At 62.3% G+C, this 55,262-nt stretch carries 50 protein-coding genes and 2 tRNA genes (1 of these 52 cut by a window edge); 35 read left to right on the forward strand and 17 right to left on the reverse strand.

What is annotated here, in order from left to right:
• The 3 genes in view from CJ178_RS29885 to CJ178_RS29895 are tightly spaced (at most 23 nt apart) and all read left to right on the forward strand, a layout consistent with a single transcriptional unit that may run on beyond the window.
• Positions 1–989, forward strand: the 3' portion of a protein-coding gene (locus CJ178_RS29885) for an enoyl-CoA hydratase/isomerase family protein (protein ID WP_033236068.1). Its footprint begins 70 nt before the window's first position; the window shows 989 of its 1,059 coding nt (coding positions 71–1,059); its start codon lies off the left edge, out of view; the stop codon is at positions 987–989.
• Positions 990–1,012: 23 nt separating this feature from the next.
• Positions 1,013–1,909, forward strand: coding sequence for a 3-hydroxyisobutyrate dehydrogenase (gene mmsB / locus CJ178_RS29890; protein ID WP_033236069.1), 897 nt, complete (start codon positions 1,013–1,015; stop codon positions 1,907–1,909).
• On the forward strand, positions 1,906–2,682 hold the full coding sequence (locus CJ178_RS29895) for an enoyl-CoA hydratase (protein WP_033236070.1): 777 nt from the start codon (positions 1,906–1,908) through the stop codon (positions 2,680–2,682). The genes mmsB and CJ178_RS29895 overlap by 4 nt, the downstream gene beginning before the upstream one ends.
• Before the next feature lie 67 nt (positions 2,683–2,749).
• On the opposite strand, the gene CJ178_RS29900 is transcribed toward CJ178_RS29895, so the two are convergent.
• A complete protein-coding gene (locus CJ178_RS29900; RefSeq protein ID WP_033236071.1) occupies positions 2,750–3,262 on the reverse strand; it encodes a MarR family winged helix-turn-helix transcriptional regulator in 513 nt (170 codons plus the stop codon).
• An 85-nt stretch (positions 3,263–3,347) separates the two neighbouring features.
• Here CJ178_RS29900 and mraY point away from each other — a divergent pair, with 85 nt between their 5' ends.
• Positions 3,348–4,424, forward strand: a complete 1,077-nt coding sequence (gene mraY / locus CJ178_RS29905) for a phospho-N-acetylmuramoyl-pentapeptide-transferase (protein WP_095888632.1) — start codon at positions 3,348–3,350, stop codon at positions 4,422–4,424.
• Here mraY and CJ178_RS29910 read toward each other — a convergent pair.
• Both CJ178_RS29910 and CJ178_RS29915 read right to left on the reverse strand, forming a co-directional pair.
• Positions 4,421–5,632, reverse strand: a complete 1,212-nt coding sequence (locus CJ178_RS29910; RefSeq protein ID WP_257013570.1) for a multidrug effflux MFS transporter — start codon at positions 5,630–5,632, stop codon at positions 4,421–4,423. The two genes, mraY and CJ178_RS29910, sit on opposite strands and share 4 nt — an antisense overlap.
• 75 nt (positions 5,633–5,707) lie before the next feature.
• The gene (locus tag CJ178_RS29915; protein WP_095888634.1) at positions 5,708–6,970 is read right to left on the reverse strand and encodes a hypothetical protein; all 1,263 of its coding nucleotides are present in this window, start codon (positions 6,968–6,970) and stop codon (positions 5,708–5,710) included.
• 268 nt (positions 6,971–7,238) lie between these two features.
• On the opposite strand from CJ178_RS29915, the gene CJ178_RS29920 reads away from it, so the two are divergent.
• Both CJ178_RS29920 and CJ178_RS29925 read left to right on the forward strand, forming a co-directional pair.
• Positions 7,239–7,309 (forward strand) — tRNA-Cys (locus tag CJ178_RS29920).
• A 575-nt stretch (positions 7,310–7,884) separates the two neighbouring features.
• On the forward strand, positions 7,885–8,724 hold the full coding sequence (locus tag CJ178_RS29925; RefSeq protein ID WP_095888635.1) for an alpha/beta fold hydrolase: 840 nt from the start codon (positions 7,885–7,887) through the stop codon (positions 8,722–8,724).
• A 3-nt stretch (positions 8,725–8,727) separates the two neighbouring features.
• Here CJ178_RS29925 and CJ178_RS29930 read toward each other — a convergent pair whose 3' ends face one another.
• The 4 genes from CJ178_RS29930 to CJ178_RS29945 form a co-directional block, all read right to left on the reverse strand.
• Complete coding sequence (locus CJ178_RS29930; protein WP_095888636.1) at positions 8,728–10,104, reverse strand: alpha/beta hydrolase domain-containing protein; 1,377 nt, start codon at positions 10,102–10,104, stop codon at positions 8,728–8,730.
• Between the two features lie 108 nt (positions 10,105–10,212).
• Positions 10,213–11,352 (reverse strand): sulfotransferase family protein, encoded by a 1,140-nt coding sequence (locus CJ178_RS29935; protein ID WP_033236076.1) that lies wholly within the window; start codon positions 11,350–11,352, stop codon positions 10,213–10,215.
• Between the two features lie 7 nt (positions 11,353–11,359).
• A complete protein-coding gene (locus CJ178_RS29940; RefSeq protein WP_033236077.1) occupies positions 11,360–12,142 on the reverse strand; it encodes an SDR family oxidoreductase in 783 nt (260 codons plus the stop codon).
• A 3-nt stretch (positions 12,143–12,145) separates the two neighbouring features.
• Positions 12,146–13,312 carry a hypothetical protein gene (locus CJ178_RS29945; RefSeq protein WP_095888637.1) on the reverse strand — a complete coding sequence of 389 codons (1,167 nt, stop codon included), beginning with the start codon at positions 13,310–13,312 and terminating at the stop codon, positions 12,146–12,148.
• A gap of 115 nt (positions 13,313–13,427) precedes the next feature.
• Between CJ178_RS29945 and CJ178_RS29950 the strand changes: the two genes are divergently transcribed.
• From CJ178_RS29950 to CJ178_RS29970, 5 genes are all read left to right on the forward strand, one after another.
• Positions 13,428–14,351: a helix-turn-helix domain-containing protein gene (locus CJ178_RS29950; protein ID WP_095888638.1), complete on the forward strand. Its 924-nt coding sequence runs from the start codon at positions 13,428–13,430 to the stop codon at positions 14,349–14,351.
• Between the two features lie 93 nt (positions 14,352–14,444).
• Positions 14,445–15,371 (forward strand): sulfate adenylyltransferase subunit CysD, encoded by a 927-nt coding sequence (gene cysD, locus CJ178_RS29955; protein WP_092807641.1) that lies wholly within the window; start codon positions 14,445–14,447, stop codon positions 15,369–15,371.
• Positions 15,371–17,215, forward strand: coding sequence for an adenylyl-sulfate kinase (gene cysC / locus CJ178_RS29960; RefSeq protein WP_095888639.1), 1,845 nt, complete (start codon positions 15,371–15,373; stop codon positions 17,213–17,215). The genes cysD and cysC overlap by 1 nt, the downstream gene beginning before the upstream one ends.
• Entirely contained in the window at positions 17,212–18,357 is a 1,146-nt protein-coding gene (locus CJ178_RS29965; protein ID WP_095888640.1) for a 3'(2'),5'-bisphosphate nucleotidase CysQ, read from the forward strand. Before cysC ends, CJ178_RS29965 begins: the two co-directional genes overlap by 4 nt.
• Positions 18,354–18,725, forward strand: coding sequence for a limonene-1,2-epoxide hydrolase family protein (locus CJ178_RS29970; RefSeq protein WP_033236083.1), 372 nt, complete (start codon positions 18,354–18,356; stop codon positions 18,723–18,725). The genes CJ178_RS29965 and CJ178_RS29970 overlap by 4 nt, the downstream gene beginning before the upstream one ends.
• Positions 18,726–18,732: 7 nt before the next feature.
• On the opposite strand, the gene CJ178_RS29975 is transcribed toward CJ178_RS29970, so the two are convergent.
• Positions 18,733–19,881 carry a N(5)-(carboxyethyl)ornithine synthase gene (locus tag CJ178_RS29975; protein ID WP_095888641.1) on the reverse strand — a complete coding sequence of 383 codons (1,149 nt, stop codon included), beginning with the start codon at positions 19,879–19,881 and terminating at the stop codon, positions 18,733–18,735.
• A gap of 235 nt (positions 19,882–20,116) precedes the next feature.
• The gene (locus CJ178_RS29980; RefSeq protein ID WP_033236085.1) at positions 20,117–20,494 is read right to left on the reverse strand and encodes a MarR family winged helix-turn-helix transcriptional regulator; all 378 of its coding nucleotides are present in this window, start codon (positions 20,492–20,494) and stop codon (positions 20,117–20,119) included.
• 85 nt (positions 20,495–20,579) lie between these two features.
• Between CJ178_RS29980 and CJ178_RS29985 the strand changes: the two genes are divergently transcribed.
• Positions 20,580–22,109: an MFS transporter gene (locus tag CJ178_RS29985; protein ID WP_095888642.1), complete on the forward strand. Its 1,530-nt coding sequence runs from the start codon at positions 20,580–20,582 to the stop codon at positions 22,107–22,109.
• Positions 22,110–22,167: 58 nt separating this feature from the next.
• Here CJ178_RS29985 and CJ178_RS29990 read toward each other — a convergent pair whose 3' ends face one another.
• From CJ178_RS29990 to CJ178_RS30005, 4 genes are all read right to left on the reverse strand, one after another.
• Positions 22,168–24,030: an FAD-dependent monooxygenase gene (locus CJ178_RS29990; protein WP_095888753.1), complete on the reverse strand. Its 1,863-nt coding sequence runs from the start codon at positions 24,028–24,030 to the stop codon at positions 22,168–22,170.
• A 2-nt stretch (positions 24,031–24,032) separates the two neighbouring features.
• Complete coding sequence (locus CJ178_RS29995; RefSeq protein WP_033236087.1) at positions 24,033–25,343, reverse strand: MFS transporter; 1,311 nt, start codon at positions 25,341–25,343, stop codon at positions 24,033–24,035.
• A 128-nt stretch (positions 25,344–25,471) separates the two neighbouring features.
• On the reverse strand, positions 25,472–26,398 hold the full coding sequence (locus CJ178_RS30000; RefSeq protein WP_095888643.1) for a LysR substrate-binding domain-containing protein: 927 nt from the start codon (positions 26,396–26,398) through the stop codon (positions 25,472–25,474).
• 83 nt (positions 26,399–26,481) lie between these two features.
• A tRNA-Arg gene (locus tag CJ178_RS30005) sits at positions 26,482–26,557 on the reverse strand.
• A 198-nt stretch (positions 26,558–26,755) separates the two neighbouring features.
• Here CJ178_RS30005 and CJ178_RS30010 point away from each other — a divergent pair.
• Positions 26,756–29,125 (forward strand): phosphoketolase family protein, encoded by a 2,370-nt coding sequence (locus tag CJ178_RS30010; RefSeq protein ID WP_095888644.1) that lies wholly within the window; start codon positions 26,756–26,758, stop codon positions 29,123–29,125.
• Positions 29,126–29,170: 45 nt separating this feature from the next.
• On the opposite strand, the gene CJ178_RS30015 is transcribed toward CJ178_RS30010, so the two are convergent.
• Together CJ178_RS30015 and CJ178_RS30020 are read right to left on the reverse strand one after the other, a co-directional pair.
• Complete coding sequence (locus tag CJ178_RS30015) at positions 29,171–29,878, reverse strand: DUF305 domain-containing protein (RefSeq protein ID WP_372472295.1); 708 nt, start codon at positions 29,876–29,878, stop codon at positions 29,171–29,173.
• A 1-nt stretch (position 29,879) separates the two neighbouring features.
• Positions 29,880–30,707 (reverse strand): DUF3105 domain-containing protein, encoded by an 828-nt coding sequence (locus CJ178_RS30020; RefSeq protein ID WP_095888645.1) that lies wholly within the window; start codon positions 30,705–30,707, stop codon positions 29,880–29,882.
• 217 nt (positions 30,708–30,924) lie between these two features.
• Between CJ178_RS30020 and argS the strand changes: the two genes are divergently transcribed.
• The 21 genes from argS to CJ178_RS30125 all read left to right on the forward strand — a co-directional run bounded on the left by argS (position 30,925) and on the right by CJ178_RS30125 (position 52,916).
• Entirely contained in the window at positions 30,925–32,577 is a 1,653-nt protein-coding gene (gene argS / locus CJ178_RS30025) for an arginine--tRNA ligase (RefSeq protein WP_045071326.1), read from the forward strand.
• Positions 32,574–33,995 (forward strand): diaminopimelate decarboxylase, encoded by a 1,422-nt coding sequence (gene lysA / locus CJ178_RS30030; RefSeq protein ID WP_033236093.1) that lies wholly within the window; start codon positions 32,574–32,576, stop codon positions 33,993–33,995. Before argS ends, lysA begins: the two co-directional genes overlap by 4 nt.
• Entirely contained in the window at positions 33,992–35,305 is a 1,314-nt protein-coding gene (locus tag CJ178_RS30035; RefSeq protein WP_033236094.1) for a homoserine dehydrogenase, read from the forward strand. The genes lysA and CJ178_RS30035 overlap by 4 nt, the downstream gene beginning before the upstream one ends.
• Positions 35,302–36,384 (forward strand): threonine synthase, encoded by a 1,083-nt coding sequence (gene thrC / locus CJ178_RS30040; protein WP_033236095.1) that lies wholly within the window; start codon positions 35,302–35,304, stop codon positions 36,382–36,384. Before CJ178_RS30035 ends, thrC begins: the two co-directional genes overlap by 4 nt.
• A 44-nt stretch (positions 36,385–36,428) precedes the next feature.
• Entirely contained in the window at positions 36,429–37,373 is a 945-nt protein-coding gene (thrB, locus tag CJ178_RS30045; protein WP_033236137.1) for a homoserine kinase, read from the forward strand.
• 468 nt (positions 37,374–37,841) lie between these two features.
• Entirely contained in the window at positions 37,842–39,974 is a 2,133-nt protein-coding gene (rho, locus tag CJ178_RS30050; RefSeq protein WP_095888646.1) for a transcription termination factor Rho, read from the forward strand.
• 235 nt (positions 39,975–40,209) lie between these two features.
• A complete protein-coding gene (gene rpmE / locus CJ178_RS30055) occupies positions 40,210–40,443 on the forward strand; it encodes a 50S ribosomal protein L31 (protein WP_033236138.1) in 234 nt (77 codons plus the stop codon).
• Positions 40,444–40,590: 147 nt separating this feature from the next.
• Positions 40,591–41,670, forward strand: coding sequence for a peptide chain release factor 1 (gene prfA / locus CJ178_RS30060; RefSeq protein WP_033236097.1), 1,080 nt, complete (start codon positions 40,591–40,593; stop codon positions 41,668–41,670).
• 50 nt (positions 41,671–41,720) lie between these two features.
• On the forward strand, positions 41,721–42,653 hold the full coding sequence (prmC, locus tag CJ178_RS30065) for a peptide chain release factor N(5)-glutamine methyltransferase (RefSeq protein ID WP_033236098.1): 933 nt from the start codon (positions 41,721–41,723) through the stop codon (positions 42,651–42,653).
• On the forward strand, positions 42,650–43,312 hold the full coding sequence (locus CJ178_RS30070; protein ID WP_095888647.1) for an L-threonylcarbamoyladenylate synthase: 663 nt from the start codon (positions 42,650–42,652) through the stop codon (positions 43,310–43,312). Before prmC ends, CJ178_RS30070 begins: the two co-directional genes overlap by 4 nt.
• A 40-nt stretch (positions 43,313–43,352) precedes the next feature.
• Entirely contained in the window at positions 43,353–44,537 is a 1,185-nt protein-coding gene (locus CJ178_RS30075) for a glycosyltransferase family 4 protein (protein WP_033236100.1), read from the forward strand.
• Positions 44,538–44,560: 23 nt separating this feature from the next.
• Positions 44,561–45,040 (forward strand): glycine zipper family protein, encoded by a 480-nt coding sequence (locus tag CJ178_RS30080; protein WP_033236101.1) that lies wholly within the window; start codon positions 44,561–44,563, stop codon positions 45,038–45,040.
• 282 nt (positions 45,041–45,322) lie between these two features.
• The gene (gene atpB, locus CJ178_RS30085; protein ID WP_045071318.1) at positions 45,323–46,147 is read left to right on the forward strand and encodes a F0F1 ATP synthase subunit A; all 825 of its coding nucleotides are present in this window, start codon (positions 45,323–45,325) and stop codon (positions 46,145–46,147) included.
• An 80-nt stretch (positions 46,148–46,227) separates the two neighbouring features.
• A complete protein-coding gene (locus CJ178_RS30090; RefSeq protein ID WP_033236102.1) occupies positions 46,228–46,476 on the forward strand; it encodes an ATP synthase F0 subunit C in 249 nt (82 codons plus the stop codon).
• A gap of 9 nt (positions 46,477–46,485) precedes the next feature.
• Entirely contained in the window at positions 46,486–47,046 is a 561-nt protein-coding gene (locus CJ178_RS30095) for a F0F1 ATP synthase subunit B (protein ID WP_033236103.1), read from the forward strand.
• Positions 47,047–47,051: 5 nt separating this feature from the next.
• Positions 47,052–47,876, forward strand: a complete 825-nt coding sequence (locus CJ178_RS30100) for a F0F1 ATP synthase subunit delta (RefSeq protein ID WP_033236104.1) — start codon at positions 47,052–47,054, stop codon at positions 47,874–47,876.
• Positions 47,877–47,938: 62 nt separating this feature from the next.
• On the forward strand, positions 47,939–49,582 hold the full coding sequence (atpA, locus tag CJ178_RS30105) for a F0F1 ATP synthase subunit alpha (protein ID WP_033236105.1): 1,644 nt from the start codon (positions 47,939–47,941) through the stop codon (positions 49,580–49,582).
• Between the two features lie 48 nt (positions 49,583–49,630).
• Complete coding sequence (locus CJ178_RS30110; protein ID WP_033236106.1) at positions 49,631–50,614, forward strand: F0F1 ATP synthase subunit gamma; 984 nt, start codon at positions 49,631–49,633, stop codon at positions 50,612–50,614.
• Positions 50,615–50,617: 3 nt separating this feature from the next.
• Positions 50,618–52,069: a F0F1 ATP synthase subunit beta gene (gene atpD, locus CJ178_RS30115; RefSeq protein ID WP_003941349.1), complete on the forward strand. Its 1,452-nt coding sequence runs from the start codon at positions 50,618–50,620 to the stop codon at positions 52,067–52,069.
• A gap of 6 nt (positions 52,070–52,075) precedes the next feature.
• Positions 52,076–52,444: a F0F1 ATP synthase subunit epsilon gene (locus CJ178_RS30120; protein WP_033236107.1), complete on the forward strand. Its 369-nt coding sequence runs from the start codon at positions 52,076–52,078 to the stop codon at positions 52,442–52,444.
• A gap of 49 nt (positions 52,445–52,493) precedes the next feature.
• Positions 52,494–52,916: a DUF2550 domain-containing protein gene (locus CJ178_RS30125; RefSeq protein ID WP_033236108.1), complete on the forward strand. Its 423-nt coding sequence runs from the start codon at positions 52,494–52,496 to the stop codon at positions 52,914–52,916.
• Between the two features lie 14 nt (positions 52,917–52,930).
• Here CJ178_RS30125 and CJ178_RS30130 read toward each other — a convergent pair whose 3' ends face one another.
• The gene (locus tag CJ178_RS30130) at positions 52,931–53,503 is read right to left on the reverse strand and encodes a cob(I)yrinic acid a,c-diamide adenosyltransferase (RefSeq protein ID WP_045071314.1); all 573 of its coding nucleotides are present in this window, start codon (positions 53,501–53,503) and stop codon (positions 52,931–52,933) included.
• A 54-nt stretch (positions 53,504–53,557) separates the two neighbouring features.
• Between CJ178_RS30130 and murA the strand changes: the two genes are divergently transcribed.
• Positions 53,558–54,817: a UDP-N-acetylglucosamine 1-carboxyvinyltransferase gene (gene murA, locus CJ178_RS30135; RefSeq protein ID WP_045071310.1), complete on the forward strand. Its 1,260-nt coding sequence runs from the start codon at positions 53,558–53,560 to the stop codon at positions 54,815–54,817.
• A gap of 256 nt (positions 54,818–55,073) precedes the next feature.
• On the opposite strand, the gene CJ178_RS33080 is transcribed toward murA, so the two are convergent.
• On the reverse strand, positions 55,074–55,262 hold a 189-nt coding region (locus CJ178_RS33080; protein WP_218833760.1), incomplete at its 5' end, for a hypothetical protein.

Raw genomic sequence — 55,262 nt, forward strand, 5'->3', positions numbered from 1 at the left:
AGGCGATCAACGCGCTCAACCACTCGATGGTGACGGCGATGGCCGCGGCACTCGAGGCCTGGAAGTCCGACGACGAGGTCAAGGCCGTTGTCCTGACCGGTGCAGGCGAACGTGGCCTGTGCGCGGGCGGCGACATCGTCTCGATCTACCACGACGCCAAGGACGGCAAGACCGGTTCGCTCGACTTCTGGCGCGACGAGTACATCCTCAACGCCGAGATCTCGAACTACCCGAAGCCGTACATTGCAATCATGGACGGCATCGTCATGGGCGGAGGTGTCGGAGTGTCCGCACACGGCGACGTCCGCATCGTGACCGAGCGTTCCATGATCGGAATGCCCGAGACCGGAATCGGATTCATCCCCGACGTCGGCGGAACGTACCTGCTCTCGCGCGCTCCCGGAGAGCTGGGAACACACATCGCGCTCACCACGGCACGCTTGAGTGCCGGCGACGCCATCGCGACGGGATTCGCGGATCACTTCATCCCGTCCGAGAACATCGAGACGTTCATCGAGGCGATCGCATCGTCGACGGTAGAGCAGGCCGTTGCTCAATTTGCCGAGCCCGCACCGGTTTCGGAACTACTGGCACAGCAGAGTTGGATCGACGCCGCGTACTCGGCAGACAATGTCGTCGCGATTGTCGAGCGACTGCGCGCCAGTGGAATTCCCGAAGCGGAGAAGGCCGCCGAGCAGATTCTCGGTAAGTCGCCGATCGCGCTGGCCGTCACGTTGCGTTCACTTCGTCACGCCAAGGGTGCCGACAGTCTCGAAGACGTTCTGAACGAGGAGTTCCGGGTGTCGACGGCGTCACTGAGTTCGCACGATCTCGTCGAGGGCATCCGCGCACAGGTGGTCGAGAAGGACCGCAACCCGCAGTGGCTGCCCGCGACCCTCGCGGACGTCACCGAAGCCGCCGTGGACGCGTATTTTGCGCCCCTCGGCGAGCAGGAACTCGGCCTCACCCCTCAACCGCAAGGCAACTGATCACCGCCGAAGGAGCATCACTAATGAGCACCATTGGATTTATCGGACTCGGACACATGGGTGGACCGATGGCGGCCAATCTCGTCAAGGCCGGACACACGGTAGTCGGGTTCGACCTGGCGCCGGCAGCCCTCGAGCAGGCGGTCAAAGACGGTGCATCGGTAGCGGATTCGGCTGTCGATGCGGTGCGCGACGCAGACGTCGTCATCACGATGCTGCCGAGCGGTAAGCACGTTCTGGGGCTGTACGACGATCTGCTGCCCGTCGCTAAGCCGGGCACACTGTTCATCGACTGTTCGACGATCGACGTCGCCGATGCCCGCGAAGCACACGAGCGGGCAGAGGCCGCCGGACACCGTAGCGTCGACGCCCCGGTCTCCGGTGGTGTTGTCGGCGCAACCGCCGGAACCCTCGCATTCATGGTCGGCGGATCCGAAGAGGACTTCCAGGCCGCGTCTCCGTTGCTGGACGTGATGGGCCGCAAGGTCGTTCACTGCGGCGACGCCGGTGTCGGTCAGGCCGCGAAGATCTGCAACAACATGATCCTCGGTGTCTCGATGATCGCGATCAGCGAAGCATTCGTGCTGGGTGAGAAGCTCGGACTGAGCAACCAGGCGCTCTTCGACGTCGCGTCCAACGCATCGGGACAGTGCTGGGCGCTCACGTCCAACTGCCCGGTACCAGGACCGGTGCCTACCAGCCCGGCCAACAATGACTACCAGCCGGGTTTTGCGGTCGCGTTGATGGACAAGGATCTCGGTCTGGCAGCAAATGCCCTGCGTACCAATGGTGTTGACGCCGAACTCGGTCTCAAGGCTGCTGAGCTCTACAGCCAGTACCATGCCGCGGGTGCCGGTGGTCAGGACTTCTCTGCCATCATCAACGACATCCGAGACCGTTCGACCGAAGGACAGCAGTGACCGACTTCAACACCATCATTCTCGAGCGTAAGGGCCGCGTCGGCGTCATCACGCTCAACCGTCCCAAGGCGCTCAACGCACTCAACTCCGAGCTGATGAACGAGGTTGTTGCCGCGGTAACCGACCTCGAAGCGGACAACAACATCGGTGCCATTCTGATCACCGGTTCCGAGCGCGCATTTGCCGCCGGCGCCGACATCAAGGAAATGCAGTCCAAGACGTACATGGACGCGTACGTCGAGGATTTCTTCACCCCGTGGGATCGAGTTGCCGCAGCTCGCAAGCCGCTGATCGCCGCAGTTGCCGGATACGCACTCGGTGGCGGTTGCGAACTCGCGATGCTCTGCGACTTCATCATCGCCGCGGATAACGCCAAGTTCGGCCAGCCCGAGATCAAGCTCGGAGTTATCCCCGGAATCGGTGGCTCACAGCGTCTTACCCGCGCGGTGGGCAAGGCAAAGGCCATGGAAATGTGCCTCACCGGACGCAACATGGACGCCGAAGAAGCCGAGCGCGCCGGCCTGGTGTCTCGCATCGTCCCGGCGGCAGATCTGCTCGACGACGCACTGAAGACGGCAACCACGATTGCCGAGATGTCCCTGCCGATCGCGATGATGGCCAAGGAAGCGGTCAACCGCTCCTTTGAGTCTTCCCTCGCCGAGGGCGTCCGCTTCGAGCGTCGGGTCTTCCACTCGACCTTCGCTACCGAAGATCAGAAGGAAGGCATGGCCGCATTCGTCGAGAAGCGGTCAGCTGAGTTCAAGCACCGCTGACAAGTCCCCACGATCCTGAAGGATTCTGCTCGCTCAGCGAGTGAAATCCTTCAGGATCGTTGTGGTTTCACCCCTCGAAATCGCCAGCGGTCTTCCGCAATTCAGTGAGGATTGTCACTAATTGCGTGAGCTTGTCCGGTTCCAAGCCTGGGTTCGCAAAGACCTTGGCATTCAGCAGTTCCGTAGCCTCGAGCGCCAGTGCTCGGCCGGAATCCGAAATCTCGATGAGTGTTGTACGACGATCGCTGGGGTGGGGGACACGTCGTACCAATTGCGCTTTCTCGAGGCGATCCACCGCATTCGTGACGCTGGTGGGGTGAACCTGCAAGCGTGCGCTGGCCTTCGTCATGGGCAGTGCGCCCGACCTCGTAAAGGTGAGCAGTGTCAACAACTCGTAGCGAGCGAACGTCAACCCCAGCGGTTTGAGCACTTCCTCGACTCGCGCCATCATGATCTGCTGCGCCCGCATCACCGACGTGACAGCGGCCATCCCGTCGGCAACGTCACTCCAACCGTGCTCGGTCCATTGCCGATGCGCCTCTTCGATGGGGTCGATGGGAAGCGGCGAAAGGGGAGGCATACGTTCGATCATCCCATGCCTGCCAGAGCCTGAGCGCCTTGTCTGATTATGTGTCGCGGGCCGTCACATCTGTAGAGTCCTCCGAGTGATTTCAATCCTCGTCGCGGGTGGCGTCTCGTTGTTCGTCGCTCTGTTCTTGACGCCCTTCCTCATCCGGGTGTTGTCCAAACAGGGGCTCGGGCATGAGATCCGCATCGACGGTCCGCAGAGCCATCAGGGTAAGCGCGGTACGCCGTCCATGGGCGGCATCGCGATCATCGCGGGCATGTGGGCCGGGTACCTGGCTGCCCATGCCATCGGTTTCGGTTCGCGTCTGCCCAGATTGTCCGCGTCGGGATGGTTGGTGCTGGCGCTGGCAACTTCCTTGGGTGTGGTCGGCTTCCTCGACGACTTCATCAAGATCCGCAAGAAACGCAACCTCGGATTGAACAAGACGGCGAAGACCGTCGGACAGTTGGCGAGCGCCATCATTTTCGGTGTGCTGTTTCTGCAGTTCTCCAACAGCAAGGGCGTAACGCCCGGCAGTCAATATCTCTCCCACGTTCGAGATATCTCGGTGTTCTCGATGGGAACCATCGGGTTCCTGATCTTCTTCTGCGTGCTTGTCTTTGCGTGGTCCAACGCCGTCAACTTCACCGACGGTCTCGACGGCCTCGCAGCCGGGTCGATGGGCATGATCCTGGGCACTTACGTTGTCATCGCAGGATGGCAGTACCGGAACTCCTGCGTCCTCGATCCTGTTGCCGGGTGCTACGACGTTCGCGACCCACTCGACCTTGCGATAGTTGCCGCAGCGGCGGGTGGGGCGTGCCTCGGGTTCCTGTGGTGGAACGCGGCGCCGGCTCAGATCTTCATGGGCGACACCGGTTCATTGGCACTCGGCGGTTTGGTTGTCGGTCTTTCGGTCACCACACACACCGAACTACTGATGGTCATCATCGGCGCCCTGTTCGTGGCCGAGATCCTGTCGGTGATCATCCAGGTGCTTGTGTTCAAATCGTCCGGCCGACGCGTATTCAAGATGGCCCCGATACATCATCACTTCGAGTTACTCGGTTGGCCCGAGACAGTGGTGATCGCTCGCTTCTGGATTTTCGTGGCCATTTCCTGCGTGATCGGACTGGCGACCTTCTACAGCGAATGGTTTGCGGCTGCCGGCTAGACCTGAGCCGTGCGGCTAGTCGCCACTAGAGCGATCAATCCCACGGAAACACAGGCCGTCATCGTGACGGCGAGCGCAGTACTGGTGTTTCCGAGCAGTCCGACAGCCGGGGCGATGGCAGCGCCCACACCGAACTGGAACGCGCCCAGCATCGCGGCAGCCGTTCCGGCTGCTTCTCCGTGACGGGAGAGTGCCAGTGCCGGGGCGTTCGGTAGAACAAATCCCACCGCGCCGAGCATGACCCACAGCGCGATCACAAATCCGATCAGGCCGCCAAGGTCGAGCGCCGCGACGACGATGACCAAGACTCCAGAGGCAACTGCAGTGACAAGCGCCGACCGGGTGATCTGCTGCGGCGTCCAGCGATCCAGCAGACGGACGTTGACCTGTGACGCGCCGATCAGTGCAATGGCGCCGGCGCTGAACAGCAGTGCAAACTCCTGCTGATTGAGGCCGTACTGGTCCTGATAGACAAACGAGGCACCGGAAACGTACGCGAACAGAGACGCCATACCGACGCTGGAGACCAGCGTCAGGACCATGAAGGTGCGATCACGGAGAAGCGATCCGTACATCTGGAGAACTGATCGCACGCCGCTGGCGCGCCGCTTCTCGCGGGGCAGAGTCTCCGGAATCCCGAAGGCGCCGATCATGGCCGTGCCGACACCGATCAATGCAAGGACGACAAAGATCCCGCGCCAATCGAGCGCAACCAACAGTGCGCCGCCGATGCTGGGGGCCAGAATCGGCGCGACGCCGAGAACAAGCATCAGCCGACTCATGACGACGGCTACGGTATTGCCGCTGTACAGATCGCGCACGATCGCCATCGTGACCACAGCGGCAGCGGCCGCGCCCATGCCCTGGAATACCCGCAGAATGCCGAGAACAGCAATCGTGGGCGCAAACACGGCCAGCAACGACGCGACGACGTGCACGCCGATGCCGGCGAGCAACGGCTTCTTACGGCCGAGAGTGTCCGAAAGCGGGCCGACGAGCAATTGCCCGAGGGCCAGTCCGATCAACGTTCCCGTGATCGTGAGCTGGACCGTCGACGACGAGGTGCCGAGGTCGTCGGCGATATCCGGCAACGCCGGTAGATACATGTCGATGGTGAAGGGGCCGAGCGCCGTCATGGATCCGAGAGCAAGGATCTTTCCGATGCTCGGCTTACGTTCAACCGTTGTCGGCGAAGCAGCGGGATCCACGGGTGGTGCGGTGGCGGTCTTCTCGGCAGTCACGAAGCAAGTCAGCAACAGGACGGTCCGATTTGTTCCCGTTGGTCAGGGAAGCGTTTGGAACGACCCCGACCCGACGATTTCGTCATCGGCTTCCACGGTGTAGTTGTACGTCGTATTCGGGGCGAGACTGGAGACGATGCTCAGCGTCCGCAGCCCGGTTCGCGTTGTGTAGTTGTACACGTAGAACGGGCCTTGGGTGGCTGTCACCCGGAACGTAGTCCGACTGGTTCCGGCAGGAATAGTGACGACTAGATTTGCGCCGATCCTCGTCGGAGTCAGCGTGTAGTTCCACACCGCCGGTGGTGGCGTTGTCGTTGTCGTTGTCGTAGCGACCGGCGTTGTTGTCGTGGTGATCGGGGGAGGGCTGGTTGTTGTTGCTGGGGTGGTCGTCGTGGTTGTTGTTGTCGGCTGGGTTGCAGTCGGCTCGGGTGTAGCGGCGACCGTGGTTGTGGGAACCTGATTGTTCGGGGCGTGATCGTCCAGGTGACGCGCGAGAACCGTGCCGAATGTGCCGGAGAGGTTGTGGCCGAGGCCGGCGGGAGACTCGAGATCCGTCGTAAAGCCTTGTGCCGAATACCAAGCCGACCCCTTCTGGGCGTCGAGCACGGCGTTGTAACCGTCGCTGACGTTAGTGCCGTTGTCGGCGGCCCCGGTGTACCAATGCATGGGAAGGTCGGCGATCAGACCGTCGGCAAAGGGCTGCGCCGAGACGCGTGGCACGCCGCCGCCGCCGAAGACCACAGTGCCGCCGCCGTCGATCTTGCTCGAGTACTTCGGTAGGAAGAACTGAGTGATGAACTGGGAGCCCCCGCTGTAGCCGACGAGCCAGATGTCCTCGGTGTCGATGTTGTAGCCCGTTTCGAGAGTGTCGAGCAGGTTTGCGACAAAGTCTGCGTTTGCGCTCCCGTTTTCCCACCACGTAATTTCCCCGGCAGAGTCCGGGGTGCGCACGGGGACAGTGATGTAACCCCGTGAGCGGGCTTGTGCCACGATGCCCGACGGGCCGCCGAGGCTGTACGACGAGGTGGGGTTCGCGAATTCGTACGCCCCGTCTCCGTGGAACTGCAGCACCAATCCGGCGGCATGGTCCTGGGGAATGCCCGCGGCGTACACGTGGTATTTCGACGAAAGACCGTTCGACGCGGTGAACGGCTGGAAGGTCCGGTCCGAATAGGCCATGCCGGTGCCGTTGGTGCTCTCGGCCGAGGCGATAGGTGGTGCAACGACGATCGCAGCGAGACCTGTCAATGTGGCCAGTGCAGCTGCGGCCAGGGCAGTCGCGGCCGTAAGTCGTGCTCGGGGCATCGGTGCTGCCTTTCGTCTCGGGGGCATGGCGTAACTTGCGTCACTCCAGCCCCGAGTGAACCATGCCTGTTCTGGTACGGCACAGTCGGTATTTCCCAAGCGAGTACCCCTCCTTTGGCGGCCAGTAACCCAGCAAACAGGGGGCTTCGCCCCCGTGCGCCTTTCTGGTAGTTCCCGCTACCGGAAAGGCACACAGGGGCGTAGCCCGAATCACGCTGATCAAAACTGTGGTTCGGCGGCGGCATCGAGGGCATAGTTACTTCATGACGCGGGTGTGGCCGAGTGGCTAGGCACCGGCCTGCAAAGCCGTTCACGTGGGTTCGAATCCCGCCATCCGCTCGAATGACAAGCGGGGCCGACAAAAGTCGGCCCCGCTTGTTTCTCGCCGACCATCTGGCGAGTGTTCTGCAACGATCAGCTGTTCACCGGAATAAGCTTCAAGGCCTTCTGGATCGCTGCAAGGACGTCGATGACTGTGCTGAGCGTGCTGATGGAACCCACGAATGTCCTCCGAGTGTTGAAGTGCTCGGCGTTGTGCCGTGCAGGAGAAAGTTAGCAAGCCTGACGGCTTTTTGGGCGGTTTGCCGCTTTCGGAAGAATGAAATCTGGGTCAACATACAAAAACTGGCCGGACTCCCCGAAGGCCGGCCAGTTATTTGTGAAGCGTGGTGATCAGCTGAAGGCGGACACCGCGGTGAAGAAGGCGATGGCAGCGGCACCGAGCTTGAAAACCTTGGTGATGTCATCGAGGGTGACGCCTTCGGGCAATACGTCTTCAACAGACTGCATGTCGTAAGTCCTTACGTTTGTGGGAACTGTGGTCCAGTACCGCTGCAAGCAAGATACCTAACGTCACGCTTCTGTGGACGGTGGACTGGGTCACAAATGCAACGAATTGCACTTAAAGTCGTGTTATGACGCGCCCGGTGCCGAGATTACGAAGGTACACACGCTCTGGATTGTCGTTTGACGTCCGCGACGAAGGCCCACTCGACGGACCGGTAGTTGTCCTACTTCACGGCTTTCCGCAGGACTCGACGTCTTGGGATCGGCTGGTGCCGTTGCTCCATGCCCGGGGCTATCGGACGCTCGCGCCGGATCAACGTGGCTATTCGCCGGAGGCCCGGCCGAGCGCTCGGAGTGCGTATCGCCGCAGCGAGCTTGCCGCCGACACTGTTGCCCTGATCGACGCAGCCGGCGCCGCCCCGGTGCACCTGGTCGGCCACGACTGGGGAGCCGCCGTGGCTTGGCAGGTCGCGGCCGAGCGCCCGGACTTGATCCGCACCTTGACGGCGTTGTCGGTTCCGCATCCTGCGGCGTTTGTCCGAGCATTGCTGACCAGCAGTCAAGCCCTGCGATCCTGGTACATGCTTGCCTTCCAGCTGCCGATACTTCCGGAATGGATACTGCGCCGAACCGCTGACACAATCATGGTCAAGAGCGGGCAGAGCCTCGAGTGCGCCCGCCGCGATCGGGACGCGATGGCCATGCCGGGACGCCTACGCGGTGGCCTGAATTGGTATCGCGCGTTGGCGTTGAACAGTCCGAGCGCGGGTTCCGGGCGCGTCAGCGTGCCGACACTGCACATCTGGAGCGACGGCGACATCGTGCTCGGGAGAAAGGGAGCCGAGCTCACGACGCGATACGTGGACGGCCCGTACCGATTCGAAGTTCTTCGCGGCGTGAGCCACTGGATACCCGACGAGGCACCGCAGCAACTGGACCGGTTGCTCGCAGAGCACCTGCAGAATTGACCGCTAGCGGCCGACGTCGGATCCCTGAGCGTCGGCGATCAGAATCGCAGCGTCCTCGGGGAGCAGGTAACCGCTGTCGACGGCACGCTGAGCGGCGTCGGAGAAGGCAGTGACGTACATGTCGTGACTCGGGTAGAGCTCAGTGAGTGTCGCCGCGTCGAAGGCGACCGTTGCGCCGTTATGAGGCACATGGGTTAGTTCGCCCGTCAATGTGGCAATCGGGACATCGAGTTGAGGAGTGCGCACGCCGCCGGTCGCGTTGCCGTGGCGGTCTCGCACCACCGCATTGTCGGCAGTGTCGATGATGGGTGCTGAGGTGGGTGCCGCGCCGCCCGCAGCCCACTGACGCAGCCCGCGCAAAGCGGCGTTGGCGACGTAGCGCTGCGGCCCGTCGTTGACGATCGGGAACAGGGCTGCCAGATCCCTGATGTCGGAGAACTGTCGAACATACTGTGGATGAAGGATTTTCAGAGAATAGGCGTCGGAGTGCGCTGTGCCGGCGATTTCCCAGGTTCGGATCATGTCGGTGTCGGGCTGACGAGCCGCGACAAAACTGGTGGGTCCTGGTCCACCGCACAGTTCGAAAAGCTCGGTCTCGGTGATCAACTGGAAAACCGGAACGTCGAGATCCGCGCGCACGCGGGCAGGCGCCGGATCCATGAGCATCATGCCGTCGCCGAGCGGAGCTCCGATACCTCCGCGCGCGTGAATGATCATGCCGTCGAAGACTCGTGCATGAGAATGAACGGCGTTGACGTAGGTCAGCATGCGGAAACCTGACTGTGACTGCCCGGCTGCGAGCAGTTGTGTCGGAATCAGGCCGCCAAGCGGATCGACATCGCCGGGCGCACGTAGGGCAGCGCCGACCTGAGAAAAGATGTCGTAGGAGTAATGGTCACCGGGGTGATCAAGTGCGCCGTAACGCTCGGGATCCCAGGTGAGAAGGCCCACGACCCCGTCGCCGAGGCCACTGCCTCCGGTGCTGGTGATTCCGGCAGCCTGCGCGGAAACACCCACCCACGCATACCCTCTCGTGATCTCCTCGTTCATGTGTCCGAAGTCGACATCGATATCGGTGTTGCCACTGACGTTGAGCCACTCGACAACCACGGTTCCGTTGAACCGGCTGGGGTCGGTAGGTGTGCGTACAAGGATCCGGGTGGTAAACCGTGCGGTGGGTCCTTCCGTTACCGACCACTGACCGTCGGACGCCCAGTCTTCTGCGGCGACGTACGACGCGGCGTCGCCGCTGACAAAAAACTCTCGTTCGACGTACCCTGCCGCCGCGATATCCAACGATGTTGACGTACCGGGGAACCCGTGGGATCCGCCGCCGATCGGTCCGGAAACAAGTGCAGATCGGTTGAGATGCAGAGTCATCGCGAGCGGGCCCTCCGGTTTTCGGCTACAACCGACGAGTTCGGTTCTCGCGGATGATCACACAGTGGAGGGCCCGTCGCCGAGACTTTTCCCGATGAGCGGGACGCGTCAGCGCGCCCCGAATCGCTCCTCGACTTGCTCGGCATTCAGGCCGAACTCCTCCAGGGTGTACTTGTGTGCAGGTTTGCGTGCACCGGAACGACTTTCGTCATGCATAGCCTCCATCGACTGTTGTGCGGTGGAGGTCAACGGAAGGTCGAAGTGGGTGTAGATGTTCTCGACGGTGGCGAGTGGATCGGCAACAAAATCCTGGTAGTCGACGTCGATGAATTGGGCGGGGTTGTGGTGGGCCCGTGCCGCGTCGAATTGTTCGAGCCCTCGGGCCCACAATTCGAGCTGGCTCTCGCCGATCACCTTGTCGGTGAACGTGTTCGACCACCCCTCGGTGGCTTGCGCAGCGAGGCTGCAGACCGACGGAATGATTGTCGTGGGGGAGCGGTGGGTCTGAACGATCAATGCGTCCGGGTACACAGCCATCAGTTCGTCGAGTGCAAACAGGTGGCTGGGGTTCTTGAGAACCCATCGACGATCCTGATCCGGGAGACCGATCAGCTGCAAGTTCTTCTTGTGGCGCGCATAGGCATTGGACCATTCCTGGCCCTTCAGCCAATTCGAGTACGTGGGTAGGTTGGCCAGGCACTCGTACGAGACCGACTTGAAGGTCTGCCGGAGCAGTTGCCAGCATTCTTCGACTTCACTGGCAGACATGTAGTGCACACCCATGAACTCGGGGTGTTCGACGTGGTGTTGGCCGAACGTCTCCTCGATCTTGGCGAACACCGGGTTCGATGCCCACGTATCGCGTGGCGGGCGAGGCTGCGGAAACTCCGTCAGCCACATTTCGAGACCCTGATGCGCGGGGTCGACCGTCAAGAGTCGGTGCAGCGCGGTGGTTCCGGTGCGGGGCAACCCGGTGACAAAAATCGGGCGTTCGATCTTGACCTCGGCGTGCTCCGGATGCTGCTTCCACGCAGATTCACTGAGGAGGCGGGCAACAAGTGCACCGCGGAGGAAAACGCGAGAGATTTTGCTGCCGAACGGAGTCAGGTCCTCGTCGCGGTCGTACGACTCGAGGAGAACCGACAGAGCTTCGGTGTAATCGTCGACGCCGAAATCGGTGAGCCCCGTCATCTTGGTTGCGGATGCATGAAGATCTTCGACGGTTCCGACGTGTGTGCGCTCAGCCATGATGCTCCTAGTGATGGAATTCGCCGCAGTTGACGTCGATACATTGACCGGTGATGGCGCTGGCCATCGGCGACGCGAGGAAAATTGCCGCGTCGGCAACCTCGTCGGTGGTGGGGAGGCGCTTCAAATCGGTGTTGGCCGCAGTGTGCTCGTAGATCTGCTCGACGGTCATACCGAACTTCTCGGCTTGATGGGCGAAGTAACCTTTGAGGGTGTCACCCCAGATGTATCCGGGTGCAATCGAATTGACGCGGATTCCCTGTGGGCCGAGTTCGGTAGCCAAGGACTGAGACATCGCGAGCAGTGCCGACTTTGCCATCTTGTAGCTGCCGTACCGTTCTTGAGAGTGTCGCAGAACCATCGAGTTGATGTTCACTACCGAGCCCGTCGACTCCGCCAGCGGCGCTGTGAAGAGTTGTGTCAGTCGAAGTGCGCCGAGAACGGTGAGTTCGATGCTGTCGCGGATGTGCTGATAGTCGGTGCGCGCCAACGGCTTCATCGACGGCACGGAAAAGGCGTTGTTGATCAGCGTGTCGACTTTGCCGTAGGCGGAGAGGGATTCGGCCACCAGGTTTTCGGCGGACGCCTGATCGGTGATGTCGGTGGCGACGGTGACAGCGCGTCCACCCGCGTCGACTATCTCCTTGGCGACGTCGTCCAATCGTGACTGCGTGCGCGCTGCGAGAACAAGATTCGCACCCGCCGAGGCACACCGTAGTGCCAGAGCACGGCCCAGTGCCGGGCCGACTCCGGAAATGACAACTACTCGGTCCTTCAGTAATTCGGTCATCTGTTACCCCAGCATTCGGTTGTCGATGGCGGCCTGGCGCTGAGCGATTCGCTCTGCCCATTCATCGGTAGTGATGGCGTTGGTGTCGAAATGTGGTAGGTGTTTCGGAATATCCTCAACGGCAACGATTTCGACGGTGGGACCGTCCTCGGGTGTCAGTTCACGCGAGACCCGCTGCCAGCGGAACTGCAGGATCCCGCGCGGGTGGCCGACAGTTTCGACCCAGTTGGTGACGCCGGGATTCTTCTCGCTCACCACCATTCGGATCTTGCCGTCCGGGTCTACCTGAGCCTGGCCGTTGTTGAGTGACGTTTGGTGATTGATGTAGTCGAGCGAGATGTACCACAGGCTGCCGAGTTGGAAGCCCTGATACGGCGCATCCGAGGCCGGAACGGTGATGATCATGGCCTGATCGTCGGTGAGTTCGTAGTGCCCCACCGAGGAGTACTGCGTGGCAAGACCACCCGGGGTCAGGCGAGGTTCGGTCATGGTGTTGACCGGGAGCTTCAGGTAGAACCACTCCGGGAACTGCAGCCACGTCTTGACCCGTGTGACCAGTGCTTTCCCGGCCCGCGCAAAACGCTTCTCGGTTTCCTCGGCGGTGAGCGGCGCGGGCGCCGTGCCGATCGAATCCGTCCGCTCGATCCGGATGACTCCGCGTTCCTGGCTCCAGTCGCTGTACACCTCTCGCGCGACGAGCTGTGACGATCCCGGTGCAAGGGTGTAGTAATTGGCGCGGCCATCGGCCGGTCCGGGGCCGAACCACACGACAAAACTGCCGTCGTCGGCGATCTCGAGCTCGCGGTCGTCGAACGCTATCTCGCTACCGGGCACGTTCGAGTTGGTGTAGTTGCCGCTCAGGACCTGGAAGCTGAGATCGGCTGTGGTGCCGCGCTTTCCTGTGACCTTGTATTCCTGATCGTCGTTGATGCGGGCGCCGAAGTACATCGTGTCGGGGTTGTCGAGCCCCATTTTCGTGAAGGGTCCGGTTCCCTGGATGAAACTGGGGTGGGTTTTCTCGGCGGCCCAGGCTGCGTGCATTGTCGCGATGACTCCACCTGCCAGGTACTGGTAGCCCTCGAGCAGGTCTTGTTCGGATCTGATGTGCGGGGCCGTCTCGATGAGTTTTTCGGCCTCGGCGATGGCCTGGGCAAACGGGTCCGTCAGCACGCTGGCTCCTCACAGTTCCGGCAGTGTTGCCGGCCCAGAGCGTCGTGGTACAAATATGTACCTATGGGGTAGATCTTGGTATTCTGACAATAGAACGCGTTCTAGGGAGTGGTCAATGGCTGAATTCGAGAAGCCGCATTCGGCGGGCCGTCAGTCTCCACCTACCGAACGCGTCGTGCAGGTGCTCGACTACCTGGTGGCGCGTCCCGACCAGCGTTTCGGGTTGTCCGAACTTGCCAGGACGCTCGAGATCAGCAAGCCGACTGCGCTGGGAATCCTGACGGTGTTGGCGGATCGTGGGTATCTGACGCGCGACGACGCCGTGAAGACCTACGGGCTGGGTCCGGCGCTGATCGCGGCGGGCCGGGCGGCGCAACGTGGATTTGCCGTCGGCCCGATTGCCCGGGCTCAGCTGGAGAAACTGAGCGCTGAATTCGATACGACCTGCACTGCGTCGGCGGTGGTCGGCGACCGGATCAGCGTTCTCGAAGTCACCGGGCCGGAAGGTATACGGAAAGCGGCAAAGGTCGGTCAGGTGTATCCGTTCGCTCCGCCGGTCGGATTGATGTACGTGCTGTGGGGAAGTGATCATGATCTCGAGAGTTGGCTGGCGCGGGAACCGAGCCTTCCGGTGCGCCTCGATCGGGATCGGTTGTTGACTGTGGTGCGCGACTGCCGTGATGCTGGGTATCTCGTGGAGAGTCTCGATCCGATCGGTCAACGCCTGCATACGTTGATGGCAGGTGTTGTGACACATGATCTTCCGTCCGAGGTGCGAGAATTGCTCGGCGAAATGGTGTCGAGTCTGGGGGAGCGGGTCTATCTCGGGCGAGACATCAGCTCGGACGACGAGCATCCTGTTTCGTTGATCGCGGCTCCCACGTACGACGCCGAGGGTCATCAGGCGTTGGTGTTGACGCTCTATGTCGGCGGTTCGATTACGCGTTCCGAGATCGAACGACGCGCAACGGCGTTGGTGGCGGCTGCTGATGCCGTGACTGCGGAGGTGGGCGGGCGGGTTCCGGTTCGCAGTCATTGACCGCTAGGTAGAACGAGTTCTATTCTGTGAATGCGTTCATTCTCGAACCAGTCCGGTACAAAAATGTACCGGCACCGAGTAGGAGCTGAAGCGATGCCCGCACTCCAGACCCCGCCCGCCTACGAGCTGTCCCACCTACGGGCGCTCGAGGCCGAGGCAGTCCACGTATTCCGGGAAGTTGCCGCGACTTTCGAAAAGCCGGTGCTTCTGTTCTCCGGTGGCAAGGATTCCGTGGTGATGCTGCATGTCGCGGCCAAGGCCTTCTGGCCGGCGCCGTTGCCGTTTGCGGTCATGCATGTCGACACCGGGCACAACTTCGACGAAGTAATCGAGTTTCGTGATCGAACCGTGGACCGGTTCGGATTGCGCATGGTGATCGCCAGCGTGCAGGACGACATCGACGCAGGCCGGGTCAGCGAGGAGACCGGCGTCGGGGCGAGTCGCAACCGCCTGCAAACTCACGCACTGCTCCGCGGTATTCGGGACGGGAAGTTCGACGCCGTATTCGGTGGGGCTCGCCGGGACGAAGAGAAGGCGCGAGCAAAAGAACGAGTGTTCAGTTTCCGGGACGAATTCGGCCAATGGGATCCCAAGATGCAGCGACCGGAACTGTGGAACCTGTACAACGGCAAACATCGTAAGGGCGAACATATTCGGATCTTCCCGCTCTCCAACTGGACCGAACTCGACATCTGGCAGTACATCGAGAGCGAGATGATCAATCTTCCGGAGATCTACTACGCCCACCGAAGGCAGGTAGTGCCGCGGGACGGAATGCTGTTGGCGCGCACACGATTCCTCGAACTGCGGCCAGGGGAAGAATCGTACGAAGCGCTGGTGCGTTTCCGGACTGTCGGCGACGCCACCTGCACTGGGTGTGTGGAGTCGTCCGCCGAAACGGCCGCCGCCGTCGTCGAAGAAGTGGCCGCGAGCCGGATCACCGAACGCGGAGCAACCCGGGCGGACGACCGAATCTCCGAGGCCGGCATGGAAGATCGAAAGAAAGAGGGGTACTTCTGATGCCGCAACTCCTCCGAGTCGCGACCGCGGGCAGCGTCGACGACGGTAAGTCGACGCTCATCGGCCGATTGCTCTACGACTCCAAATCGATCTTCGAAGATCAACTCGAAGCAGTTGAGCGCAGTAGTCGTGAACGCGGTGACGAGTACGCCAACCTCGCACTGCTCACCGACGGATTGCGCGCCGAGCGCGAGCAGGGCATCACTATCGATGTGGCACACCGATATTTTGCCACTCCGCATCGCAAGTTCATCATCGCGGATACACCCGGGCATGAGCAGTACACCCGGAACATGGTCACCGGTGCGTCGACAGCCGACCTCGCCCTGATCCTGGTCGACGCGCGCAAAGGTGTGCTCGAACAAACACGCCGGCATGCGTTTCTGTCGACTCTCTTGGGAATTCCGCACCTCGTGCTGTGTGTGAACAAGATGGACCTCGTTGGGTGGTCGCAGGACCGGTTCGAGGAGATCAAGGAAGAGTTCCGGCAGTTCGCGATCAAGCTCGACGTCCACGATCTGTCCTTCATCCCCGTATCGGCGCTGTTGGGGGACAACATCGTTGCGCGTACCGAGAACATGTCCTGGTACGACGGTCCGTCGCTGCTGCACCATCTCGAGCAGGTGCACATCGCGTCGGATCGCAATCTCATCGATGCGCGATTCCCGGTGCAGTACGTCATCCGTCCGCAGCAGCAGACCGATGCAGATCTTCACGACTTCCGTGGATACGCCGGGACAGTAGCCAGTGGAGTCTTCAAGCCAGGCGACGAAGTAGTAGTTCTCCCTTCGGGTTTCACGTCGACGGTCAAGGCCGTTCACGGACCGGGCGGAACGGCGATAACCGAAGCTTTCGCGCCGTCCGCCGTCTGCATCGAGCTGAGCGAGCATCTCGACGTCAGTCGCGGAGACCAACTGTGTCGGATCAACAACCGGCCACAGGTAGGCCAGGAGATCGACGCAATGATCTGTTGGCTCACCGACCAAACCACACTGTCGGAGAACAACCGGTACTCGTTGCTGCACACGACTCGTTCGACCAAGGCACAGATTGTGCGCCTCGACTACCGCCTCGATGTCAATTCGCTGCACCGCGACGAGAACGCGGAGGCGCTGTCGCTCAACGAGATCGGGCGCATCGCCATCAAAACGCAGCAGCCGCTGATGTTCGATCCCTACCGTCGTAATCGCGTCACCGGCAGCTTCATCCTCGTGGACGAGATCACCGGAAATACCGTCGCAGCGGGAATGATCAACGGCCCGACGCTCAAGGATTCACACGTCGTCTGGCACAGCTCCGAAGTCTCCCGAGAGGAGCGCGCGACAGCAGGCGCCACCGTGTGGCTTACCGGCCTCTCGGCTTCCGGGAAATCCACGATCGCAGTGGAACTCGAACGCAGGCTGGTTGCGGCAGGTACCCCCGCCTACCGACTCGACGGGGACAACCTTCGACATGGACTCAATGCCGATTTGGGATTCAGTGCACAGGACCGCGCCGAGAACGTGAGGCGGGTGGGATCGGTGGCGCAGTTGTTCGCCGATTCCGGCGCAGTCGCCGTGGCTTGCCTGATCAGTCCGTACCGAGAGGATCGGGACCGCGTCCGCGCTGCTCACAAAGCTGCAGGTCTGCGTTTTGTCGAGGTGTATGTCGATACTCCGATCGAGCAATGCGAGGCGCGGGATCCCAAAGGCATGTACGCAAAGGCGCGGGCGGGGGAGATTACGGGCTTCACCGGCGTCGACGATCCCTACGAGGTCCCTGAACACGCCGAACTGGTAATTCGGCCCGAAGACGGAACGCCTGCCGAACTGGCACAGCGAATTATGGAAGTGTTGGCGCTGTGAGTGAACCAACGCACAGCCGAACTGCCGACGCCGAGTTGGCGAAGCACTTGGCAGAAGCCGCCGGAGCCATCCTTCTCGGTATTCGAGCGGAGGGTCTTGGCGCCGGCGACGGCCGGGAATTGGGCCGGCGCGGGGACAAAGCAGCCGACGTCTACATCCTCGACCAGCTGGCCGAGACCCGTCCAGATGACGCAGTCCTGTCCGAAGAATCCGCCGACGATCGCACCAGGCTCGAAGCCTCGCGCGTGTGGATCATCGACCCTCTCGACGGATCCAAGGAATACGGGATGCCCGCTCGCTCCGATTGGGCGGTGCACGTCGCGCTCTGGGAACGAGGACACGGCATAACTGCGGCGGCGGTGTCGCAACCAGCCCTTGGGCAGGTGTACTCGAGTAACGACGCAGTGTCGGATGCACCGGCCAACCAGCCACTTCGTATTGTTGTCAGCGGCTCGCGCCCACCCGCGTTCACCGATGCGGTGGCGGCCGAGCTTGGCGCAGAGGTTGTGCACATGGGCTCGGCTGGTGCCAAGGCGATGGCCGTCGTGCGCGGCGACGTCGACGCCTACCTGCATGCCGGTGGGCAGTGGGAATGGGATTCGGCTGCGCCCGTCGGTGTAGCCCAGGCTGCGGGGCTGCACTGCAGCCGCATCGACGGTTCGCCGTTGTCGTACAACGAATCTCATCCGTATCTGCCGGACCTGGTGATCAGCCGACCAGAGCTGGCCGAGCCGATCCTGCGCGCAATTGCCAAGCACTCCACGGAGTCTGCCGTCAGCGGACGCGTAGCCATGGCGCGCGAGTACGTGAACGCGTTGCTCACTCATGACGCAACGAAGGTCCGTTTTGCCGCTGACGCCTGGCGGGTCGAGAACGGTCAGCGAACCGGTGACACCGGCGCTTTCATCAGCAACGAGCTAGAACAGGGGCAGCAATATCGCGGAATCGTCGCCATACGTGAACTCGCGCTGCGTGAGTGGGGCGAAAGCGTCGTAGCGCGGTATCTGATGGACCTCGGAACCCCGGGCCAAGCGCCTGCTGTCACGGTATTCATCACCGAGTACTTCGGAATACCGGCAGGCGAGATCGAAAGCATCATGGCAATTATCGAACCGCACCCGAAAAAGGATGACGCACAATGACACCCGACACTTTGGTCACCGAATTTTGCAAGGAATGGGCCGACGCGGACATCGCGAAGATCGTCGACTACTTCACCGATGACATCGTCTACCACAATATTCCGATGGAACCCGTGGTCGGGCGCGAGGCCGTCCGGACGTTCATCGAGCAGTTTGTGGGTGCCTTCGGCAACATCGACTTTCAGACCAAGCGTCAGGTCTCAGGCGGTGACGTAGTCATGAACGAGCGCATCGACGTCTTCAGCATCAACGGCGCGGAGGTAGCGCTACCGGTGATGGGCGTGTTCGAAGTCCGTGACGGGAAAATCAGCGCCTGGCGCGACTACTTCGACATGGCGCCGATCACGGCGGCAGCCGGCCAGGGCTGATTGTTCACTACGCCAGAATCGGGTGTGGGTAGTCCGGTGAGCGGTGCTGGAATCGGGTGATGGCCGGATTCACGATGACGCCGTCACGGATTTCGATGGCCCGCTCCAAGGTCTCGTCTGCTTTCCACGCCGTCTCGCCCGCCATGACGGCAGGTAGGTAGGGGAGAAGTGATTCGCTGATCTCCCACGATGCGGAGTTCCACAGGTACGACGGGCTGTGATCGACGCCGTAGTAGGTGATGTTGTCACCGACGATGAAGGTCGGCTCCGCGAACGAGGTGGGGCGAGCCCAGCTGAATCCCATTCCTTCGTCGCACGAGACGTCGACGATGAGGCTGCCGGGCTGAAAGTTCACGAGGTCTTCCTCGGTGAGGAACGTCAGCGGTGTATCCGTGTTCTGCAGTACACAATTGACGACGATGTCGTGCTCGGCGAGGAAGCCGGGAACAGGCACGCTGTGATTGTCGATCATCACGTGACTGCCGCGAACATCGCCGTTGTTGTTGTCGAACGAGACCATCCGAGCCGAGTGGATGGGGGAGCTGACGGCGGTGACGCCGCGTTGGGTCAGCACGTCGACTTCATGGATACCATGCGCCTTGAGTGCCGTGACGGCGCCGCGGGCGGTGGCACCGAAACCGATGACGGCAGCGGTGAGGCGTCGCCCGTAGTCGCCGGTGGAACCGATCAACTGCAAGGCATGGAGAACCGAGCTGTAGCCCGCCAACTCGTTATTCTTGTGGAAGACATGCAAATTGAAGGATCCGTCGCTGTGCCAGTGGTTCATGGCCTCGAAAGCGATGAGAGTCAGCTTCTTGTCGATCGCGATCTGGGTCAGTTCGGTGTCCTGCACGCAGTGCGGCCAGCCCCAGAGCACCTGGCCGGTGCGGAGTTCGGCGAGGTCGGCCGCCAACGGTTTCGGTAGGAGAACCACATCGGTTTCCGCCAAAATTTCCTTGCGCGTGCGGATTCCGGCCACCAGGCCTGAGAGGGTGTCGTCTGAGTACCCGAAGGCATGGCCGTAGCCCTCTTCGAGGTAGATGCGCGAGCGAAGTTCAGCGTCGATCCGATCGAAATGGGCAGGGTGGATCGGCAACCGGCGTTCTGCCGGTTTGCTCGACTGTCCGATGACTCCAAGGGTGCGTACGTTGTTCAATTGTGTATCTCTCGATAGGAGCAGGTAGAGATGTCAGGCAGGAGCCTGAGGGAAGAGCAGAAGCCGCAGGAACGCTGGCAGAATGCCTGGACCAGGACCGCCTGAGGGCGTGCTGGGTGCGCTGCTGTCGATCGCCGACGGCGTCAGAAAAGCGCGTCGGTACCAGGCCAGTCTAGCCGGGTTCGTTGATCGCCCGGGGTTCGGGCATGCGACGGTACGTTCGAGTGAGTAAGGGCTATTGCGCGCGCAGGTGTGAATTCAGCACGGCCAGTTGAATTTTGCTGGCATCCGAGTGGACTTCGCGCCCTTTGTCGGTGACGTCGATGAAGACTCCGCGCCGGTCGGCCTCGCACAGTGCTCGTTGAACCAGTCCGGCTTTCTCGAGACGGGCGACGCTGCGGGAGAGCGCACTGGGACTCAGGTACATCTCCGAGGCCAGATCCTGCATCCGTGGACGCTCACACGAGGTGTCCATGAGTCGGTCGAGAGCCTCGAAGTCGCTCATGCTCAGGCCATGCGCAGACTGCATCTGGCGATCGAGTTCGCATGCGATGTCGTTGTAGCTGGTCGACAGCGAGCGCCAGGTGTTGCGCAATTCGGATTCCGACGTCACGACCGCATTCTAGTTGAAGACTCGATTACGTGCAATTGCATTAAATGCTTGTGCATTAAGTGCATGTGCATCTATTCTCGCTGACGTGACTTGCACAGACTCGACACTCAAACCATTCGATTCGCCGGAATCCCCGGGTTCTACGGAATCCACGGATCCGGCCACAGGGGAGGGTTGGTCCCTCAAGCTGTGGGGCATACTCGCGGTGCTCTGCCTCGTGTTGTTCCTCGACGGTCTCGATGTGTCGATGGTGGGCGTCGCTCTACCGTCCATCGGCGATGAACTGGGCCTGTCCACTACTTCGCTGCAGTGGATCATCAACGGCTACGTCCTCGGATTCGGCGGACTGCTGCTGCTGGGTGGACGCACCGCCGACCTCCTCGGGCGTAGGAAGGTCTTCCTGATCGCTCTCACCGTGTTCGCAATCGCCTCGCTGGTCGGTGGCCTCGTCGACAACGGAACACTGCTGATCGCATCACGATTCGTGAAGGGGCTCGCTGCCGCCTTCACCGCTCCGACCGCGATGTCCATCCTCACCACGACGTTCAAAGAAGGTCCGGCCCGCAACCGGGCACTGTCCGTGTTCTCGGTATTCGGTGCCAGCGGCTACTCGTCCGGACTGATTCTCGGCGGGCTGTTGACCAGCGCCGGTTGGAGATTCACGTTCCTGATGCCGGTGCCCTTCGCTGTCATCGCGCTGATCGGTGGGTACTTCCTCATTCCGCGGGACCGTCCCGCGGACAACGGCGGACACGACCTGGTTGGCGCCGTCACGTTGGTGACGGGAATGCTGCTCACGGTCTACACGATGGTCTCGGCCCCGACTCGTGGTTGGGCGCACCCGATGACCTTGGGGTCGTTTGCCGTGGCAGCGGTACTCTTGGCGACGTTCTTTGTCGTGGAGAAGAAGGTGGCACATCCGCTTGTGCGCCTTGGACTTCTGCGCGTCGGCAGCATCGTCCGCGCGAATCTCGCCATCATCGCGCTCTTCGGGTCCTATCTGAGCTTCCAGTTCATGATGACGATCTTCCTGCAGTCCGCCCTCGGCTGGTCGCCCCTGAAGATGGCGATGGCACTGCTCCCCGCCGGCATCATCGTTGCCTTCGGTTCGCCGTTTGTCGGACGGTTGGTCGACCTGTACGGCAGTGCCAGACTCATCATCGCGGCACTGACGTCGCTGAGCGTCGGGTACCTCTGGTTCCTGTTTGCCGGGAGTGATTCACCGTCATACGTTGTGGCAATTCTCCCCAGCGTCATTCTGCTCGGCCTCGGATTTGCCTTGGGCTACACCTCGATCATGGCTCAGGCAACCTCTGGCGTCGACGACTCGGAGCAAGGTTTGGCCTCGGGTCTGGTGAACACGTCGGCTCAGGTCGGTGCGGCCCTTGTGCTGGCACTGACGACGGCCCTGGTGACAGCCGGATCGCATACCGTGACTGGCGCGGGCACTGCCGGGTTCCAACAGTTCCATCCCGGACTGATCCTGGTTACCGGCGTTGCGCTGGTGGGCTTGGCCATCACCGTTTCGCCATTGGTACGGGGAAGATTGGTGCGGGGAAGATCGGTGCGTGGCAAGCGCGCCGATGCGGAGAAGGAGTTGACGCCCGTCTCCTAGCAAAATAGTTCAGCCGCGCAGGAATTCTCCTGCGCGGCTGAACTATTTTCGATCGTGACTAACGCGAAGCGGACCCAACAGCACTGTCGAAGTCGGCAGTGCTCGCTTGCGAGCCGAGGATCATGGCCAGGCGCACCAACATGCCTTCACGATCAGCCGGCTCGGCCTGATCGAGTGCGTTGGAGAGTGCCAACCACACGTGCTCACGACGGGCATCGTCTCCGACCGCTGCAGCTGTCACGGACACTGCCGCGTCGAAGTGGGTTGGCGCAGTTCCGGCGGTGAGATGCTTGGCTACATCGCCCAATTGTGCGGGATCGCTGATCCGGCACAGAACCAAACCGTCGGGGCGGATCACGAAGATCTCGCCGACGCGAGCACCGAGTGCAGCCGCGAGGTCGCCGCTAGCGTCGTCGACCGTGGCATCGGCACCGCCCACGGTGATGACCCGCACGGTTTCCGGTGCAAGTGCGCGAGCAAGAACATCGGCCTGCGCGGCAAGTTCGGAAGCCAATTCAGCCGACAGGCCGAAGGCCAGCACACCGAATCCCGTACCGCGCAAACGATTCAAGGAGGTTTCCGAGCCGTCCGCCGAGACCGCGACGATCCTGTCTTCGAGCGGATCACCGGGCAGGACGCCTTCGGTGCCCGGAGCGGTGGGCCACGTCAGCGGTGAGAGGTGGGCGTGCGTAGCGCTCGACTGGCGCGGATTGATCAGGTGCGCGAATTCGCCTCGAGTGGTGGCGAGTTCGAGCACCGCGTCGCGGGTGGTTCGGTGTCCGTGGCTACCCGGGGACATGATGAGCGTCGACTTGCCTGCATTGTCGACGTTCTGCTGCCACGCGCTGCGACGTTCCGTCGAATACGCGTCGAGGATGGCGGTATCGGACGCTCCGTTGATGACGGAGGCCAACTGCCACACCAGGGTTTCGGCGTCTTCCATGCCGGAGTTGAGGCCACGAACACCGAAGATAGGGACGAGATGCGCTGCGTCGCCGGCAAACAGCACGCGGCCGTGCGTGAAATCTTCCAAGGCCAGTGCATGAGCGCGGTAGAAACCGAACCACTCGAGGGTCCACGGGATGTCGCTCTGCAGCCATTCGAGGTGGCGCGTGATGCGGTCGCGGATGCGATCTTCCTGCGTCTCCGCTTCGGGATCGTCCGACGCGTCGAGTTGGTAGTCGATGCGCCAGATGTCACGCGGCTGGCGGTGCATGATGATCGTGGAACCCGGGTTGCTTGGCGCGTCGAACCACACCAGACGCTCGGCCGGTAGTTCCGATTCCCAATGAATGTCCGCGATGACGTAGTTGCCCTCGTAGCTGTTGCCCTGCAGGCGGATTCCGCTGAGTTCGCGCATCTTGCTACGGCCACCGTCGGCGGCAACGACCCAGGCGGCACGCAGTTCGCGAGTTCCGAACGCGGTGTCGACGGTCAACGTCACCTCGTCGTCGCCGGTTGCGATGCCCGCGATCGACGACGACCAGTGGAAGTTCACGAGGGGGTGAGCGAGCAGCTTGTCCGTCATGATCTGCTCGAACTCGGATTGCGACACGTTGACCATGGGGCCGCGCGCGTCGTGATCGGCGGAGGCCATACGGAAGTGCAGCACTTCCTGATCACGGTAGTAGCTCCGGCCACCCACCCACGGCAGAACGATGTCTTCGAGTTCGGCGCCGAAGCCGAGACGCTCGGCAACTTCGAGGCTGTGCCGCGACACGCAGATCGCGCGGCTGCCGAACGAAACCTGATCTGCCGCTTCGAGAATTGTGACGGGAATGCCGCGCTGGGCCAAGCCCATGGCAACGCCCATGCCGACGGGGCCGGCTCCGACGATCACTACCGGGAGCGCGTCGGCCGACGGAGCCAGGGACGCAAAATCCTCGGCGGCGTACTTCTTCGGATGAAAGTAAGTCGACATGATCACGAGGCTTTCTGTGCGGCAGAAGGTTCGGGGAGCAACAGGATCGAGACGAGGCTGATCACGGCGATTCCCACGAAGTAGACGGTGATGGCGAGCGACGTGCCGAATCCGGCAAAGAGTGCGGTGGCGATCATCGGGGCCAGGCCGCCGCCGAGAATGGCACCGATCTGGTAGCCGAGCGACGCTCCGCTGTAGCGGATGTGGGCGGGGAACAGTTCGGCGAACAGCGCGGATTGTGGGCCGGCGCAGCAGCCGAGCGTGAAGCCAAGGCCGATCATGGCAAACAACATCGCCGGGATGATCGCGGTGTCCATGAGCGGGAAGAATGCTGCCGCGGCGACGACCAACGCGATTGAGCTACGGATATAGACGGTTCGGCGTCCGATCGAGTCCGACTTGTGCGCGCTGAATGCCATTCCGGCCATCCAGAAGGGGCAGGACGCGATGAGCAGGAACAGCATCGTGGTTTTGCTGAATCCGAGTTCCTTCTCGCCGTACTTGAGGACGTACACCATGTACGCGTACGCGATTCCGTTGGTGGCGATGAAGGTGCCACCGGCGAGCAGTACGGTCTTCCAGTGCTTGGTCAGCACCTCGAGGATCGGCAGTGTCTCGGCAGGAGCGTCGTCCTTGGACGCGGTGAACTCGTCACTTTCCTCGAGTCCGAGTCGAATCCACATCGCGACGCCCACCAGAACAGCGCTGAGCAGGAACGGAATTCGCCAACCCCAGGAGTTGAAGGTGCTGTCGTCCATGAACGCGGCGAGCGGCAGGTACACGAGGTTGGCCATCAGCACACCGGCCGGAACGCCGATCTGCGGCGCCGCGCCGTAGAGGCCCTTCTTGCCTTCTGGTGCATTTTCGGTCGCAACCAGGACTGCTCCACCCCATTCGCCGCCGACGCCCAGGCCCTGGATGAAGCGGAATGTCACGAGAAGGACGGGCGCAAAGACACCGATCGAGTCGTAATTCGGCAGCAGGCCGATGGCAACGGTCGCGCCGCCCATCAGGAGCAGCGAGAGTACGAGCATGGACTTGCGTCCGATGCGGTCGCCGAAATGTCCCATCACGATTCCGCCGATGGGGCGCGCGATGAATCCTACGGCGAGTGTAGCGAAGGCGGCCAAGGTTCCGGCGAGTTCGGACGTGCCGGGGAAGAACTGCGTGCCGAGTACAAGCGCCGCAGCGGTGCCGTAGATGAAGAAGTCGTACCACTCGATGGCGGTGCCGACAAAGCTGCCGAGGGCGGCTTTGCGCGCTTTGGCGCTCGCGGCAGCGCGCACCGTATGCGGCGTGGCGGTGGAGGTCATGAATTGCCTTTCGACATGAATATCGCTTGAAGACACAATGACGCGCGCCACAACACTTGAAAAGCTAAAGAATTGGAGGTTCTTCCACGGAAAAATGATGGAAGGAGAGATTTGTCCTGGTCGGGTCGTTATTGCCGATCGTCCTGCTGTGAAACGAATTCTATAAAACTTCGTGCCACTCGACTGAGGCGTGCGTGCTGGTGCCAGGCGAGCACTACGTCCACCGAAGGAACTGCGGGCGATCCGATCGTTTTCACGACTACCTCGAGACCCTCGTACGTAATGTCCATCTTCGGGCGCTGGAGCAGGAGCGTCCAGCCGAGACCGCGCCCGACAAAGGCTCGCGCCGTCTCGAAGTTCCCGGTTCGGTAGGCAACGTCCGGGACGAACCCGCCGAGGCGACACACGTCGAGTGCGTGTTTGGTGCTCGGTGGTGCGTTGAGGAGGACCATCGGAAACTTGGCGAGATCAGGGAGATGAATGGGGTTCTCCGATTGCGCCAACGGGTGCTCGGCGCTCAAGACGATCAGAGGTTGTCGGGTGGTCAACGGAATCGTGCGCAGTTCCGACGAGAGATCCAGGTCGTACGCGATCGCAAGATCCAACTCGCCGTTTTCCAGATGGGTCTGCAGTCGGTTCTGGTTGTCCTCGCGAAACTCCACCTGTGTTGCCGGGTAGGTGCGTGTGAAGCCGGCGATCATCGACGGCAGAATTGTCGGCCCCAATGCGGGGTAGCACCCGATCGCAATGGGCCCGGAAACGGTGCCGGCAGTTCCGAGTGCGTCGGACTCGAGTTCGTCGGCCTGTTGCAGGAGGGCGCGTGCGCGCACCAGAACGGATTCGCCGGTGCGAGTGAGTTGAACGCCGAATGATCGACGACGAACGCACAGTTGAACTTTCAGGGCGCGTTCGAGTTCGGTGATGGACGCTGACAGTGCCGAGGGGGAGAGGTGCATGAGATCGGCGGCAGCGGTGATGGTTCCGGTCTCTGCTACCGCCACGAACGCGGCAAGCTGACGCATCGTGTAGGTCGGGGCAGAATCGCGGCGCGGCATGCTGCCAACGGTAGTCGCTGAGAAATGAGGCCCGAAAAATGTGGCACCGAGACGCGCAGCCGGTAAGAAAACCTGCGCTGTCGTGGTGCCCCCGGCAGGATTCGAACCTGCGGCCTTTCGCTCCGGAGGCGAACGCTCTATCCCCTGAGCTACGGGGGCGCACCGATAAAAATCGGTGTGCCGACTTGGGCTGCGTTAGCGTAGCGCATCACACCCGCATGTGGTCAAACCGGCCCCACATAAGAATGCGTCGAGCGTCGGTAACTAAGACATCCGTGCGGTTTGCACCTAGGCTCGCCTCTGGGCACAGGTTCGGGCGGACCGCTCGGGCACCCTCGTGAAGTACGGGAGTCGACGATGACCGATCATCAGTATTCCGACGACGATCTCGAGCTGGACCTGCAGTGGTGGGCAGCCGCGAACTATCTGACCGTCGCGCAGATTTACCTGCAGGACAACACTTTGCTGCGAGAACCGTTGCAAGCGAAGCACATCAAACCCCGACTGCTCGGGCATTGGGGAACCAGTCCGGGTTTGTCGATGATCTACACGTTGCTGAATCGGCACATCGTTGCCACCGACGCGGATTGGCTGTACGTGACGGGGCCCGGACACGGCGGACCGGCATTGGTCGCGTCGACGTACCTGGAAGGGACGTACTCGGAGATCTATCCCGACGTACCGGCGGACGGTGAGGGTATTCATCGGATGTGCCGACGGTTCTCGGCTCCGGGCGGTGTGCCGAGTCACGTCAGCGTGCAGACTCCCGGCAGCATTCACGAAGGTGGCGAGTTGGGGTACGCGCTCGCACACGCGGCGGGCGCCGCGTTCGACCATCCGGACTTGTTGGTGGCATGTGTCATCGGTGACGGTGAGGCGGAAACGGGTCCGTTGTCGGGATCGTGGAAACTCCCGGCCTTCCTCAATCCGCGTCGCGATGGAGCGGTGCTGCCGATCCTGCACGTCAACGGCGCCAAGATCGCGGGACCGACGGTGTACGGGCGCAGCAGCGACGAGGATGTCCAGGCGTTTCTCAGCGGTCAGGGGTGGGATCCCGTTGTTGTGTCCGGAGATGATCCCGGTGCGGTCTTCCCGCAGTTGTACCGAGCAATAGTCAATGCTCACAACATGATTCGTGATCGGCAGGCGAAGGCGCGCGGCGGCAAGGAGTGGTCGGGTAAATGGCCGGCGATTGTCCTGCGCACGCCCAAGGGGTGGACAGGGCCGCACACGGTTGACGGGAAATTGGTGGAAGGTACCCACTGGGCGCATCAGGTGCCGCTGTCGGGAGTGCGCACCAACGAAGCGCACCTGCGCCAACTCGAAGAATGGATGCGTTCCTACCGGCCGGACGAGTTGTTCGACGCAAACGGATCATTGCGACCCGACCTGGCCGCGTTGGCCCCTGCCGGCGACAAGCGGATGGGCAGCACGCCGTACGCCAACGGTGGGCGCCTGCGCGTCGACCTTCCCGTGCCGGCCCTCGAGAAGTACGCGCTCCCCATCGAATCGCCGGGTTCGACGTTCCACGAGACCACCCGGGTACTCGGAGAATTGCTCCGAGACGTCTACGCCGCCACCGAAACCGACGACGGCGGCGGAATCTTCCGACTCTTCTGTCCGGACGAGACGTCGAGTAACCGACTCGGCGCCGTCTTCGAGACAACAGAGCGCTGTTGGCAATTGCCGATCACCGAATTCGACGACGGACTCTCCACAGACGGACGAGTCATGGAAGTGCTCAGCGAGCACCTGTGTGAGGGTTGGCTCGAAGGCTATCTGTTGTCCGGCCGGCACGGAATGTTCGCCAGCTACGAGGCCTTTGCGATGGTGAGCGTCTCGATGCTCATCCAGCACGCCAAATGGCTCCAACATGCAGTCGAATTGCCGTGGCGCGCTCCGGTGGCGTCGCTCAACGTACTGCTCACAAGTACGTGTTGGCGTAACGATCACAACGGTTTCAGCCATCAGGGCCCGGGAATGATCGACGCCGTGATTCCTTTGGCGCCCAGTGTTATCCGTGTGTGGCTGCCGCCGGACTCCAACACGTTGCTGTCGATTTCGGATCACTGCCTGCGCAGCACTGATCACGTGAATCTGATCGTCGTCGACAAGCAGCCACATCTGCAGTACCTCACGCTCGAGCAGGCACACGCGCACTGCGCTGCCGGTGCTTCGGTGTGGGAGTGGGCGGGAACGGAAGTTCACGGCGACGAGCCGGATGTTGTGCTCGCGGCAGCGGGAGACGTTCCGACACAAGAAATTCTTGCCGCCGCCCAACTGCTCCGAGAGCACACTCCGGACCTACGGGTGCGGGTGGTCAACGTCGTCGACCTCATGGCGTTGCTGACGCCGACCGAGCACCCACACGGATTCGGTGAGCGAATCTTCCTCGATCTGTTCACCGCGCAGACCGACGTCGTGTTCGCGTTCCACGGCTACTCCCGCGCAATTCACGAGCTCATGCACGGGCGGCCATCGCCGGAGCGTTTCCACGTTCGGGGATTCAGTGAACAAGGAACCACCACAACACCGTTCGACATGGTCGTGCTCAACAAGATGAGCCGCTACCACCTGGTGATCGAGGCACTACGACGCTCGAAGCGGCGAACGGCCGGATCTCCGGAGCTGGCCGAATTCTGTCGGTCGCAGCTGGAGAAGCATTCCCGCTACATCGTCGAACACCTCGAGGACATGCCGGAAATAGAAAACTGGACCTGGTCCTGAAGTAGATCAGGACCAGGCCCAGTTCGGGTCTGGAAAAGAGCCGGATTAATTCATCGGCAGTGGAGCGGCTCCGCGCGCGGCCAGCATGCTGGTCATCAGTGCGGACTCGCTTTGCTGCGTGTCGACCATCGTCTGTGCCAGGGACCGCACCGGGCCCTCGGTGGCATCGGCTGCGGCGTACTCCATCATCGGGAGTCCGCCCTCGTGGTGACGCAACATCAGCTGCAGGAACAGGACGTCGAGTTCGGTGCCGGACGCGGCGCGCAGTGCGGCCAGGTCCTCGGGTGACGCCATGCCCGGCATGGTGTCGACCGGGCCCGAATGATCCATGTCCATCGTGCTCGAGGTCCCGTGCGAACTGTGCCCGGACGAGTCGGACGACATCCACTCCATGTACGGGCCGACCTTGCTGAGGGGTTGGTCCCACATCGTCAGCCAGGCCTGCATCTGGCCGAGCTGATTCTGCTGCGTGGTCAAGATGTCGTAGGCCAACGTGCGTACGTCGTTGTCGGTGGACTTCGTCAGCGCGATGGATGCCATGTCGACGGCCTGGCTGTGATGCACGCTCATGTCCTGCGCAAAGCCCACATCGACGGAGTCCGATGCCGGGACAGTCAGTGAGGACTCGGCGTCTGGACCCAACATGTTGGTGAGCGCACCAAGGGCGAAGCCGATTGCGATAGCGCCGATCAACCCGATGATCAGCAGCGCGGTGCGCTGACTGGGCTTCGACGGCTGGTCGGTGTCTGGCACGTTATCCACCCGCGGGAATCTGCTCGTCGGTAGCTGCCGTGGTGCCTGCGCCGTCCATCGGAACGGCGTCGGGGCCCGGAGCGGTGGGATCGAACGGTGACGTTTCCGGACTGAACAGCGGGTTGGAGCAGCTGGCGCCGACCTCGGGGTAGGTATTCGGGTTCTGGTTCAGCGCGGTGATGAACTGGTCGATGCGCTCGTCGTCGGCGTTGTCGACTTCGAGGCGATGGCCCCACGACTGGAGCGAGATGGGGCTGCTCTGGCCCGGGTACGGCGACATCAGCATGTAGGACTTGCCGCTGACGCGTGTCGCCAAGCTGTCGATCTGGTCCTGGTCGACAAGATCGGGGTTGTACGAGATCCAGATGGCGCCGTGCTCGAGGGAGTGGACTGCGTTCTCGGTCCGGATCGGGTCTGCATACACGGTGCCGGTGCAGTTCGCCCACGTGGAGTCGTGCGGTCCACCGAACGGCGGGGTCTGGTCGTAGGCGACGCGCTGCGTGGCCTCGACGTGCTGACCGGCCGGGTACTCGATCTTGAGGACACCGTCGATCTTGTCGGACGGATCCTTGTTCTCCGAGCTGTACTTATAGGGCTCCAGCGCCTGCTGCTCCTCGACCTTCGGCCACAAGTTGACGGCGAGCACTGCAATCAGTGCAAGCACGAGCGCACCGGCGCCGATCGTCAGCCACGGGATCTGGCGAGGGGCGGGAACGCCTCCCTTGCCTTTCTTGGCCGGACGGCCACCCTTGTTGGCAGCCTTGATGGCTTTGGCTGATTTGGCCCCGGATTTATTATTGGGACCGCGACTATCCGAACCGCTTGGCATCGATTGGGCTCTTTCGGTGTGTGGGCAAATATGCAGCAGACCCTCCCGTCGGACGTACGTGACGGTAGCTCGGGCATTACCACTGTACTTTCCGAGTCTGAGGGCAATCTGGGAGAGTGGCGTGCGACACGCCCAAATCGGTCGTCAGCCTACCCGCAGGCGGCCCGGCGCGAGGCGAGTCTCCACCTCGAGTGTGCAGGCAATAAGATGAATACCTGTGACTCCAGCTGACCTTGCCGAACTGCTCCGCGGAACCGCTGCGAGCGTCCTAGCCGAACGCGGCCTCGACGTCTCGGTGCTCCCAGAAACCTTGACAGTCGAGCGTCCTCGCAACCCCGAGCACGGCGACTACGCCACCAACATTGCCATGCAGGTAGCCAAGAAGGTCGGCACGAATCCGCGCGAGCTGGCGGGCTGGCTTGCCGAAGCCCTCACCGCAGCCAACGGAATCGAATCCGCCGAGATCGCCGGACCTGGCTTCCTCAACATCCGGCTGGACAAAGACGCCCAGGGCGCGATCGTCGTATCGGTTCTCGAAGCCGGTCCGTCGTACGGCTCGGGCGATTCCCTCGCCGGCAAGAAGATCAACCTCGAATTTGTCTCCGCCAACCCCACCGGACCGATTCACCTCGGTGGAACCCGTTGGGCCGCAGTCGGAGACGCGCTCGGACGCATCCTGTCCGCGCAGGGCGGCCTGGTCACACGTGAGTACTACTTCAACGACCACGGCGCCCAGATCGATCGCTTCTCGCGTTCGCTGATCGCCGCGGCCAAGGGCGAACCGGCACCCGAGGACGGCTACGCCGGCGCCTACATCGCCGACATCGCTCGGACCGTCATGGAGCAGCGCCCGGACGTCATGGACCTGCCTGCCGACGAGCAGCAGGAAACCTTCCGCGCCATCGGCGTCGATCTGATGTTCACGCACATCAAGCAGACGCTCCACGACTTCGGTGTCGACTTCGACGTGTACTTCCACGAGAACTCGCTCTTCGAATCCGGCGCAGTCGAAAAGGCAGTCGAGTCCCTGAAAAGCTCGGGCAACCTGTTCCACGAGGACGGTGCCTGGTGGCTCAAGAGCACCGACTACGGCGACGACAAGGACCGCGTTGTCATCAAGAGCGACGGCAACGCTGCCTACATTGCCGGTGACATTGCTTACTTCCAGGACAAGCGCGCCCGCGGCTTCGATCTGTGCATCTACATGCTCGGCGCCGATCACCACGGATACATCGGTCGGCTAAAGGCCGCCGCTGCCGCATTCGGTGACGACCCGGACACCGTCGAGGTCCTGATCGGACAGATGGTCAACCTCGTCAAGGACGGCTCCGCCGTCAAGATGAGCAAGCGCGCAGGCACCGTCATCACCCTCGACGACCTGGTCGAAGCCATCGGCGTCGACGCGTCGCGTTACGTCATGATCCGCTCGTCCGTGGACTCCAGCATCGACATCGACCTCGATCTGTGGACCAAGACCAGCAGCGAGAACCCGGTCTACTACGTCCAGTACGCGCATGCCCGCCTCTCCGCGATCGCCCGCAACGCCGCAGACCTCGGACTCTCTGCCGACGCGAGCCACCTCGCCCTGCTCACGGTCGAGCAGGAGGGCGATCTCATTCGCACGATCGGCGAATACCCTCGCGTCGTGTCCAGTGCAGCGAACCTGCGTGAGCCCCACCGTATTGCTCGCTACCTCGAAGAACTCGCGGGTGCGTACCACCGCTTCTACGGCGCGTGCCGCATCCTTCCGCAAGGCGACGAAGACGCAACCGACGTGCACCGCGCGCGTCTGGCACTCTGCGCCGCCACCAGGCAGGTCCTGGCCAACGGCCTCGAACTGCTCGGCGTCACAGCACCGGAGCAGATGTGAACGCGCACCCCGCCGGCCCCAAGCATGCCGAGCAGTTGCAGGCCCCCGGTCTGCCCGACCGTCCCACCAGTCCCGAGGCTTTCGGTGAACTCTCGCCGCAGGTGTGGCCGCGCAACGCGGCTCGCGGCGACGACGGCGAAGTAACCCTGGCAGGTGTCAAGGTCAGCGAGCTTGCCGAGAAGTACGGCACGCCGCTGTTTGTCATCGACGAAGACGATTTCCGTTCACGCTGCCGCGACATGGCCCGAGCATTCGGCCCGGATGCCAAGGTGCATTACGCATCCAAGGCATTCCTGTGTGGTGAGATCGCACGCTGGGTTGCCGACGAAGGTCTGTCACTCGACGTGTGCTCCGGTGGCGAATTGGCAATCGCACTGCACGCCGATTTCCCGGCCGAGCGAATTGCCATGCACGGCAACAACAAGTCCGTCGCCGAACTGACGGCCGGTGTTGCTGCCGGTGTCGGTCACGTCGTCCTCGACTCTGCAGTCGAGATCGAACGCCTCAACCGCGTCGCCGGTGAGGCCGGAGTTGTCCAGGACGTGCTGATCCGCCTGACCGTCGGCGTCGAAGCGCACACCCACGAATTCATCTCCACCGCACACGAAGATCAGAAGTTCGGATTCTCGTTGGCCGGGGGAGCGGCAATCGACGCAGTGCGCCGCGTCTTTGCCGCCGACAACCTGCGCCTCGTCGGACTGCACAGCCACATCGGCTCGCAGATCTTCGACGTCGACGGCTTCGAGGTGGCAGCCCATCGCGTCATCGGGCTGCTTCGCGACGTCGTCGCGGAGTTCGGCGTCGAGAAGACCAAGCAGATCTCGATAATCGACCTCGGTGGCGGCATGGGAATTTCGTACATCCCGTCCGACGACCCGCCGCCCGTCGACGAACTCGCAGCCAAGCTCGGCCACATCGTGCGCAACGAATCGGCACTGGCCGGACTGCCCGAGCCGACACTGGCCGTCGAACCCGGCCGCGCCATCGCCGGACCAGGCACGGTGACGCTCTACGAGGTCGGCACCATCAAGGACGTCACGGTGGGCAGCGCACTGACACGCCGCTACATCAGCGTCGACGGCGGCATGAGCGACAACATCCGCACATCGCTCTACGGTGCGGAGTACGAAGCCAAGTTGGTCTCACGTACATCCGAGGCCGATCCTGTTGTTGCACGTGTTGTCGGAAAGCACTGTGAATCCGGTGACGTCGTCATTCGGGACACCTGGATGCCCGAGGACGTCGGACCTGGTGATTTACTTGCGGTAGCAGCGACCGGTGCATACTGCTATTCGATGTCGAGCAGGTACAACCTGCTCACCCGCCCAGCCGTGGTGGCGGTGCGTGACGGAGTTTCACGCGTGATTCTGCGGAGGGAAACAGTGGAAGATCTGCTCAGCTTGGAGGTATCGCAGTGACGAGCCAATCGGCGCATCGCGCTATCGGTGTGGCCGTTCTCGGCCTCGGTAACGTCGGAAGTGAAGTCGTCCGCATCATTCGTGAGCAGGCCGAGGAGCTCGAAGCTCGCGTCGGCGCTCCGTTGGAACTGCGGGGAGTTGCCGTTCGTCGTATCGGCTCCGACCGCGGAATTCCCGAGGACATGCAGACGACGGATGCAGAATCTCTCGTCGCCCGCGAGGACGTGGACATCGTCGTCGAGGTGATCGGCGGAATCGAGCTGCCGCGAAAGCTGATCCTCTCCTCGCTCAATTCGGGCAAGTCCGTCGTCACCGCCAACAAGGCGTTGCTCGCGGACCACACCGGTGAATTGGCGGAGGCAGCCGAAGCGAACTCGGTCGACCTGTACTTCGAGGCGGCTGTCGCCGGCGCGATCCCGGTCATCCGCCCGCTGACGCAGTCGCTCGCAGGCGACCGGGTCAACAAGGTTGCCGGAATCGTGAACGGCACCACCAACTTCATCCTCTCCGCGATGGCCGAAACGGGCGCGGACTACGAGGAAACCCTCGCCGAAGCCGGCCGCCTCGGATACGCGGAAGCCGATCCGACCGCAGACGTCGAAGGCTACGACGCCGCAGCAAAGGCCGCGATCCTCGCGTCCATCGCGTTCCACACCCGCGTCACCGCCGCTGACGTGTACCGCGAAGGAATCTCCACCATCACCTCCGCGGACCTGGCGTCGGCGAAGGCACTCGACTGCACGATCAAGCTGCTCTCGATCTGCGAGCGGATCGTCACGCCCAAGGGCAAGGAGCGGATCTCCGCGCGGGTCTACCCAGCGCTTGTTCCGCTCACTCACCCGCTCGCCACTGTCAACGGCGCATTCAATGCCGTTGTCGTGGAAGCGGAAAACGCCGGCCGGCTCATGTTCTACGGCCAGGGTGCTGGCGGCGCTCCCACCGCTTCCGCGGTGATGGGTGATCTCGTGATGGCGGCGCGCAACAAGGTTCACGGTGGCCGCGGCCCCCGCGAATCCAAGTACGCCAAGCTCAAGGTCGCTCCGATGGGCGACATCCTCACGCGCTACTACGTGAACATGGAGGTGGCGGACAAGGAAGGCGTGCTGTCCGCAGTCGCCGCCGAGTTTGCGAAGCACGGCGTGAGCATCTCCGTCGTCCGTCAGGAAGGTGCCGGCGCCGGCGCTCGACTGGTGGTCGTCACTCATGTAGCAACCGACGCGGCTCTCTCCGAAACCGTGGCGGCCCTCAACGAACTCGAATTCGTCACCGCTGTGACCAGCGTGCTGCGACTGGAAGGCACTGAACAATGACCGGCATCGTCAATCCCGTCCACAAAGCTTGGCCGGGACTCATCGAGGCATACCGGGATCGTCTGGCAATCGGCGACAACTGGAAGACCGTCACCTTGCGTGAGGGCGGCACCCCGCTCCTGCCGGCCGGTCATCTCTCCGAAATCACCGGTTGTGACGTCTACCTCAAGGTCGAGGGCCTCAACCCCACCGGTTCGTTCAAGGACCGCGGCATGACGATGGCCGTCACCGACGCCCTCGCTCGTGGCCAGCGCGCCGTGCTCTGCGCCTCCACCGGCAACACCTCTGCCTCGGCTGCCGCGTACGCCGCCAAGGCCGGAATGACCTGCGCCGTCCTGATCCCGCAGGGCAAGATCGCCATGGGCAAGCTCGCTCAGGCAGTCATGCACGGCGCCAAGATCATTCAGGTCCAGGGCAACTTCGACGACTGCCTCGAACTGGCACGCAAGACCACTGCGGAGTTCCCGACCATCGGTCTCGTCAACTCTGTGAACCCGGTACGCATCGAAGGCCAGAAGACCGCGGCATTCGAAATCATGGACGTCCTGGGCAAGGCTCCCGACGTTCACGCACTCCCGGTCGGAAACGCCGGAAACATCACGGCGTACTGGCGCGGATACTCCGAGTACTACGCGGACGGTCTGACCACGGTCAGGCCCCGCATGCTCGGCGTGCAGGCAGCCGGAGCCGCACCGCTGGTCAACGGTGCGCCCGTCAAGGATCCCGAGACCATCGCCACCGCAATCCGGATCGGTTCTCCCGCATCCTGGAACGGCGCTGTCGCGGCCAAGGAAGAGTCGAACGGCGCATTCCGCGCCGCAACCGACGAGAAGATCCTCGAGGCCTACCGTCTGATCGCTGCCACCGAAGGCGTTTTCGTGGAGCCGGCGTCGGCAGCGAGCGTTGCCGGGCTCCTCGCAGCCCGCGCCGAAGGATGGCTGGAGCCCGGACTGACCGTCGTGTGCACCGTGACCGGTAACGGCCTCAAGGATCCCGATACCGCTCTGAAGGGCATGCCGAACGTCGAGCCCATCGGTGTTGATCCCGTTGCCGTTGCGGCTGCCCTCGAGCTTGCATAGTGTCCGTGGACTCGTCAACCACTCCGCGGAATCCGGTATCTGACATGACCAGAACCCTGCCTGTCGGTATTTCGGTGACCGCACGCGTCCCGGCCTCGAGTGCAAACTTGGGGCCGGGGTTCGACACCCTCGGCTTGGCTCTGGGGCTGTACGACGAAATCGTGGTCACCACAACGGATTCCGGCCTGAATATCCAGGTCGAAGGTGAGGGTGCCGCAGACGTGCCCTGGGGCCCTTCGCATCTGGTCGTTCGGGCCATCGAGCGCGGACTCGAAGCTGCCGGTGTGTGGGCCAGTGGCCTGGATGTGCTGTGCCGCAACGTGATCCCGCATTCGCGTGGGCTCGGTTCGTCCGCGTCGGCGGCAGTGGGCGGACTTGCTGCCGCAAACGGATTGGCCCGTGCACTCGACGCCGAGATCGGTCTCACCGACGAGCAGTTGGTCCAGTTGTCCTCCGAGTTCGAAGGGCACCCGGACAATGCGTCGGCGAGTGTCCTGGGCGGCGCAGTGGTGTCGTGGAGTTGCCCGTCCATCGTTGATGGCGACGAGCCGATCTACTCGGCCGCAAAACTCGACGTTCATCCCGATATCCGTGCAGTAGCACTGGTTCCGGAAGAACGATCCTCCACCGCGCACACCCGCGGACTGCTGCCCGAGATGGTTCCGCACCAGGATGCGTCGTTCAATGCAAGCCGCAGCGCTCTGGCCGTCGTCGCCCTGACGACGCGTCCGGATCTGTTGATGGCAGCCACCGAAGATCGTCTGCATCAGAGCCAGCGCGCGCCCGCGTTGCCGTTGACAACACGATGGATCTCGATTCTTCGTGAGGCCGGTATCGCGGCTACCGTTTCCGGCGCAGGCCCCACCGTGCTCGCGCTGAGCACGGAACCGTTGCCCGAGCAGTTGGCTGAGGCGGCGCGAGCCGACGGTCTCCGAGTTCTCGAACTCGAGATTGCTTCCGGTGTCGAGGTTCGTCCGACCCTGGACTGAGTTGGCTCCCGCCCGGTTGCCAGGGAAGTGAAGTGACACACGCGGGTTTCGGATAATCTTGCCGGACTCGTGGATCGGCGCTATCCTGGCAATGTCCGTACATCGTGCGCGTCAGTCGCCGGTGCATCATCAAGGGGCCAAACTCCTACCCAGTCGGGAATTGGGGTCCACAATCCTTGACGTGATCCTCGCACTTGTACCTTCTCGGGAAGGTCTGAATCCTCGACGGCACAATCCGTCGATGTTTCGTCAGTCGCGGCAGGTGTGCGACAGCATGTCGGTTTGAAACAGGGGCGGTTCGAGCACCGGTTTCCGACGGCCATGTTGATGACGGGCAAGCCGGTAGTTCTTGACATGCAACTCTCGACATGCAACTAAGTACGGCACCTCCGAGTTCGGTAATCAATCGAAACTTCGGGACGAACCCTCGACTCTGCGCCGCGCAAGTGAGGGAAGGAAAGGACCTCCGTGACCGATACGGACCTCATCGCCACCACTGCACCCAAGGCGAATTCCGCTGGGGCGCAGTCAGGCGACAATTCTCAGGCGTCATCTTCAGCACCCAGCGGTGCGGTGGCGACCTCCACGAAGCGTGCCGACGCACGTCGTGGCGCCGGGCTCTCCGGCATGGTGCTCACCGAACTGCGCAGTCTTGCCGGTGAACTGGGCATCAAGGGCACTTCCGGGATGCGCAAGGGCGACTTGATCGCCGCGATCAAGGAACGTCAGGGCGGCAGCGCCAAGGCGGCACCCGCTCAGAGTGAACTCACGCTCGACGACGCACCGGTTACCCGCACACGCGCCAAGAGCACCCGCGCCGCGCGCACCGAAACTGCCGAAGCTCCGGCTCCTGTCGAAGCTCCCGCAGCCGAGCCCGCCGCAGCAGCACCAGCCACGCGTACCGACACGTCCGAAGAAGCCGAGACGGGAGCCCCTCGTCGTGGCCGTCAGCGTCGCGGCGCTGCACGTCGCGCCGGTTCACCCGACCAGGGCGAGCTGAACATCGAGCAGGAGTCGGCACCGGCCGCTGTAGCACCGGCAAGTGAAGCACCAGTCGAGCGTAAGCAGAACGAGCGCGCCGAGACCCGGACCGATTCCGATCAGTCCGGCTCTGCCGAGCAGACCACCGAGCGTCCCCGCCGCGAGCGCAACAACCGCGACAACCAGGGTCAGCGCGACAACCAGGGTCAGCGCGACAACCAAGGTCAGCGCGACAACCAGGGCCAGCGCGGTAACCAGGATCGTCAAGACCGTCAGGATCGCGGAAATCAGAGCAATGCCGGCCAGAACAACGCCGGCCCGCGCACTGACAACCGCAACAACGGTCCGGACGACGACGAAGAGGGTGGCCGCGGACGTCGCGGACGCCGCTTCCGTGAGCGTCGTGGCCGTGGCCGCGAACGCGGCGAGGGCGGTGCACCCAGCGAGTCACGCGAGACCGAGATCCGCGAGGACGACGTCCTGCAGCCGGTAGCCGGCATCCTCGACGTACTCGACAACTACGCGTTCGTGCGTACGTCGGGATACCTCGCCGGACCCAACGACGTCTACGTCTCCATGAACCTGATCCGCAAGAACGGTCTGCGCCGCGGCGACGCCATCACCGGTGCTGTCCGGGTCTCCCGTGACGGCGACCAGAGCAATCAGCGTCAGAAGTTCAACCCGCTGGTGCGTATCGACACCGTCAACGGTGGTGATGTCGAGGCTGCGAAGAAGCGTCCCGAGTTCAACAAGCTCACGCCGCTCTACCCGAACCAGCGTCTGCGTCTCGAGACCGAGCAGAACATTCTGACGACGCGTGTCATCGACCTGGTGATGCCCATCGGTAAGGGCCAGCGCGCCCTGATCGTGAGCCCGCCCAAGGCCGGTAAGACCAGCGTGTTGCAGGCGATCGCCAACGCCATCGCGACCAACAACCCGGAGTGCTACCTCATGGTCGTCCTCGTGGACGAGCGTCCCGAGGAAGTGACCGACATGCAGCGCAGCGTGAAGGGTGAGGTTATCTCCTCGACCTTCGACCGCCCGCCGGGAGACCACACCTCGGTCGCCGAGCTCGCCATCGAGCGCGCAAAGCGTCTCGTGGAAATGGGTAAGGACGTCGTGGTTCTGCTCGACTCGATCACTCGATTGGGTCGTGCGTACAACAACTCGTCGCCCGCGTCGGGACGCATCCTCTCCGGTGGTGTCGACTCCACGGCTCTGTACCCGCCGAAGCGTTTCCTCGGTGCTGCCCGCAACATCGAGCACGGTGGCTCGCTCACCATCATCGCTACCGCGATGGTCGAGACCGGATCCACCGGCGACACCGTGATCTTCGAAGAGTTCAAGGGCACCGGCAACGCCGAGCTCAAGCTCGATCGCAAGATCGCCGAACGTCGTGTGTTCCCGGCTGTGGACGTCAACCCGTCCGGTACGCGTAAGGACGAGCTGCTCCTGAGCCCCGACGAAGCCGCTGTGCTGCACAAGCTGCGTCGTGTGCTGTCCGGGCTGGACTCGCATCAGGCCATCGATCTGCTGATCGACCGTCTGAAGAAGAGCAAGAACAACCTCGAGTTCCTGATGCAGGTCTCCAAGACCGCACCGGGCGCAATCGACGACTGATCTTCGGTCACGAAAGAAGAACCCCACAGCCGATTTGGCTGTGGGGTTTTTCGCGTCTGTGGAACAAACTGACGGGGGAGTGCGTTATGGAATTCGTACAGCCCACTTCCTTCAGAAAGTTCAGACGCGGATTACCGGCTCTACCACCACGTCTGGCATACTGAACGGCCGAGTCCGGTTCCGGTTCACGATGTCGATTGGCGACGTCGACCCGGCGACCATTGAAAGGGACACCATGAAGGCAGGAATCCACCCAACCTACGTAGCGACCACCGTCGTTTGCGGTTGCGGTAACACGTTCGAGACTCACAGCACCAAAGAGTCCGGACGCATCAACGTCGAGGTTTGCTCGCAGTGCCATCCCTTCTACACGGGCAAGCAGAAGATTCTCGACACCGGTGGACGCGTTGCTCGCTTCGAGGCTCGCTACGGCAAGCGCGCAGACAGCAAGGTTCAGACCGAAGACTAGCTGTTCCGCCGACGCCCGATCTGCAATTGCGGATCGGGCGTCGGCTTTTTTGTGCCTGCACTCGGTTTTGCGCGTTTCCCGGGTAGTAGCGTCGAATTATCTTTAAGCGCGCACCGTAGGAAACGAAAACTCAGAGCGGAGCGAACCATGGCAGGCGCAACCAAGCCCTCGGCCATCGACGACATCCTGGCAGAACATGCCGGTCTCGAAGCGCAGATGTCCGACCCGGCGCTGCACAACGACCCGACGGCCGCCCGCCGTGTCGGAAAGCGGTTCGCCGAGCTCTCGCCCATCATGTCGACGTACAACAAGCTCACTGCTGCGCAGGACGATCTGGAAGCCGCGCGTGAACTCGCTGCCGACGATTCCAGCTTTGCCGCGGAGATTCCGGACCTCGAGGCCGAGGTCGCACAGCTCGAGCAGACGCTGACCGATCAACTTGCCCCGCGTGATCCCCACGACGGTGACGACATCGTCCTCGAAGTGAAGTCGGGTGAAGGCGGCGAGGAGTCGGCACTCTTTGCTTCCGACCTGGCCCGCATGTACGTCCGCTACGCGGAACGTCACGGCTGGCGCGTCGAAATCCTGGATGCGACGGTCTCCGATCTCGGTGGATACAAAGAAGCAACCATTTCGATCAAGAGTAAGTCCGATACCCCAGACGGCGTATGGGCACGACTCAAGTTCGAGGGCGGCGTTCACCGCGTCCAGCGCGTGCCCGTCACCGAATCGCAGGGACGTGTGCATACTTCCGCCGCCGGTGTCCTGGTGTACCCGGAACCCGAAGAGGTCGAACAGGTTCAGATCGACGAGGGTGACCTGCGCATTGACGTCTACCGCTCGTCCGGCAAGGGTGGCCAAGGCGTCAACACCACCGACTCCGCGGTGCGAATTACTCACCTGCCCACCGGAATTGTGGTCACGTGCCAGAACGAACGCTCGCAGCTTCAGAACAAGGCCCGCGCCATGCAGGTGCTGGCCGCTCGTCTGCAGGTTGTCGCGGAGGAAGCCGCAGACGCGGAAGCTTCCGCCGGACGCCAGAGCCAGGTCAGGACCGTCGACCGCTCGGAACGTATCCGCACCTACAACTTTCCCGAGAACCGCATCACCGATCACCGCATCGGATTCAAGTCGCACAACCTCGACGCCGTTCTCGACGGAGAGCTTGATCCGCTCCTCGACGCACTGGGCAAGGCGGACCGCGAGGCCCGCCTCGCAGCCGAATAGGCGGGCGACATGACAACTCGTGAATTTCTCAGGCGTGGCAGGCTGTACGCGTGAGCAGACTCCCACTCCGTTTGGCGCTGATCGAGGCAGCCAAAGAGCTCGACGCGGCCGGCGTACCCAGCCCACGTAATGATGTCGAACTGCTGGCGTCGCATCTGCTCGGGGTAGAGCGCACCCGCCTAGGCCTGATTCCGTTGGTCGACCCCGAGGTGATCGAGGCGTTCAACGGCATGGTGGCGCAGCGCGCGAAGCGAATCCCGTTGCAGCACATCATCGGCAGCGCGTCGATGGGCAATATCGACGTTGCCGTCGGTCCGGGTGTGTTCATCCCGCGGCCCGAAACCGAGTTGCTGATGGGCTGGGCACTCTCGTTCCTCGAAGGATGCGGCAGTAGGCCTCCGGTTGTCCTGGACCTGTGCACCGGCTCGGGCGTGCTTGCGCTGTCCATCGCCGAGGCAAGGCCGGACGCTGTGGTACATGCCGTGGAGAAAGAGCCCGCCGCGCTGGCGTGGGCGCGTCGCAACGCCGCGGACCGTGAAACAGCGGGGGATACCCCGATTCATCTTCATCAAGGTGATGTCACCGATCGCAATCTGCTGCAGGCTCTCGAAGGCAAAGTCGACCTCGTCGTCTCCAACCCGCCGTACATTCCCGAAGGGGCGCAGCTGCAGCCCGAGGTCATGGATTACGACCCGCACACGGCTCTCTTCGGTGGTCCGGACGGTTTGTCCGTCATCAAACCCATGATCAGCAACATCGCACGCTGGCTGCGGATCGGCGGCGCCGCCGGGATCGAGCACGACGACACCAACGGCGACGGCGTCGCGGCACTGTTCTCCGGTCGACGGGTGTTCGGCGAAGTGGAGCAGCATCCGGACCTGGCCGGTCGCCCCCGTTTTGTTGTCGCGAGACGCGTCGCCACCGACGTGGAAGCCCAGCGTGAGCGAGACCACGGAATGCCGAGTGACAGGATGGTCCAGTGAGCACCGTTTACGACTGTAGTGAAATTGATACCCGTACGGCAGGTCTAGCTGCCGCTAAGAATGCACTCAAAGCCGGCCGCTTGGTTGTCCTTCCGACAGACACGTTGTACGGATTGGCTGCTGATGCGTTCGACAGCGAGGCCGTCACGAGCCTCCTCCGTGCCAAGGGGCGCGGCCGGGACATGCCGGTTCCCGTTCTGGTCGGATCCTGGAACACCATCGAGGGACTCGTCTACAGCGTCCGTCCGCAGGCACGCGATCTCGTTCGCGCATTCTGGCCGGGCGGGCTGAGTCTGGTTGTCGAACAAGCACCCTCACTGGCCTGGGATCTCGGCGATACGCGCGGAACGGTCATGCTTCGCATGCCGTTGCACCCCGTCGCATTGGAATTGCTGCGCGACGTCGGACCGCTTGCCGTCTCGAGCGCCAACATCTCCGGACGTCCACCGGCCACCACGGTCGACGAGGCTCGTGATCAGCTAGGCGGCTCGGCCAGCGTCTACCTCGACGGCGGACCGGCAGCACACGCGGTGGCGTCGACGATCGTGGATCTGACCGGCGACTCGCCCCGTATCCTGCGGGTCGGCGCCGTGTCGGCGGAAGATATCGCAGACGTGTTGGGCACCACGCCGGAAAGCCTTGTAGAGGGAGTTTCGTAACGATGGTCGGTGCCCGCCAGAACACGGGTGATTCTCCCCAGTGATCACGACGCACCAGGCCACCGAGATCCTCGCGCAGTCAAGCGGGGGAACGGGCGTACCGATCCGAGAACTCCTGCTGGTTCTGTGCACCGCTGCTGTGGTCACCTATCTGGCTACCGGCGCAGTACGGATACTGGCCATTCGCTTCGGAGCGGTGGCGATACCGCGCGACCGTGACGTCCACGTTCAGCCGACGCCTCGTCTCGGTGGTGTCGGAATGTATGTGGGTTTGGCTGCCGGGCTACTCTTCGCGCAGCAATTGCCTGCTCTGACACGAGGATTCGAGTTCGACAGTCATGACGTTCAAGCGGCGCTGGTGTCCGGCGGTGTCATAGTCCTGGTGGGGATCATCGACGACAAGTGGGGACTCGACGCCCTCACGAAGTTCGTCGGTCAGGTGACTGCCGCCGGAATCATGGTGGTGATGGGCGTCAGTTGGTTCATCATCTACAACCCGTTCGGTGACGGCGGATCGACCATCATTCTCGACCAGATCCAATCGGGCCTGTTCACGGTTGCCGTTGCCGTCGCAACTATCAACGCCATGAATTTCGTCGACGGTCTCGACGGTCTGGCGGCGGGACTCGGCCTTATTGCCGCGGTCGCGATCCTCCTCTTCTCGATCGGACTCCTGCACGATCAGGGCGGTGATGTCAGCGTGTACCCGCCGGCGATGATCGCCGCTGCTCTCGCCGGAGCGTGCCTCGGATTTCTGCCGCACAATTTCAATCCGGCACGGATATTCATGGGTGATTCCGGATCCATGCTGATCGGACTCATGCTTGCCGCGATTTCGACGTCCGCGTCCGGCCGGATTCCGCTGACGGCCTACGGCACGCGCGATCTTGTCGGTCTCCTCGCGCCGTTGCTGCTGGTCAGTGCTGTGATGTTCATCCCCATGCTGGACATGCTGCTTGCGGTCATCCGCCGCACGAGGGCAGGTGTGAGTCCGTTCAGTCCGGACAAGATGCATCTGCATCACCGGTTGCTGCAGATCGGTCACACCCATCGCCGAGTTGTGCTGGTCATCTACTCGTGGGTGGGGGTTCTTGCGTTCGGCGCTGTGGGATCTTCGCTGCTGGATCGACAGTTGGTTGTTGTCCTCGTGGCGGCCGGGTTACTTGCGGCATTCCTGTTCACGGCGATCCCGTCACTGCGCGATCGCCGGCAGGAGCGAGGGTAGGGAACTTTTCCGATCCATTACCCTTGAGCATCGTGACGAACACCCCGCAATCAGTGCCGGCATCGCAGCCCATTCCCGATTCGACCGCAGCAATGCGCTCCGCAGTGAAGTGGGGCGTGATCGGACTGGTTGTGCTGACCATTGTCGGTTCCCTGCTCGGGTGGCTGATCGGCGGTAAGGAAGGCCTGTACGGCGCGCTTCTCGGCGCCGCCGTCGGCGGTGGGTTCATTCTCTTCACCGCACTGGGTGTTCTTCTCACGTCGAAACTGCCGGCCCTGACCGCTGGTGCAGTTCTTCTCGGGACCTGGTTGCTCAAGATGATCCTGGCAATTGTGGTGCTCGCGATTCTGAAACCGCTCGACTTCTATGACAAGACGTCGTTGGTACTGGTCATGGTATTTGCGTTGGTTATCGTCCTCGGGGCGGAAACATACGGTGTTCTCGGAACCAAGACGCCGTACGTGGACCCCACCCCGAGCGCCCCGGTCAACGACGAAGAGTAGTACTACAAATCGTAACGAACCGCCCCTTCAGGTACCCCATCTACACAATGTCGTAGATGACTTGGTAGGGTCAGCGTCAAGCGAGAGCAAAGGCAGGCTAGGTAACCCTCAGCCGACGATGCCATGTGCTCGCAGGTGGCCGATATTCTGGGCCACTGAGTCGACGAGAGTCGCCGACACCGACAGAAGCCAGGCCCCCGCGAGGGTTCTCCAGCAACTGACGAATGCGCGAGTCGAACTTGTCGACTTGTAGATCGTCAATGTCCGATCGAACCGCAGTCAATGATGGCTGCGGACCGACTACGGGAGAGAACGCTGAGCGTCACCACCCTGGCCGCCGTGGAGTTCCACGCGCCGTCACTAGACGATTTTTTCCCCGAATCAGTACTGATTCACGCGGGTCCGTTCGAGCTCGACCGACTGATGCTCATCCGCATTCTGATGTCGGTGTTGGTAGCAGCGTTCTTCGCAATTGCGATGCGCAGCCCGCGGTTGATTCCGCGTGGTGTGCAGAACGTAGCCGAGATCGCGTTGGACTTCGTTCGCGTGCAGATCGCTGAAGACGTTCTCGGTAAGGAACAGGGCAAGCGATTCCTGCCCGTCATTGCCACGATCTTCTTCGTCGTCATCGCCAACAACGTCTCCGCGATCATCCCCTTCTTGAACATCTCACCGAACGCGCGTATCGGTATGCCGTTGGTTCTCGCGGCACTCGCATACATCGTCTTCAACTACGTGGGCATCAAGAAGTACGGCTTCTTCAAGTACGTGAAGAGCAGCATCGTTGTGCCCGGCGTTCCGACTGCCCTGCACTTCCTGCTGATCCCGATCGAGTTCATCTCGACGTTCGTCCTGCGCCCCTTCACGTTGATGGTTCGTCTTATGGCCAACATGTTGGCCGGCCACATCCTGCTGGTGCTGTTCCTCGGAGCAACGAACTTCTTTGTCCTCAACGGCGGCTTCCAGGCACTCTTCGGTGTTGCCTCCCTGGCCGCGGCTATCGCCTTCACCTTCTTCGAAATCCTGGTGATCGTGCTGCAGGCCTACGTTTTCTCTCTGCTGGCCGCGGTCTACATCGACCTCGCCTTGCACGCCGAAGATCACTGACCACACCACATTTCAGCTACACCAAGAACTGAGCCTTTCGTCGACACCGGCGAAGGTCAACTGAAAGGGAATGGAACACCATGAGCGTCGCTTACCTGGCACAGGAAGTTGCCGAGCAGACCATCACCAACAAGGGTTATGGCGCCATCGGCTACGGCCTCGCGGCAATCGGCCCCGGCATCGGTATCGGCATCGTTGTCGGTAAGGCAATCGAGGGCATGGTTCGCCAGCCCGAGATGGCCGGACAGGTTCGTACCACCATGTTCCTCGGTATTGCATTCACCGAGGCCCTCGCGCTGATCGGCCTCGTCGCCGGCTTCATTTTCTAAGAGACCGACATGGCAGCCACCATTACTCTGCTCGCGGCCGCTGAGGGTGAGACTCACAACCCTCTCGTGCCCGCGACGTACGACATCGTATGGTCCATCGTCTGCCTCGTCGTTGTCGGTTTTGTCTTCTGGAAGTTCGTACTTCCGATGTTCCAGAAGGTCCTTGCCGATCGCACCGAGCAGATCGAGGGCGGGATCAAGAAGGCCGAAGAGGCACAGGCCGAGGCAAAGGACGCGCTTGAGCAGTACCGCGCGCAGCTTGCCGAAGCTCGCACCGAGGCCGCGCAGATCCGTGAGGAAGCGCGCACCCAGGGTCAGCAGATCATTGCTGACATGAAGGTTCAGGCGCAGGAGGAGAGCGATCGCATCGTGGCCGCAGGCCACAGCCAGCTCGTCGCCCAGCGTCAGCAGATCGTCGCTGAGCTCCGCTCGGATCTCGGCAAGACCGCTGTAGACCTGGCCGAGAAGGTCATCGGAGAGTCCCTCGCCGACGACGTGAAGCGTGCCGGAACGGTTGATCGATTCCTCAACGAGCTCGACGCCGTCAGCGCTGATTCAGCCAGGAAGTGAGCAACATGTACGCAGCGAGCCGTGAATCCTTGGCGCAGACGCGTTCTGCGCTGAGCAGCGCCCTGGGCGCAGTCTCTGCAGGTGCCGCTACCGCGGCCGCTGCGCAGGCTGGGTCCGAGCTCTTCTCGGTGGTCGAGGTACTTGACGGCCAGCGCGCTCTTCGCAGCGCGCTGGCTGACGCTTCGGCACCGGTCGCTGGTCGCCAGGGCTTGGCTGAGCAGTTGTTCTCCGGAAAGGTCGGCGCGGAAGCGCTGGCAACCGTGAAAGCAGCTGCAGGCCAGGATTGGTCAGCGGGCCGCGACTTGGTCAACTCGCTCGAACTGCTCGGCCGCGAAGCTCTGCTTCGCGCCGCAGCCGATCAGGGCCAGTTGGACACCGTCGAGGACGAGCTGTTCCGTCTCGGCCGCATCGTGGCAGGGGATCCCAGCCTGGAGCAGACGCTCTCGGATCTGTCGGTTCCCGCAGCCCGCAAGCGTGAGTTCCTTTCGCGCCTGCTCTACGGCAAGGTCACCGCGGTCACCGAGGCACTTGCCGGACAGGCCGTCGGCCGGTTGAAGTCTGCACCCGCAGACACTTTCGACCAGCTGTCGAATCTTGCCGCCGCGCAGCGTGATACCGCTGTTGCCCACGTGCGCAGCGCTTCGGCGTTGAGTGCGGAGCAGACGGATCGTTTGACGAGCACACTTACCCGCACCTACGGGAAGCCGGTAACCGTGCACGTCGAGATCGATCCCGCACTTCTCAGCGGCTTGGTCGTCCGGGTGGGCGACGAGGTCATCGACGGTAGTGCAGCGGGACGACTCGCAGCACTGCGGAAGAACCTCAAATAGTCCTTCAGCCGAACACACACTCCAGATCTTTTCGAAGACCAGATACCGAGAGCAGGAAAAACATGGCGGAGCTGACGATCTCCTCCGACGAGATCCGTAGCGCGATCGACAACTACACCGCGAGCTACTCCCCGGAGGCCTCCCGTGAGGAGGTCGGCACAGTGACCGACACCAGTGACGGCATTGCGCACGTCTCTGGCCTGCCTTCGGCTATGTCCAACGAGCTGTTGGAGTTCCCCGGTGGAATCGTCGGCGTCGCGCTCAACCTGGATGCCACCGAAATCGGTGCAGTCATCCTGGGTGACTACCAGAACATTCAAGAAGGCCAGGAAGTAAAGCGCACGGGCGACGTTCTGTCGGTTCCCGTCGGCGACGCTTTCCTCGGCCGCGTCATCGACCCGTTGGGTGCTCCCATCGACGGCCTCGGCGAGATCGAGAGCACCGAAAACCGTGCACTCGAACTGCAGGCCGCTTCGGTGCTCGAGCGCCAGCCGGTCGAAGAGCCGCTCCAGACCGGTATCAAGGCTATCGACGCCATGACCCCGATCGGCCGCGGCCAGCGCCAGCTCATCATCGGCGACCGCAAGACCGGCAAGACCGCGGTCTGCATCGACGCGATCCTGAACCAGAAGGCCAACTGGGATTCCGGCGATGTCAACAAGCAGGTTCGCTGCATCTACGTTGCCATCGGTCAGAAGGGCTCCACCATCGCGGGCGTCAAGGCTGCCCTCGAGGAGAAGGGCGCGATGGAGTACACCACCATCGTTGCTGCTCCGGCTTCTGATTCCGCAGGCTTCAAGTGGCTCGCACCGTACACCGGCTCGGCCATCGGCCAGCACTGGATGTACCAGGGCAAGCACGTTCTGGTCGTGTTCGACGACCTGACCAAGCAGGCAGAGGCGTACCGCGCCATCTCGCTGCTGCTGCGTCGCCCGCCGGGACGTGAGGCATACCCCGGTGACGTCTTCTACTTGCACTCCCGTCTGCTGGAGCGTTCGGCGAAGCTGTCCGACGCACTCGGTGGCGGCTCGCTGACGGCTCTGCCGATCATCGAGACCAAGGCAAACGACGTCTCGGCATACATCCCGACCAACGTCATTTCCATCACCGACGGCCAGGTCTTCCTCGAGTCCGACCTGTTCAACAAGGGCGTTCGCCCCGCGATCAACGTCGGTATCTCGGTCTCCCGCGTCGGTGGCGCTGCACAGACCAAGGGCATGAAGAAGGTTTCCGGTTCGCTGCGTCTGGAACTGGCTCAGTTCCGTGAGCTCGAAGCGTTCTCCGCCTTCGCATCCGATCTCGACGCTGCCTCCAAGGCTCAGCTCGAGCGCGGTGCCCGTCTGGTCGAGCTGCTCAAGCAGGATCAGTACAGCCCGATCCCCGTCGAAGACCAGATCATCTCGATCTACCTCGCCGGCGAAGGCACCTTCGACAGCGTCCCGATCGGCGACGTCCGTCGCTTCGAGAAGGAACTGCTCGAAGACCTCAAGCACTCGGCTGCAGGCGTTTACTCCAGCATCAACGGCGGTAAGGCACTCGATGCCGACAACGCTGCTGCGCTGATCGCTGCAACCGACAAGTTCAAGGAAGGCTTCATCGCATCCGACGGAAGCCGGGTCGTGAACGAAGCCGAGGCCGACGCTCTGGGCGCAGACGAGGTCGCGAACGAGCAGATCAACGTCAAGCGCAAGACCGTCAGCAAGTGACGCACGCGCCCATGACACTGCGAATTCCGAAGGGAGAGTGATTGATCGATGGCAAGCATTCTCGAATTGCGGTCCCGTATCAAGTCGGTCAACTCGACCAAGAAGATCACCAAAGCACAGGAACTGATCGCGACTTCGCGTATCACGAAGGCTCAGATTCGCGTCGCCGCATCCAAGCCGTATGCCGAGGAGATCACGAAGGTACTCACCGAATTGGCGAGTGCGTCTGCTTCGCTCGATCACCCGCTGCTCAACGAGCGTCCGGAGCCCAAGCGGGCTGCGGTGCTCGTTGTCACCAGTGACCGCGGCATGTGTGGTGGCTACAACTCCAACGTCCTCAAGCAGGCAGAAGAGCTCATGGCTCTGCTCCGCACCGAGGGCAAGGAGCCGGTTGTCTACGTGCTCGGTTCCAAGGGACTCGGTTACTACACCTTCCGTGGCCGCGACATCGGTGCTGCGTGGACGGGCTTCTCGCAGGATCCGGGTTACTCGGATGCCGCGAAGGCCAGCCGCCACCTGGTGGAGCTCTTCATGGCAGGTTCGGGCAACCAGGTCGACGCTCCGAACGGCGAAGGCACCATCGAGGGCGTCGACGAACTCCATATCGTCTACACCCGCTTTGTGTCGATGCTGACCCAGACCCCCGAGGTTCGCCGTATGGCTCCCCTCGAGGTGTCCGTGTCCGAAGAGCGCATCGAACTCGGCGACGACATGCTGACCAACGGTCACGACGACGACCACTCCACCGGTCCCGTCGCTGACTTCAGCTTCGAGCCCGAGCCGGAGAAACTGCTCGGCGCACTTCTGCCGAAGTACGTCAGCACGCGTATCTTCTCGTCGCTTCTCGATGCTGCGGCATCGGAGTCGGCAGCCCGTCGTACCGCTATGAAGGCCGCGACGGACAACGCAAACGAACTGGTGAACACGTTGAGCCGTCAGGCCAACCAGGCTCGCCAGGCCCAGATCACCCAGGAAATCAGCGAGATCGTCGGCGGCGCCAACGCGCTCGCCTCGAGCGCAGGAAGTGACTAGCACATGACCGCAGCAGTAACCGAAAACAACGGGGCAGGTTCGGCTTCGGCCGTAGCCGGCCGCGTCGTGCGGGTCATCGGTCCCGTCGTGGACGTTGAATTCCCGCGTGGCGCTGTTCCTGAACTGTTCAACGCCCTGAACGCCGAGATCACGCTTCCCTCGGTCGCCAAGACGCTGACGCTCGAGGTTGCTCAGCACCTCGGTGACAACCTGGTCCGCACCGTCTCCATGCAGCCCACCGACGGCCTGGTCCGCGGCACTGCAGTGACCGACTCGGGCAAGCCGATCTCGGTTCCCGTCGGTGACGTCGTCAAGGGCCACGTGTTCAACGCACTGGGCGATTGCCTCGACACACCCGGCCTCGGCCGTGACGGCGAGCAGTGGGGCATCCACCGCAAGCCACCAGCCTTCGATCAGCTCGAAGGTAAGACCGAGATCCTCGAGACCGGCATCAAGGTCATCGACCTTCTCACCCCGTACGTCAAGGGTGGAAAGATCGGTCTGTTCGGTGGTGCCGGCGTCGGCAAGACCGTTCTGATCCAGGAAATGATCACGCGTATCGCTCGCGAGTTCTCGGGCACCTCGGTGTTCGCAGGCGTCGGTGAGCGTACCCGTGAGGGCACCGACCTCCACCTGGAAATGGAAGAGATGGGCGTCCTCCAGGACACCGCCCTTGTCTTCGGCCAGATGGACGAGCCGCCCGGAACGCGTATGCGCGTCGCCCTGTCCGCACTGACGATGGCGGAGTACTTCCGCGACGTTCAGGGCCAGGACGTCCTGCTGTTCATCGACAACATCTTCCGCTTCACGCAGGCAGGTTCCGAGGTTTCCACCCTCCTCGGCCGTATGCCTTCGGCAGTGGGCTACCAGCCCACGCTTGCGGACGAGATGGGTGAGCTCCAGGAGCGCATCACCTCGACCCGTGGTCGTTCGATCACGTCGCTGCAGGCTATTTACGTGCCCGCCGACGACTACACCGACCCCGCGCCGGCTACGACGTTCGCGCACCTCGATGCCACCACCGAGCTCTCGCGCCCGATTTCGCAGATGGGTATTTACCCCGCTGTGGATCCGCTGAGCTCGACCTCCCGCATCCTGGAGCCCGGCATCGTCGGTGCCGAGCACTTCCGCGTTGCCAACGAGGTCAAGCGCATCCTGCAGAAGTACAAGGAACTGCAGGACATCATCGCCATCCTCGGTATGGACGAGCTTCAGGAAGAGGACAAGGTCCTCGTGGGCCGCGCCCGTCGTATCCAGAAGTTCCTCGGCCAGAACTTCATCGTTGCCGAGAAGTTCACCGGTGAGCCCGGCTCCGTCGTGCCGCTTCGCGACACCATCGAAGCCTTCGACCGCGTCTGCAAGGGCGAGTTCGATCACCTTCCCGAGCAGGCATTCAACAGCTGTGGTGGACTCGACGACGTCGAGGCTGCAGCCAAGAAGATGGCCGGGAAGTAGTCCACGATGGCTGAGATGACCGTAGAACTCGTTGCCGTCGAGGAGCGCTTGTGGTCGGGTACGGCGACGCTGGTCAGCGCTCAGACGACTGAGGGCGAGATCGGCATCATGCCTGGGCATGAGCCGGTTCTCGGCCAGCTCATCGAGGGCGGCACCGTGTCGATCACGTCTGTCGACGGTGAGCGCATCGTCGCAGCAGTTCACGGCGGTTTCCTGTCGGTGACGGCTACCACCGTCACGATTCTGGCCGAGTCCGCGGACATGGCCGAGGACATCGACGTGAGCGCTGCCAAGGCAGTACTCGCTGACACCCAAGCCGACGACGAGGCGATTGCGGTCGCCAAGGGTCAGCTTCGGGCAGTCGAGCGCGCGTAGTTAATCAGAGCAAAGCCGCGACGGGAGCCGACGAACAGTGACATTCGGAATGACTGTGTTGATCATTCTGGTTGTGCTGCTCGCGGTTCTCGTCGCGGCTTTTCTGTACCGTCTGGTGATCCTGCGCCGCGGTGGTACGGCAGCACTTCTTCGTGTTCTGCCCTCTCCGGGGGACAGCGGGTGGCGACACGGAATCATTCGCTACGGCGAAAGCTCCTTCGTATTCTTCAAACTTTCTTCTCTCCGGCCCGGTCCGGATTCACGTGTCGACCGTCAAGGCATCGAGGTCGAGAGCCGTCGCTCTCCCTCCGGTACCGAATTCGACATCATGAGTGACGACATCGTTGTCCTGCGTCTGCGTGATGGGTCGTCGAACTACGAAATCGCTTTGGACAGTGGAGCGTTGACCGCGTTCCTGTCCTGGGTGGAATCTCGGCCAGACGGGCGTGCCCGCAGGCGACGTACCGCCTGACCGGAGGTGCGGCGTCAGGCGCCGGCGCCTGGCTTCCAGAGAACATCACCGTTCGGATTGGCAACTCTTCCCATGATGAAGAGCAGATCCGACAATCTGTTGAGGTATTTGGCGGGCAGAACGCTCGTGTCGTCAGGGTGCGCATCGATAGCCGACCACGCCGCTCGTTCGGCTCGGCGAGATACGGTCCGAGCAACGTGCAGTAGAGCTCCCAACGGCGTTCCGCCGGGCAGAATGAACGAATTCAGCGGTGCCAGTTCATCATTGAGCTCGTCGCACCAGCCTTCGAGGCGATCGATGTATGCCTGGGTAACGCGCAGCGGCGGGTATTTGGGATTCTCGACGACCGGGGTGGACAGGTCGGCTCCCGCGTCGAAGAGGTCGTTCTGAATCTGTCGAAGTATCGCCGTCAGACTCTCCGATGGATTGCCGAGGGCCAACGCAACACCGATCGCGGCATTGGTTTCGTCGCAATCCGCATATGCGGTCAGGCGCGGGTCGTTCTTGGACACGCGCGAAAAGTCGCTCAGTCCTGTGGTGCCGTCGTCGCCGGTCCGGGTGTAGATCTTCGTTAGGTGAACACTCATACGCCAACGGTACCGGCGCGGAGTTTCGACGGTTGTGGCTCTAGGCTGTGAACCGTGAGTGAGCACTTTCTTGTAACCGGGGGTAAGCGCCTCGAAGGTGAAGTTTCAGTCGGGGGCGCCAAGAACAGTGTGCTGAAGCTGATGGCTGCAGCATTGTTGGCCGAGGGCACTACCGTCGTGACCAACTGCCCAGACATCCTCGACGTTCCGCTGATGGCGGACGTGCTGCGAGGCTTGGGGTGCGAAGTCGAACTCGAAGATTCCGAAGTTCGGATCACGACGCCGGCCGAACCGAAATACCACGCAGACTTCGACGCCGTGAAGCAGTTCCGCGCATCGGTCTGTGTCTTGGGACCACTCGTAGCGCGCTGTCGACGGGCCGTGGTTGCCCTTCCCGGTGGCGATGCGATCGGATCCCGGCCGCTCGACATGCATCAGTCTGGTCTTCGACTTCTCGGTGCCCACAGCGAAATCGAGCACGGATGTGTTGTGGCGCAGGCCGATGACCTGCACGGTGCAAACATCCGCCTCGTATTTCCGTCGGTCGGTGCTACTGAGAACATCCTCATGGCTGCCGTTCTCGCGCGTGGTGAAACGGTCATCGACAATGCGGCACGTGAACCGGAGATCGTCGATCTGTGCAACATGCTGAACCAGATGGGGGCAAAGGTCAGTGGCGGGGGTTCCACGACGCTCACCATTCAAGGTGTTCGCAAACTGGAACCGACCACACACAGAGTCATCGGTGATCGCATCGTTGCAGCAACCTGGGGCGTCGCCGCGTCGATGACCAGGGGAGATGTACGCGTTCGTGGGGTCAACCACAAGCATCTCGGGTTGGTCCTCGACAAGCTGCGAACTGCAGGCGCCGAAGTGACACCGGAAGTCGACGGTTTTCGAGTTGTCCAACGTGAGCGGCCCAAAGCCGTCAACTTTGCGACGCTCCCGTACCCGGGATTCCCGACGGACCTCCAGCCCATGGCCATCGGACTGGCAGCAGTGGCAGAGGGAACGTCGATGATCACAGAGAACGTCTTTGAATCCCGTTTCCGGTTCGTGGAGGAAATGATCCGTTTAGGCGCAGACGCCCGGACCGACGGTCACCATGCCGTAATCAGGGGAGTGCCGGTTCTGTCCAGCGCGCCGGTGTGGTCTTCGGACATTCGCGCCGGAGCTGGACTTGTTCTTGCCGGCTTGGTGGCAGATGGCGTGACCGAAGTGCACGACATCTTCCACATCGACCGCGGCTATCCGCGCTTTGTCGAGAACCTGCGTGGACTGGGCGGGATTATCGAGAGGGTCAGCACCGAATAGTCGGGGTGCTCGGGGTCACATCGGGCAGTTGTGCGGCTTAGTTGGATTCAGCCGGCACGGAAATCGCTGTGACCTCGCAAATCTTGTCCAGTCCAGTAGAGCGACCAGGCGATTTGTTAATTCGTTGAAGGTTCGCGTAACTTATTCCAAGTCAGAGCGACACGGACACCGACTCCCGCTTCACAGCGAGTGACACGAGGTTGTACGAAGTGCCTGGCCAAAATTCGAAGTAGTTTCCATCATGTATGGTTGTGCTTCAACCCCAGTTCTTCTTCACGATGTTCCGGTTTGCGCCGGTGACTTCGATGGGATAGGCTGGAAAAGTTGCCCCGGAGCGAGTGGCCTGAAGGTTGCGGTGATGGTGTGCGCGTGTTCTTTGAGAACTCAACAGTGTGTCGATGAATGTCAGTGCCAAAATTATTTGGTACTTCACATGTCGAATGAT

Source organism: Rhodococcus sp. ACPA4 (assembly GCF_002300185.1).
GTDB classification, from domain to species: Bacteria; Actinomycetota; Actinomycetes; order Mycobacteriales; family Mycobacteriaceae; genus Rhodococcus_F; species Rhodococcus_F globerula.

Bases quoted from the DNA above. Each gene is read 5' to 3' on its own strand.
- mmsB (WP_033236069.1), top strand. From the start codon at position 1,013: ATGAGCACCATTGGATTTATCGGACTCGGACACATGGGTGGACCGATG.
- CJ178_RS29900 (WP_033236071.1), bottom strand. From the start codon at position 3,262: ATGCCTCCCCTTTCGCCGCTTCCCATCGACCCCATCGAAGAGGCGCAT.
- CJ178_RS29915 (WP_095888634.1), bottom strand. From the start codon at position 6,970: ATGCCCCGAGCACGACTTACGGCCGCGACTGCCCTGGCCGCAGCTGCA.
- CJ178_RS29925 (WP_095888635.1), top strand. From the start codon at position 7,885: ATGACGCGCCCGGTGCCGAGATTACGAAGGTACACACGCTCTGGATTG.
- CJ178_RS29930 (WP_095888636.1), bottom strand. From the start codon at position 10,104: ATGACTCTGCATCTCAACCGATCTGCACTTGTTTCCGGACCGATCGGC.
- CJ178_RS29935 (WP_033236076.1), bottom strand. From the start codon at position 11,352: ATGGCTGAGCGCACACACGTCGGAACCGTCGAAGATCTTCATGCATCC.
- CJ178_RS29940 (WP_033236077.1), bottom strand. From the start codon at position 12,142: ATGACCGAATTACTGAAGGACCGAGTAGTTGTCATTTCCGGAGTCGGC.
- CJ178_RS29950 (WP_095888638.1), top strand. From the start codon at position 13,428: ATGGCTGAATTCGAGAAGCCGCATTCGGCGGGCCGTCAGTCTCCACCT.
- cysD (WP_092807641.1), top strand. From the start codon at position 14,445: ATGCCCGCACTCCAGACCCCGCCCGCCTACGAGCTGTCCCACCTACGG.
- cysC (WP_095888639.1), top strand. From the start codon at position 15,371: ATGCCGCAACTCCTCCGAGTCGCGACCGCGGGCAGCGTCGACGACGGT.
- CJ178_RS29970 (WP_033236083.1), top strand. From the start codon at position 18,354: ATGACACCCGACACTTTGGTCACCGAATTTTGCAAGGAATGGGCCGAC.
- CJ178_RS29990 (WP_095888753.1), bottom strand. From the start codon at position 24,030: ATGTCGACTTACTTTCATCCGAAGAAGTACGCCGCCGAGGATTTTGCG.
- CJ178_RS29995 (WP_033236087.1), bottom strand. From the start codon at position 25,343: ATGACCTCCACCGCCACGCCGCATACGGTGCGCGCTGCCGCGAGCGCC.
- CJ178_RS30000 (WP_095888643.1), bottom strand. From the start codon at position 26,398: ATGCCGCGCCGCGATTCTGCCCCGACCTACACGATGCGTCAGCTTGCC.
- CJ178_RS30010 (WP_095888644.1), top strand. From the start codon at position 26,756: ATGACCGATCATCAGTATTCCGACGACGATCTCGAGCTGGACCTGCAG.
- CJ178_RS30020 (WP_095888645.1), bottom strand. From the start codon at position 30,707: ATGCCAAGCGGTTCGGATAGTCGCGGTCCCAATAATAAATCCGGGGCC.
- thrC (WP_033236095.1), top strand. From the start codon at position 35,302: ATGACCGGCATCGTCAATCCCGTCCACAAAGCTTGGCCGGGACTCATC.
- thrB (WP_033236137.1), top strand. From the start codon at position 36,429: ATGACCAGAACCCTGCCTGTCGGTATTTCGGTGACCGCACGCGTCCCG.
- rpmE (WP_033236138.1), top strand. From the start codon at position 40,210: ATGAAGGCAGGAATCCACCCAACCTACGTAGCGACCACCGTCGTTTGC.
- prfA (WP_033236097.1), top strand. From the start codon at position 40,591: ATGGCAGGCGCAACCAAGCCCTCGGCCATCGACGACATCCTGGCAGAA.
- atpB (WP_045071318.1), top strand. From the start codon at position 45,323: ATGATGGCTGCGGACCGACTACGGGAGAGAACGCTGAGCGTCACCACC.
- CJ178_RS30090 (WP_033236102.1), top strand. From the start codon at position 46,228: ATGAGCGTCGCTTACCTGGCACAGGAAGTTGCCGAGCAGACCATCACC.
- CJ178_RS30095 (WP_033236103.1), top strand. From the start codon at position 46,486: ATGGCAGCCACCATTACTCTGCTCGCGGCCGCTGAGGGTGAGACTCAC.
- CJ178_RS30100 (WP_033236104.1), top strand. From the start codon at position 47,052: ATGTACGCAGCGAGCCGTGAATCCTTGGCGCAGACGCGTTCTGCGCTG.
- atpA (WP_033236105.1), top strand. From the start codon at position 47,939: ATGGCGGAGCTGACGATCTCCTCCGACGAGATCCGTAGCGCGATCGAC.
- CJ178_RS30110 (WP_033236106.1), top strand. From the start codon at position 49,631: ATGGCAAGCATTCTCGAATTGCGGTCCCGTATCAAGTCGGTCAACTCG.
- atpD (WP_003941349.1), top strand. From the start codon at position 50,618: ATGACCGCAGCAGTAACCGAAAACAACGGGGCAGGTTCGGCTTCGGCC.
- CJ178_RS30120 (WP_033236107.1), top strand. From the start codon at position 52,076: ATGGCTGAGATGACCGTAGAACTCGTTGCCGTCGAGGAGCGCTTGTGG.
- CJ178_RS30125 (WP_033236108.1), top strand. From the start codon at position 52,494: ATGACTGTGTTGATCATTCTGGTTGTGCTGCTCGCGGTTCTCGTCGCG.
- CJ178_RS30130 (WP_045071314.1), bottom strand. From the start codon at position 53,503: ATGAGTGTTCACCTAACGAAGATCTACACCCGGACCGGCGACGACGGC.